The organism is Pseudomonas sp. MH10 (assembly GCF_034353045.1).
GTDB lineage: Bacteria > Pseudomonadota > Gammaproteobacteria > Pseudomonadales > Pseudomonadaceae > Aquipseudomonas.
In genome coordinates this window covers 5,407,040-5,464,710 of the sequence record NZ_CP133783.1, presented here as the reverse complement: position 1 = coordinate 5,464,710, position 57,671 = coordinate 5,407,040, and the positions used below count along the sequence as shown (strand labels likewise).

The window sequence follows — 57,671 nt, the reverse complement described above, 5'->3', positions numbered from 1 at the left end:
ACTCTGCGAAGCCCTCAGCTCGCTGGGTGTTTGGGTGCGCCTGCACTACGTTTACCCTTACCCCCACGTCGACGAGCTGATTCCGTTGATGGCGGCCGGTAAAATCCTGCCGTACCTGGACATTCCGTTTCAGCACGCCAGCCCGCGTATCCTCAAGGCCATGAAACGCCCAGCCTTCGAAGATAAAACCCTGGCGCGGATCAAAAACTGGCGTGAAATCTGTCCGGATTTGGTCATCCGGTCGACCTTTATCGTCGGCTTTCCCGGGGAAACCGAAGAAGACTTCCAGTACCTGCTTGAATGGCTGACCGACGCGCAACTCGACCGCGTGGGCTGCTTCCAGTATTCCCCGGTAGAAGGCGCCTCTGCCAACGCCTTGGGCGATCACGTTCCGGACGACATCAAACAAGACCGCTGGGACCGCTTCATGGCGCACCAGCAGGAAATCAGCGCCGCTCGCCTGCAGATGAAAGTCGGCCGGGAAATCGAAGTACTGGTGGATGAAGTGGACGAAAACGGCGGTGCTGTGGGCCGCTGCTTCTTCGATGCCCCGGAAATCGACGGCACCGTGTACATCGACAGCGACCAAGACCTTAAGCCGGGCGATAAAGTAATGTGCCGGGTGACCGAAGCTGACGAGTACGACTTGTGGGCTGAAACCATCTAATCGGTTTCCCTGCATGTAAGAGCCCTGCCTTGATCGGTGGGGCTTTTTTTGCGTTCGGAAAAGTCCTACTAGTCGCGTCGCACCCTGCCGACATCGTTACTTCAGAATTCCAGCCACAGTCGTCGTTTTCGTCAAACGCGAAGGATTGTGCGCATGAACTCGGCCGCTGCTACACATTCACGAACTGCCTTGCCCAACGATATCCCTTGGCACCAAAGCGTTGGTTTGCTGCTCGGTGCAGTGCAGGTCGAGAATCTATTGAAGCAACTCTATCAGTGGGCTGACTCCCCGGCGGTCAACGTACTTTACCTTGGGACCCGCTTTGCTGTTCTTAAGCACGTGTCGCCGTGCCTGGTTCAGATTGAACGGGAAGATGATTCAATTCTTGCGCAGTTCCTGGAAAACCTTGGCCAACAATGGGGTTATCTGTTGATCAGCGACGGGCCATGGGAACAGTTGGTGGCACATTTACGCTGGCTAATCAGCATCGAACATCCTTCTGGCCAGGAAATGCTGCTGCGGATTGCCTCTACAGACGTGGCCGATGCGCTGTTTGAATCAGCCGACGCAGCGCTATTCGGACCCTGCCAACGCATCATCACCGCCGACCGTACAAACGGCGGATGGTGTCAATACACCCGACCGGGCGAGATCCATGAACCCAACCGGGATACACCCTATCGTCTAACCGAAAACAATGGCTCAGTCTGGACAACGCCAGCGCTCGTAAAATCGTGACCGAATTGTCCGAGCACATGGCCCACTACTTCCCGGATTACTACGCTGACGTAACAGATCATGAGCGCAATCAACACCTCCAGGCATTGGTACACCGTGCCGCCGAATACGGTTTCGAAAGCGAAAAAGAACTTTATTTGTACTGCAATGCCCTCGGGTTTGTCGGCGAGCAAGGGCTAAGCGACCACGCATTTGCGCTGGATCTGCAACCCCATAGATCCGATGCAGGCGACACATGGCGTGCAGAAGGGCTTGCCCGCCTGGCTCAGAAATGGAGCCGACCATGACCGACTTCATGACCCCACGCGGTCACATGGCCAATCTGGTTGCCCTGTCCAAAAGCGCTACCCCTTTCGGCGAAATCGGCGTGTGCCCGCTGACGAAAACCACTATCCAACTGCTGCCGATGCGTTACGGCTTGGTCGAACCGGGCCTTGATCCCCGCGCTGATATGGCAATGCCCTACACGCTGCAAAGCCGACCCTTGGGTTTGCGGATGCTGCGCAATGGCTTTTTGTACGTAATCGACAGCGCCACTGGCCTGTTGAGCGAATACACCGTCAAAGACGGCTCGCTGGAGTATTGGCTGTTTACCGGTAAAGACATCAAGGAGCATCGCACGCCGCTGGGTGACCCACCGGAAATGATTTTCTCCCGGCGCAGCGTGCTGCATGTGGCTTATGCGGAAACACAATGGGCGGTCGCCAAATGCTGGCAAGTGCTGGACAACGCCAGTGAGCGCGAGCACTTCATGCAGCGCGTCGACCTGACCCAGGCCAACAGCGAAAACATCGTCGCACCCCTGATCCATCAGCGGCACGTAAAAAAATGGCTGGCGGAGGTGGTGCGCGATCACCCGATGCCGCAGGACGGAATAACCCCTGACGAAAACCGCCCCTATCAGTGGGAACACCCGCCACTGTTTCGCCAGACAATTATTGAAGAGCTGACCAGTCAGGTTAACAACGCACAGAAGATGGACTACCTGTTCCTCGCCGTCCGCGATGATCTGGGCGTCATGCGGGATTTGGCGAACTATCAGGACAAGGTGGTGGGCTGGATTGGTGATTGGGCCAGCAGCGGTGAGCAAGCCGGCAATACCGAGCGCGATTATTTGCTGGCTTGCTATATCGAGTCACTGAGTCAGATCAGTGTGGCGAATCTGACTGCAATGGCGTTGGACAGTCCTGATCCTGCGGTTAAGGCGTTGATGCACGATCTGGAGAAACTGCCCGAGCCTCAGCGCGGGCAAACCGCAAAGGCGCTGGTGGATTTTCTCACTGAAGACCCTGTTGCCCATCCGTTACCCGGCGTTTCCGATCAGAACCTGCCGGCGGACCTGGAAGCCCAATTGCAAAAAATCCGCCTCACCGCCGACCGTAACAACGCTTACAGCGTGTTACCCAAGCTGGAGCAGACGATTGAGCGCTATTTCCTAAAACAAAAGCTGGCCATAGCGGGGCCCGATTTCATTGCCCGCCATGGCCTTGCCATTCTTCAAATAGACCGGCAACAGGACAAGCGCCTGCGGGACTTACTGTACGGCGCAGGCTTCGGTCGACGCGGAATCAACGACCTGATTGACCGCCCGCGCATGGACGCTTTTCTCGAAGAGCAACGTCCCAAGCTGGCGCATTGGAATGCCCTGCTGGAGCGCATCACCGAGGACCGGCTGGAGATGCTGGTTCAAGGCCGGTTTCATCGTGCGGCCTGGTATTTCGATGCCCGCGACCCGGAGCAGATCGACCAGGCATTTATCGCCCAATACGCCTGCCTCAAAGACATCGGGCGCAGTGACACCGCCTTGGAGAAAGTCCTGGAATGGCTCGACGACGCTCCGCATCAGAGCCGTCCGCTGTTTTATACCTTGCCACTGAGCGTTCAAACCGAACTGGGCACCCAATTCGCGGTGTTTGCCAACGCCGGCTGGAACTTGCTCAAAAACGCGCCGGAATGGTCCGAGAAACTTAAGACCCTGTTTGACGGCCATCTTCCGGACGTGGACACCCTGCCCCACACCACGCAAATCTACGCCACCGCCGCCTGGGGAACCCTCGCCCCTGCCATGCAATGGGGCGTGCAAAGCGCGTTACACGCGTTCATGCAGGCCTTGGACAAAGGCCAGATGCCGGACACCGAAGCGCTGTTTCGTTACATGCCCAAGACCCTGGGCGTTTCGTTGCTCGATGCGGCGCGAAGGGAAAAGGTCAGTTTTCAAGTGGCTGACGCGGATGATTTGAGGGCGCTGAGTGAGACGGTCAAAGAGGTGCAGGAAGAACGCAAACATCTGCGTTATTTGAATAATGAAATACGCCGCTATAAAACCGAGAAACATCACTCAAATGCTCAGTACTTGCAGGCCAAACGGCCGCAAACTCAAGAGCGCCTGAACGTTTTGGAAGAACGGCTTGCTCGAATAATGAGCCCGATTTCAGCGTTGCCAGAGGGGGCGGTGCATGTGCAAACGGCGACGTCGGTCAGGCCTGGATTGGCGTTGGTGCTTCCAGACGAGCAACACATGCACGTGCGCTCGTTGCTGGACAACTACCGGCTAGGGCTGAAGGTTGCGCCTAAAGCAGGGTTGATTGGGGATGGGGTCGGGTTATTGGTGTTTGTGGCGCAGTTGGTGAACTTTGTGCAGGTTATGAGAGAGACATTTGAACAGTTCGGAGAAAGCAGGACACGGACAGCGTTATTCAGTAGCGCCTGGACAACGGCAGCAGCAGGCTTTGGTGCGATGCAAGGAATAGCAGATACAGCGCTCAATGCTCAAGCAACTGAGTTAGCGAAAAACTTAAAAGCAGCCGAGCTGAAAGGCGTACACGTCCAGATGGGCAAGCTGCATATTGGCTTGGGAGCGTTTGGATATGCTGCGGGAATGATCGCAGCAACGATGAGCCTAAATTCCTCACACGGCAAATGGCTGAATGCAGCACGAGAAGGCAACAGCGCCGCCCAAGCAGGCGCCACACTTAGCATGATGGGCAACAGCGGCTTCATGCTTAGCAATGCCTACGGACTCTTTGAAACCGGTGTCGCTGCTCAAAAAGTTCTGGCGGTCGCATTACAGCCTGAAAAGCGTTTGGCCGCCTGGGCCGCAGCAGGTGTCCGACTTTCAACAGTGTTTTTCCGAGTCAACGTGGTCGGTATTCTATCTACGGCATTGGAACTGTCCGGTAGCTGGTTTCATAATCGTAACGACTTAAGCCGCCACGACCGCTGGCTAAAATTGACGCCTTGGAGTCAGTTCCCTGGCGAGCACTTGCAACAACCCATCGAGGAGTTCCAAAAACACCTTCACACCCAAGTCAAGGCACCCAAGATCCAAGTAATCTTAGTTCCGAAAAACGATCAAGGCATTGAATCGAAACGTGTGCGTCTGCACTTCCCCATCACGTCCAGCGACGACTTGATGAATCCCTTGAACAACAACGCGGCCAAGACCCATCTGAGGATTGGCGCTTATAAAGTACGAATCCATACGACGAAAGGCCCGAACGTTGAGCGCTGGTCCGTGGTGACTGACTCGCTGTTCGAGGACATCCAGATCATTCAGGATTTCCCGCTGATTCTGGAGTCTGAGGTTCCGTCTGACTGGAGTCGGCCTACCGCTACAGAACAGGATGATGTAGTCATCACGGCCATGTTCGGCGACCTGCGCCCAAACGATGGAAACTACGAGCTGAATATTTATCAGCTGCGCGCCTCCCTTTATGACGCCAGCGAACCGCTCGCCGATATTCATCTAAAACCCCAAGGAGAAGAATGCAACTACCTCCGCGTTGAACCGCTGCAACTACCGCAGAAGGAGGACTGATATGGCTAAGTCGGCTCAAGATGCCTCTGCGCTCATCAACCCGAAACCTTACGCGGGGATGATCGAGTCCTTTCCCAGCGGACAAGTTACCTACTTAGCTCCAATCCCATTGCCTACACACATGCCCGCTCAGGATTATGGGAACGCCGTAGGTGGGGTAAATGACACGTATATGGATTTTGGGCTGGGTACACCGGCTGTTTTTGGCTGGCAGTACACCGTAGGCTTTCCCTTTAGTTTTTTCTTTTTCTCCGCGGTGTTATTGCCCTTTGTTGTTGGGATTTTTGCGTTTGGACTCGGGAACGGCCTTTCTGATGCGATCTGGACATTTCATACTTTTATGTCCCACGGAATCGAAACTGGCGCTTGGGCCAGTGGTTTTGCCTTATTAGTTGGACTTGTCATCGTATTCAACCAACTAGCCAAATACGAAACCCTCGTCCCCACCCGTTTCAACCGCCAACGCCGCGAAGTCTGCTTCGTCCCAGCCGGCCAAACCGAACCGATCTTCGTCCCGTGGGAATCCCTGTCCGCATGGGTCATCCAATCCCAATCCGTGACCCAATACGGCGCGACGCTCCACTACGCCATGGGCATCGGCTTTTACCACCCGCCCGACGATCAGCAATACACCCTGGAATTTCAATGCGGCGGCTTTGAACTGGCGGTCTGTAATTGGGAAGCCATCCGCGCTTACATGGAATACGAGGTTCATACCCTCAAGGACATCCAGGACCCACTCGACCTACAAGGCCCCGACGACCCGCCCCATGAAGGTTTACACACCTTCTACAACGCCCGCGAACGCATGCGTCGTCGGCGTAAAGCTGGGGAAGTCGGCTGGAGTTATCCGTTCTGGTGGTACCTGTATCACGTCATGACCTTGTGGACGTTGCCCAACCACCTGACTGAATGGGAAATCCGCCGGATCAAAAGCATAGGCCACGCCGCCGTACCCGAGGCCATGCAAGCATGGTCGGCGCCGTTGCCGGAAAGTGAATGGGCCAAGCCCAGCGATAAGCTTCAGCGCATGAGTAAAAAACTCAAAGAGCTGCGCACAGAAGAGCCGCAGGTTTCATTGATTCAGCATTTTGTTGACGTGCAAGTCGCAGAAGCAAAACAGATATGAACGGGGAAGATGGTCGTTATCTAAGGGTTAATCCGCTTCACATGCCGCAGAAGGAGGACTGATATGGCTAAGTCGGCCCAAGATGCCTCTGCGCTCATCAACCCGAAACCTTACGCGGGGATGATCGAGTCCTTTCCCAGCGGACAAGTTACCTACTTAGCTCCAATCCCATTGCCTACACACATGCCCGCTCAGGATTATGGGAACGCCGTAGGTGGGGTAAATGACACGTATATGGATTTTGGGCTGGGTACACCGGGTGTTTTTGGCTGGCAGTACACCGTAGGCTTTCCCTTTAGTTTTTTCTTTTTCTCCGCGGTGTTATTACCTTTTATTGCTGGAATTTTGGAGTTAGGACTCGGCGATGGCCTTTCGGATGCAATCTGGGTGTTTCGCAGCTTGTTACCTTATGGTCTCGAAACTGGCGCTTGGGCCAGTGGTTTTGCCTTATTAGTTGGACTTGTCATCGTATTCAACCAACTAGCCAAATACGAAACCCTCGTCCCCACCCGTTTCAACCGCCAACGCCGCGAAGTCTGCTTCGTCCCTGCCAGCCAAACCGAACCGATCTTCGTCCCGTGGGAATCCCTCTGCGCATGGGTCATACAATCCCAATCCGTGACCCAATACGGCGCGACGCTCCACTACGCCATGGGCATCGGCTTTTACCACCCGCCCGACGATCAGCAATACACCCTGGAATTTCAGTGCGGCGGTTTTGAACTGGCGGTCTGTAATTGGGAAGCCATCCGCGCTTACATGGAATACGAGGTTCATACCCTCAAGGACATCCAGGACCCACTCGACCTGCAAGGCCCGGACGACCCGCCCCATGAAGGTTTGCACACCTTCTACAACGCCCGCGAACGCATGCGTCGTCGGCGTAAAGCTGGGGAAATCGGCTGGAGTTATCCGTTCTGGTGGTACCTGTATCACGTCATGACCTTGTGGACTTTGCCCAACCACCTGACTGAATGGGAAATCCGCCGGATCAAAAGCATAGGCCACGCCGCCGTACCCGAGGCCATGCAAGCATGGTCCGCGCCGTTGCCGGAAAGTGAATGGGCCAAGCCCAGCGAGAAACTTCAGCGCATGAGTAAAAAACTCAAAGAGCTGCGCACAGAAGAGCCGCAGGTTTCATTGATTCAGCATTTTGTTGACGTGCAGATCGAGGAAACTTGCATTCAATCGTAAACCGCCATCCCCCCTTCGCCCCTGCAAACCACCGGTATGCACAAAGATCAGCCGCGTGCCTGTGGGAAACATGCCCGCCGCGACCCGATCATGCAGCGCCAACAGCGCTTTGCCGGTGTACAGCGGCTCTAACGGCAAACCGCTTTCGGCTTCGCTGGCGGCGATGAAGCCCAGCAAGTGCGGATCGGTTTTGGCGAACCCGCCGCGACTGGCGTCAAGCAGGTGGTAACCCATGCTGGCGTGTCCAAGTATCGCGGCGACGTTTTGCGCCACACCGTGATCATCCGGCACGGCCAGCGCGCCGTAGATCGGGTGCGCGGCGTTTTCGGCCAATACCAATCCAGCAAGCGTGGTGCCAGTGCCTGCCGCCAACCACCAACCGTGATAATCGCTCCAGCCTAATTGGCTGATCTGCTCCTGTACCTGATTCAGTAATGACGCACAACCCAAGGCACCGGGCAGGCCACCGCCGCCTTCTGGAATCGGATGCAACTGCGGATAGCGTTCTTGCCATGGCAACCAAAAGCCCGGCGCGTGGCGTTCGCGATAACCGGCGTAACCCAACCAATGCACGCGCATGCCGAACGCCATCAAATCGTTGACCGTCGGCGTGTCGAGCGCATGCCCGCGCAACAGGCCCACCGTGGGAAAGCCGAAGCGTTTGCCTGCAGCGGCCAACGCGTGCAAATGGTTGGAATGCGCACCGCCCAAACTGATCACGCCCTCGGCCCCGGCCTGTGCAGCGGCGGTCAGGTGATGGGTCAACTTGAACCATTTGTTGCCGGAGATCAGCGGGTCGATGAGGTCCAGGCGCAAAACCGCCACCTCGATGCCGGCTCGCTTTAGCCACGGCAGATGCAAGGGTTCGAGGGGTGCGTTGGGCGGTTTGGGAATGAGTGGGAACATGGTGTGGGAGTTTACAGAAAGCGGCCATCTGTAGGCGCCAACGTGTTGGCGAGAGGTTTTACGCGGTCAACCTGACACGGCGCCTCGCCAACACGTTGGCTCCTACAGATTTTGGTGCGGAGTCTTACAGCTCCGCAGCCAAACGCGAGCCCTGATTGATCGCCCGCTTGGCATCCAGTTCAGCGGCAATGTCTGCGCCGCCGATCAGGTGGACATTCTGGCCCGCCTCCACCAACCCGTCATACAGCTCACGCAACGGGTCCTGGCCCGCGCAAATAACGATGTTATCCACAGGCAAAATCTGCGGCTCGCCTTCGCCAACACGAATGTGCAGGCCCGCGTCGTCGATGTTCAGGTATTCGACGCCGTTGAGCATTTGCACGTGCTTGTTCTTCAAGCCGGTGCGGTGAATCCAGCCAGTGGTTTTACCCAAGCCATCGCCGACTTTGGAGGCCTTGCGCTGCAACAGGAACACCTGACGCGCAGGCGCATGCGGTTCGGCTTTGATACCGGCTACGCCACCTCGGGCTTCCAGAGCAACGTCGATGCCCCACTCTTTCCAGAATGCCGTGCGGTCGAGGCTAGTTGAGACGCCTTGATGCACCAGGTATTCGCAGACGTCGAAGCCAATTCCCCCGGCACCAATCACCGCGACGCTTTTGCCGACGGGTTTGCGTTCCAGAATCACGTCGAGGTAATTCAGCACCTTGGCATGCTCAACACCGGGAATGGCCGGCGTACGTGGCGCGATACCCGTGGCCAAAATAATCTCGTCGTACCCCGCCCCGACCAAATCGCTGACCGCTACCCGCGTATTCAGGCACACCTCAACCCCAGTGGTTTGCAGCTTGCGCGCAAAATAACGCAGGGTTTCAGAGAACTCTTCTTTGCCCGGCACACGTTTGGCGATGTTGAACTGCCCGCCGATTTCGCTGGCCGAATCAAACAATGTCACCTGATGCCCACGCTCTGCAGCCACTGTCGAAGCCGCCAACCCCGCAGGGCCGGCACCAATGACGGCGATTTTTTTGATCTGCTTGGTCGGCACGTAATTGAGTTCAGTTTCGTGACACGCCCTTGGGTTGACCAGGCAACTGGTGAGTTTGCCGCCGAAGGTGTGGTCGAGGCAGGCTTGGTTGCAGCCGATACAGGTGTTGATTTCGTCGCTGCGCCCGGCGGCGGCTTTGTTGACGAAGTCTGCGTCCGCCAGAAACGGCCGCGCCATGGAAACCATATCAGCGTCGCCTTCGCTGAGGACCTGCTCGGCGACTTCCGGGGTGTTGATGCGGTTGGTGGTGATCAGTGGGATCTTCACCGCGCCGCGCAATTTGGCCGTGACTTTGCTGAAGGCAGCGCGCGGTACTTTGGTGGCGATGGTCGGAATCCGTGCCTCGTGCCAGCCGATACCGGTATTGATGAGGGTCGCGCCCGCCTGCTCAATGGCTTGCGCCAGCTGCACGACTTCTTCCCAGACGCTACCGCCGGCGACCAGGTCCAGCATCGACAGGCGGAAAATGATGATGAAATTCGGGCCTACGGCCTCACGCACACGGCGGACGATTTCCACCGCCAGGCGCATGCGATTTTCATAACTGCCACCCCAACGGTCGGTACGGTGGTTGGTATGGGCGGCCAGGAACTGGTTAATGAAATAACCTTCCGAGCCCATGATTTCAACACCGTCGTACTCGGCGATTTGCGCCAGGGTCGAACAGGTGACGAAATCCTGAATCTGTTTCTCGATGCCTTCCTCGTCCAGCTCTTTAGGCTTGAACGGATTGATCGGCGCCTGAATCGCGCTCGGTGCCACTTGTTTCGGGCTGTAGGCATAACGCCCAGCATGAAGGATCTGCATGCAGATCTTGCCGCCCGCTTCGTGCACTGCCTGGGTGACGATACGGTGTTTTTCCGCCTCTTCCATCGTGGTCAGCTTGGCTGCCCCGGAATACACTCCACCCTCGTCGTTGGGGCCGATACCACCGGTGACGATCAGACCGACACCGCCGCGCGCACGCTCGGCAAAATAAGCCGCCATGCGTTCGAAACCACCTGGTTTTTCTTCAAGACCGGTGTGCATCGAACCCATTAGAGTGCGGTTGCGCAACGTGGTAAAGCCGAGGTCCAGCGGGGCCAACAAATGCGGGTAAAGGGCGGCGGACATAGAAACTCCATCGAGCGTGATCACGGGATGCGGGGGCCCTCAATGGGACCGCCGTCAATTATTCAGGCCTTAGGGAAACGTGCGAAAGCTGCACCCGTTCGCCCCACCTGTCCATGACCCCGACATTAAAGAGCCAACCGACCACACTCAATGACTGAAAGTGACAACTTATTGATCCAATCGTACAGCGACGCTTGGCAAGTGCCGCTCACCGCCCTACCCTAGTCAGCAAACCTCGCACACGGCAGCTCTCTGTGTCCCCCTTACGCAAAACCTTCAATTTCATCGTTGGTCTGCTGCTGATTACGATGATCATCAGCTATGCCGTCTGGACCGGGCAGCGCCCCGTGAGCCTGTATCTTTCCGATTTGCGCATTGAACTGACGGTGAATGAAGGTCAGCCAGGTGATAACGGCAATTTGCTGGGGATTCAGCCGGACCTGTCGCCCAGCGATTATCAAAGTCCCGAACACCTGCAGCGAAAACTTGCGGCCTATTTGCAGCAGGCTCGCGATCACGGCTTGATCAACCGCAAAACCATCGTGATCCTGCCTGAGCATGTCGGCACGTGGTTGTTTGTCAGCGGCGAAAAGGATCAGCTGTATCAAGCGACCACGCTTCAGGAAGCCATGAATTGGCTGTCGGTGAGTAACCCGCTGCGATTCCTTCGCGCGCTGTCTCAGGCCAAGGGCCGCAACCGATTCGACGATGCCTATTTGCGCATGAACGCCCGGTCTATGGCCAGGGATTACCAAGCGCTGTTTGGTGGCTTGGCCAAAACCTTTGGCGTGACCGTGGTGGCCGGCTCGATTGTGCTGCCAGACCCCAGCGTCAAGGCCGGCCAACTGCATGTAGGCTCCGGCGCGCTGTACAACAGCAGCGTAGTGTTTGGTAGTGACGGCTTGCCCATTGGCCAACCGCAGCGTCAGGTGTACCCCAACTTCACCGAGCGTAACTACATCAAACCGGCAGCGAGTGCCGATTTAAAGGTCATCGACACACCCGCCGGGCGGCTTGGGGTATTGGTCGGCAGCGACAGCTGGTACCCAGGCAATTACGCGCAGTTGAACGCTAAAGGCGCCGAATTGATCGCCGTTCCGGCTTTTGTGGTGGGCAACGGTCTGTGGTCGAAACCGTGGCGGGGGTTGCGCAGCGCATCGACACCTGCCGAAATACGCCTCAAGCCCGGAGAGACCAGCGAAGGCGACGCTTGGCACCAATTGACCCTGACGGGCGTTGAGCCGAGCAGTACTGCGCGTGCGGGTCTCAGTGTGTTCATGCGCGGTCAGTTCTGGGATCAAGGCAGCTCGGGTCACAGTTTTGCCAGTCGCCATAGCCTGACCGGTGCCGATCAATTCAGCGACGATCAGCCGGGGCATATCGCTCGCCTGATCAACCTGTGGCTGTAAGCCGATGAATCCACCACGGGTGCCTTTAGGCGACTTATCAGTCGGCTTTGTTCACAACTTGGCGGACGCCGTACGCAGTTATGACCAAGACCCGCAGCCCCTGCTCGAACAGTACGGCTTGGACCCCGCACGCTTGGCGGAGCCCGGCGCTCGGCTGTCGATCCCGCGTTACATGCGCCTGGGGCATGCGGCGATCCAACTGACTGGCGAGCCGGGGTTAGGGTTGCGCATGGGTCAGTTGAGCCGCATCAGCCAAGCCGGGTTGGCTGGCGTCACCGCCGCCCAAGCGCCCACGGTGCGTGAAGCGGCCCGCTGTCTGATTCGTTTTGAGGCGTTGTATGGCGCCAACTATCGCGGGCACTCCAGTTTCCATGAGGACGCCCGTGGAGCTTGGTTGCGTTTCTACTCCATCAGCCCCTACAACGCCTACAACCGCTTCGTCGTGGACTCGATTCTGGCCAGCTGGATTCAGCAGCTGTCGAACCTAGCTGGCCAACCTTTGCTGGTTGAAAAAATTGAAATCGAGTTTTCGGAGCCGCTCTACGTCGAGGCCTACCGCTACTTGAGCGACAACTCGGTGAGCTTCGGCGCTGAAATGAACCAGTTGCGCTTGAGCCAAACAAGCTTGGCGCTGCGTAACCCGGACCATTGCCCCAGCACGTGGCGGCATCTGCTGTTGCTGTGTGAAAAGGAATTGGAGCAACTGACTCGCACCCGAAGCCTGCGTGAACGCATCATTCAGTTACTTGGGCCGCTGTTGAGCGGAGGGCGGGAACCCGATCTGGAGGAAGTGGCCGCTCGGCTAAAGCTGCCGACTTGGACCTTACGCCGCAAATTGGCCGAAGAAGGCACCCAGTTTCGAGCCATTTTGAATGACACGCGCCGAGACTTGGCGATGACCTACATCCGCGACACTGAACTGGCCTTCGGAGAAATAGCTTACTTGTTGGGCTTTGCCTCCGCTGAGGCGTTTCAACGTGCGTTCAAGCGCTGGAACGAGCAAACCCCAGGAGAGTTCCGCCGCAGCCAACGTCAAGCCGGTTGACGCCTACAGCTCAGTAGCGTCGTCGGCGGGTTCTACTGGGTCCAGCTCCGAAGCCCGGTACTCAAGCAGTTCTTCTTGATACTCATCCATTGCATTCACCTTTTTATTGAATTTAAACCGTTGAATGACTGACCACGGCCTCCACCTTAAAGTGCCCACGTGACGAAAAAATGAATACGCCTGATCTGACATCTTCGCGAAAGGGTCTATCGGTACACCGGATCCCAGCTTGACTCGCCCACCGTATCCGGAATACCTTCGGGCCATGAATTCAACTCAGCACTTCGTCGGCCAGATTATTATTACCGCCATTCCTATCTTGGCGGGCTAGCTGACGTTTGCACCCAACCCGCACACGAGGCGGGTTTTTCTTCTGTCTCCTGGGCCACACAGCTCGTACTTGGAGTCAGACATGTCACCGCCCCGCGATCCCGACCTGCTCAAGCAGTACGTCAAAAAAATCCTCACCTCGCGCGTTTACGACGTAGCCGTAGAAACTCCGTTGCAGACCGCCCGCCAGCTGTCCGAGCGCCTCGGCAACACGGTGCTGCTCAAGCGCGAAGACTTGCAGCCGGTGTTCTCGTTCAAGATTCGCGGCGCTTACAACAAGCTCACCCTGCTTAGCGACACCGAACGGGCGCGCGGTGTGGTCACGGCGTCGGCGGGCAATCACGCGCAAGGCTTGGCATTGGCGGCCAAGGTGCTGGGCGTCAAAGCCACCATCGTCATGCCCAAAACCACCCCCGAGATCAAGGTCGAAGGCGTGCGCTCCCGGGGCGGCATCGTGGTGTTGCACGGCGATTCGTTCCCCGAAGCGCTGGCGTTCTCGCTGAAACTGGTCGATGAAAAAGGCTACGTCTACGTTCACCCGTACGACGATCCCGACACCATCGCCGGACAAGGCACCGTGGCGATGGAGATTCTGCGTCAGCAGCCGGGCCGTCTTGACGCGATTTTCGTACCGGTGGGCGGCGGCGGTTTGATCGCGGGCATCGCGGCCTACGTCAAATACCTGCGCCCGGACATCAAGGTCATCGGTGTTGAACCGGACGATTCCAATTGCCTGCAAGCGGCGATGGCTGCGGGTGAGCGCGTGGTGCTGAGCCAGGTCGGATTGTTCGCCGACGGCGTGGCGGTGGCGCAGATCGGCCAGCACACCTTTGATATCTGCAAAGATTATGTCGACGAAGTGATCACCGTCAGCACCGATGAAATCTGTGCGGCGATCAAGGACATCTACGACGATACCCGCTCGATCACCGAGCCTGCGGGTGCGCTGGGCGTGGCCGGGATCAAGAAATACGTCGAGCTGTACGGCGTCAGCGGGCAAACATTGGTCGCCATCGACTCGGGGGCCAACGTCAACTTCGACCGTCTGCGCCACGTGGCCGAGCGTGCCGAGTTGGGCGAAGGCCGCGAAGCAATCATTGCCGTGACCATTCCCGAAAAGCCGGGCAGCTTCAAGGCGTTCTGCGAAGCCATCGGCAAACGCCAGATCACCGAATTCAACTACCGCTACCACACCGACCGCGAAGCCCACATCTTCGTTGGCGTGCAAACCCACCCGGACACCGACCCTCGTGCCGCGCTGCTGGCCAGCCTGACCGAGCAGGGTTTTCCGGTGTTGGACTTGACCGATAACGAGCTGGCGAAACTGCACATTCGGCACATGGTCGGCGGCCACGCGGCACGGGTCAGTGATGAAGTGGTGTTGCGCTTCGAATTCCCAGAGCGTCCGGGCGCGCTGTTCAACTTCCTCAACAAACTCGGCGGGCAGTGGAATATTTCGATGTTCCACTACCGTAACCACGGCGCGGCGGACGGTCGTGTTGTCGCTGGTTTGGTGGTGCCGGAAGACGAACGGCACCTGATACCGGCGGCGTTGGCGGAAATCGGCTATCCGCATTGGGATGAAAGCGAGAACCCGGCGTACACGATGTTTCTTGGATAGCACCCATGAAAAAGCCGCTGGACAATGACGTCTCAGCGGCTGTTTTCCCTCATTGCGTTTACGGTGTAGTCGTTTTTTCCGTCGCAGCGGGTGTTGGTACTGATGCTGGCGCTGCGTCAGGAGTCGGTGTCGGTGTCGGGGCCGGTGTCGCCGCAGGTTCCGCTGCTGGAGCAGGAACCGGCGCTGGCGTAACGACTTCTGCCTTGATCGCAGCAGGCTCAGCCGGCGCTGCAACTGGCTCGCTGGTTTCAGCCGCAGGCGCCGCTTCAGGGGCCGGCTCTTTTACTGCAGTAGGCACGGGGGCGGCGGGTTTGCTTTCAGCCAACGCGGCTGCCGGCGTCGCAGCGTGAGCCACAGGCTCAGGCATGCCCAGATCAGCTTTCGGTTTCTCAGGGATGTTCGCCGCTTTTTTCACGTCAGGCGGCAAGAAGTTTTCCACCAACCCGAAGAACCGGTCATAGAACTTGGGTGATGCCACCGTCTCGCTGGCCACCTTGACCATGGAATCGTCGGTCGACCCGATAGGCATCGACACCGAACCCAGCACGCCTACACCGAGGCTCGCGGAGTTATTGACCTTCTTCAGCGCATAGCGATCCTGCAGGGCGTTGGCGAACATCGTGGCGCCTTTGGCCGTACCATCCGCTGCGCAGACCACGCTAAAGCTGATCTCCATGTGGGTTTCGCCCGTTTGCTGGAAGCTTTTGTGCCCACTGATCACTTTCGGGTCATTGCTGGTGATGATGTAGCCTTGGCTAAGCAAGGCTCGACGCGCCGCCTCGCAGGAGGCAGCGTCGGAGACTGGGTAAGTTCTTGAAAACGTCCCCGAATCGTCGAAATTTTCATGCTCATACACCGCCTGTTTGGGCGATGAGCAGCCTGCGGCGGCCAGCAGGGCCGTGGCCCAGCATGCGGTACGAAAGCGCGGTAATTTAGACATTCAAAATCCTGGGAGAAAAAACTGTAGATCTGAAACGCGGGGGTAAGTCTGCATCAAGGTTGGCGCGTGATCAACGCCGTTCGGAAACACGGTCGATGCGGGCTGACGGTTGGGATTCTACACAGCAATGTCCGTGTCGGTCGGAATACAAATCCCGGAAACTAAAAAACCCGCACTAGGCGGGCTTTTCAGCGCATCGATGGCTCACGAATGAACCCTCAACACATGTATGGCGCAGCGGACGGGACTCGAACCCGCGACCCCCGGCGTGACAGGCCGGTATTCTAACCGACTGAACTACCGCTGCGTGTTGCTCGGACTTGCATCCGATGTACCCTTTTTCGAAACAGGCCTTCGAGTGCCTGCTTCAGTGAAACCCTAAAAGGACCGCTCTGTGAGCGTTCCAGTCTCAGACCGTACAAGCCGATCTGAAAAATATGGCGCAGCGGACGGGACTCGAACCCGCGACCCCCGGCGTGACAGGCCGGTATTCTAACCGACTGAACTACCGCTGCGCATTGTTGGATTTTCATCCAGCTTTCTTGCGAAAGCCTCAAGAAGTGGTGGGTGATGACGGGATCGAACCGCCGACCCGCTGCTTGTAAGGCAGCTGCTCTCCCAGCTGAGCTAATCACCCTTTGCTTCGTTGAGGCCGCGAAATTTACGTGGGTATCGAACCTAAGTCAATAGCCCCGTTGAAGTTTTTTTTGAAATCAGCCTGAAACCAGCTTCCAGTGACAAGCCTCAAGCGGCAAGTTAAAAGCAGGACGCACTCTGCTTCTAGCTTGCTGCTTACCGCGTGAAGCTTGCAGCTTGTCACTTAAGGCTTATCGCTGATGTAAGACATCTTTTTCGTCATCCCGCCGTCGACGACAAATTCCTGTCCCGTGACGAAGCCAGCGTTTTTCGACAGCAGCCAGGCCACCATCGCCGCCACGTCCTCGACGGTTCCTACCCTGCCCGCCGGGTGCTGAGCATGGTCGGCGTCCGACAGCGGCTCTGCGCGACGCACCGACGGGTCGCGGGCATCGATCCAGCCGGGGCTGACCGCGTTGACTCGGATCTCTGGCCCCAGGCTGATGGCCAACGCGTGCGTAAGGGCCAACAGGCCGCCCTTGCTCGCGGCGTAAGCTTCCGTGTCCGGTTCAGACTGCGCGGCTCGGGTCGAGGTCAAGTTGACGATGGCGCCACCGTGCGCACGCAGGTAGGGCGCGCAGTGTTTGGCCAATAACATGGGTCCACTGAGGTTGACCGCTAATACGCGGTTCCAGTACGACAGGGTCAGCGTTTCAAGAATGGTATTGTGCGGGTCAGCCACCGCAGCGTTGCAGACCAACGCGTCAAGCCGGCCGAACTGCCCAAGCACTTCGGCTATCCCGGCTTTGACTTGCTCTTCACTGGCGACGTCCATGGCGATGAACCAAGCGTTCTCGCCCAGTACCTGCGACACTTTCACGCCGCGGTCACGGTCAAGGTCCGTCAGGACCACCTGCCAGTTTTCGGAAATCAGCCACGCGGCGATGCCCAAACCGATGCCCCGCGCCGCCCCCGTGACCAAAGCGACCTTGCCATTACTGGCACTGGTCGCTTGCACGGCCCAATCACTCACAACGCCGCCAGACCACGCGCCAGATCAGCCTGCAGATCGGCAACGTCTTCAAGGCCAACCGCAACCCTGATCAAGCTGTCTAGAATACCGGCCGCTGCACGCTCTTGTGGCGCCAAGCGTCCGTGGGAAGTAGTACTTGGGTGGGTAATGGTGGTTTTAGTGTCGCCCAAGTTGGCCGTGATCGAAATCAGCCGCGTAGCATCGATAAAGCGCCAGGCACCCTCTTTGCCGCCTTTGACTTCAAAGCTGACCACCGCACCAAAGCCCTTTTGCTGACGCTTGGCCAACTCATGCTGCGGATGGCTTTGAAGGCCCGCGTAGTGGACTTTTTCGATGCCGTCTTGTTGCTCAAGCCATTCGGCCAATAGCAGCGCGCTGGCGCAGTGAGCCCGCATGCGCAGGTTCAAAGTCTCCAGCCCTTTGAGGAAAATCCAGGCATTGAACGGGCTTAACGTCGGCCCAGCGGTACGCAGGAAACCGACCACTTCCTTCATTTGCTCGGTGCGACCGGCAACCACCCCACCCATGCAACGGCCTTGGCCATCGATGAATTTGGTGGCCGAGTGCATCACGATGTCAGCACCCAGCAGCAGTGGCTGTTGCAGTGCCGGCGTACAGAAGCAGTTATCGACCACCAACATCGTACCTTTGGCGTGGGCGACTTCGGCCAACGCGGCGATGTCCACCAACTCGGCCAACGGATTGGACGGTGATTCGACGAACAGCAATTTGGTGTTGGCCTTGATGGCTGCGTTCCAGCCGGACACATCAGCCAGCGGGACGTAATCCACTTCAATGCCAAAGCGCTTGAAGTACTTCTCGAACAAGCTAATGGTCGAACCGAAGACACTGCGCGACACCAGCACATGATCGCCAGCGCTGCACAGGCTCATGACGATGGCCAGAATGGCTGCCATACCCGTCGCTGTCGCAACTGCTTGTTCAGCGCCCTCAAGGGCCGCGATGCGCTCTTCGAAGGAACGCACGGTCGGATTGGTGTAGCGCGAGTAGACGTTGCCCGGCACTTCGCCCGAGAACCGTGCCGCTGCGTCTGCGGCACTGCGAAACACATAGCTGGAGGTGAAAAACATCGGGTCCCCATGCTCACCTTCCGGCGTGCGATGCTGACCCGCACGCACAGCGAGGGTGTCGAAACCCACGCCGTCGAGATCACTGTCTAGCCGACCGGCATCCCATTCGTGAGTCATGCCGCCTACTCCTTTAGTTGTTGTACAGATCGATAATGGCGCTGACCGCTTGGGTCTTGACCTTGGACGCATCGTTACGCGCCTGCTCGATCTTATTCAGGTAGAGCTCGTCGATATCGCCCGTGACGTACTCGCCATTGAACACCGAGCAATCGAAACTATCGATTTTAACCTTGCCGCCGCCTACCGCTTCGATCAGGTCGCTTAAGTCCTGATAGATCAACCAGTCAGCACCGATCAGATCGGCCACGTCCTGGGTGGTGCGGTTATGCGCAATCAACTCGTGAGCGCTCGGCATGTCGATACCATAAACGTTCGGGTAGCGAACAGCAGGTGCCGCCGAGCAGAAATAGACATTCTTGGCGCCCGCTTCCCGGGCCATCTGAATGATCTGCTTGCACGTAGTACCACGCACAATGGAGTCATCCACCAGCATCACGTTTTTACCGCGAAATTCCAGCTCAATAGCGTTGAGCTTCTGGCGTACGGATTTTTTCCGTGCGGCCTGCCCCGGCATGATGAATGTGCGACCGATGTAACGGTTTTTGACGAAACCTTCGCGGAATTTCACGCCTAAGTGATTCGCCAGTTCCAGCGCAGCGGTGCGGCTGGTGTCTGGAATCGGGATCACAACGTCGATGTCGTGTTGAGGACGCTCACGAAGGATTTTGTCTGCCAATCGCTCGCCCATGCGCAGACGCGCCTTATAAACCGAAATACCATCGATGATCGAATCCGGACGCGCCAGGTACACGTGTTCGAAAATGCACGGTGAGTATTTCGGATTTTTGGCGCACTGACGGGTGTGCAGCTTGCCGTCTTCAGTGATGTAAACCGCTTCGCCCGGCGCCAGATCGCGGATCAGGGTGAAGCCGAGGACGTCCAGCGCCACGCTTTCCGAGGCGATCATGTATTCGACGCCGCCGTCGGTATGACGCTGACCGAAGACGATCGGACGGATGGCGTCCGGGTCACGGAAGCCGACGATGCCATAACCGGTGATCATCGCAACCACGGCGTAACCGCCACGACAACGGTGGTGCACGTCGCTTACGGCAGCAAACACGTCTTCTTCAGTCGGTTGCAGCTTGCCGCGCTGGGCCAGTTCGTGGGCGAAAATGTTGAGCAACACTTCCGAGTCGGAGTTGGTGTTGACATGGCGCAGGTCAGATTCGTAAATCTCCTTGGCCAACTGCTCGACGTTGGTCAGGTTGCCGTTGTGGGCCAACGTGATGCCGTATGGAGAGTTCACATAAAACGGTTGAGCTTCGGCCGACGTCGAGCTGCCCGCCGTGGGATAGCGCACATGGCCGATGCCCATGTGGCCGACCAGGCGCTGCATATGGCGCTGGTGGAACACATCACGGACCAGCCCATTGTCCTTGCGCAGGAATAACCGGCCGCCGTGGCTGGTTACAATACCGGCAGCGTCCTGGCCGCGGTGCTGGAGGACGGTTAGCGCGTCATACAGCGCCTGATTGACGTTCGACTTGCCGACGATACCGACGATGCCACACATGCGACACAACCCCTACTGAGTGAAACGGGAAATACCGGGCACTTCTTACGGCTTTGCAGACGGTAAGAGGTGATCCTTGAACGGCAGATCAACCGGCAGGCTGATACCGCTGGCTAGCCACTTACTGGAGAAACCCAGAATCAGGTTTTTCGACCAGTCCGCGACCAATAGAAATTGTGGCAGCAGTTTCGACTGCTGCCACCATTGATCTTGCTGTACCGGCCCCAGGCTCAACAGCCCTGCCGCTACAACCACCAGCAAGCCCCCGCGCGCAGCGCCGAAGACCATGCCCAGAAAACGATCGGTCCCGGAAAGCCCGGTGACGCGAATCAGTTCGCCGATAAGAAAATTGACCATGGCGCCTACCAGTAAGGTGGCGACAAAAAGGATGGTGCAGCCCGCGATTACGCGTGCTGAAGGTGTTTCGATATACGTCACAAGGTACTGCGAAAGCGACCCGCCGAACATCCAGGCAACGGCACCGGCGATGATCCAGGTGAGCAGCGACAATGCTTCCTTGACGAAGCCGCGCTTCAAACTAATCAAAGCGGAGATGGCGATGATCGCGATGATCGCCCAATCAACCGGAGTAAATGGCACGTTGCAGCCTGCAGACAGATAAGGCGGCGCATTTTAGCAGAGCGCTTGCCCGCCGGTAAGCAGCGATTACCGACGGGACGCGATTAGACCCATTACTTAGTTACGCTCAGGCTGGAAGCGCACCACAAAACCTTTGAGTTTCTGCTGTTTTCCCAGCTGATCGCGCAATCGATCCGCTTCGGCGCGCTCAATCAACGGCCCCACAAATACGCGATTCATGCCGTCAGAAGAGCGAATATATGCGTTGTAACCTTGAGCCCGCAGCGTTTTCTGCATCGCATCGGCGCTGTCACGATTGGACAAGCTGGCTAACTGCACCGACCAACTGACCGACAGGCCATTGACATCGATGTGGCTGGTGTCTGCCGCCGCAGGCTTGGCCGGGGCCGCAGGCGTTGCAGGCGCAGCTTTGGCGACAGTCGTCTGGGACCTCGAAACAGGGGCGGGCGTCGGCGAGGGTTGCACCACTGGCGTCGCTGCGGTTTGGGCCGGCGGGCGGGCCAGCTCTTCATCGCTAGGCACAGGCTCTTGTGGCAAAGCTTGCGGCTCTGGGACCGACACCGGATCAACCTTGATTTGGGTCGTCGTCGGCGCTTGTGGCGTAGACGGCACATCGACGTGTACGCGACGAGTTTCGTCCTGACGTGAAAACAGCATGGGCAAGAAGATCACCGCCAATGCGATCAGCACCAGTGCACCCACCATTCGCTGCTTGAACACGTTATCCAGCAAAGCCATTTGCGACTTCCTCCTTGGCGTGCCGGGCCAGCCATTCCAGGCCCTCGGCAACAGAATAAAAAGATCCGAACAGCAGAATTTCATCTTCAGCCGTCGCGTTGGCACACTGCGCATCCAAGGCCAGCGCAATGCTTGAATAAGACGTTACGTTCGCGCCAAGGTTCTGTAACGCCGCTTGCACGTCACTTACCGCATAACTGCGTGGCGTTGGCAGCGGCGCGACAGCCCACGCCTGAACACTGGAGGTCAGCTCGGTCAGCACACCGGCCAGGTCTTTGTCCGACAGCAAGCCGAACACCGCCAAACGCTTGCCGCTAACGGGGCGTGCGGCCAGACGCTGGGCCAGGTAATGCGCCGCATGCGGGTTATGACCCACATCCAGCATCAGTTTCAACGACTTGCCGTGCCAATTGATCTGGCGCCGATCAAGGCGTCCGATCATTCGCGTACTGCTGAGGGCGGCGCGAATTTTCCCGAAGTCCCAAGACAGATCCAACAGCGCATAGGCCTGTAATGCCAACGCCGCGTTTTCCATGGGCAGATCAAGCAGCGGCAAATCATGTAATTCGATGGATTGACCGAGGGCGTTATGCCCGCGCCACTGCCAAACGCTGTCGCTGACGTCCAGATCGAAATCCCGGCCGCGCAACAAAAACGGGCAATTGAGTTCCTTGGCACGATTGAGCAATGGCGCCGGAGGGTCGATATCTCCACACAGTACGGGACGGCCCTCACGGAAGATTCCGGCTTTTTCGAACGCGACCGACTCACGGGTATCACCCAGCCAATCGGCGTGATCGACACCAATGCTGGTGACCAGCGCCAGATCGGCGTCAACGATATTGACCGTATCCAACCGGCCGCCGAGACCTATTTCAAGCACCACCGCGTCCAACGCCGCGCGCTCAAATAGCCAGAACGCCGCGAGCGTGCCCATTTCAAAGTACGTCAGGGAAACGTCGCCACGAGCGGCTTCCACCGCCGCAAACGCCTCGCACAATTCGTCGTCGGTGGCTTCAACGCCTTGCACCTGCACCCGCTCGTTGTAACGCAGCAAATGCGGCGAGCTGTAAACACCGACTTTGAGACCCTGCGCCTGGATCAATGAAGCGATAAATGCGCAGGTAGAACCTTTACCATTCGTACCCGTTACCGTGATGACGCGGGGCGCGGGCCGGGTCAACCCCAGCGCTTGCGACACCTGTTGCGAACGCTCCAGCCCCATATCGATGGCCGTAGGGTGCAATTGTTCAAGGTAGGCGAGCCAGTCGCCCAGGGTACGCACCGTCATACGGTGGCCGGGACCGGTGGAACAACAATCGGCTCGATCGGCGCGGCGACGAACTTAGGCGTCGGCAGGTTCATGAACTGAGCCAGCAAATTACCCAGGCGCGGACGCAACTCCTGACGATGAACGATCAGGTCGATGGCGCCATGCGCGAGCAGGAACTCGCTGCGCTGGAAACCTTCTGGTAATTTTTCACGTACGGTCTGCTCGATTACTCGCGGGCCAGCAAAGCCGATCAGCGCTTTAGGCTCGGCAACAATCACGTCGCCCAACATCGCGAGACTCGCGGACACACCGCCGTATACCGGGTCAGTCAGCACCGAGATAAAGGGCAGGCCTTCTTCACGAAGACGCGCCAGCACGGCGGACGTCTTGGCCATCTGCATCAGCGAAATCAGGGCTTCCTGCATCCGCGCGCCACCGGAAGCGGCGAAACAGATCATTGGGCAACGATTTTCCAGCGCGTAGTTGGCGGCGCGAACAAAACGCTCACCAACGATGGCACCCATCGAACCGCCCATGAACGAGAACTCGAATGCGCACGCCACCACAGGCATGCCCAACAGGGTCCCGCTCATTGAAATCAGGGCATCTTTTTCACCGGTCTGCTTTTGGGCACCTACCAGGCGATCCTTGTACTTTTTGCTGTCGCGAAACTTCAGGCGATCAACCGGCTCCAGATCGGCACCTAGTTCGGCACGGCCGTCAGCGTCAAGGAAGATATTCAGACGCGCACGTGCGCCGATCCGCATGTGGTGATTGCACTTGGGGCAGACGTCCAGGGTCTTTTCCAACTCAGGACGATAAAGCACCGCGTCGCAGGACGGGCACTTATGCCAAAGCCCTTCTGGTACCGAGCTTTTTTTCACCTCGGAACGCATGATCGAAGGGATCAGTTTGTCTACCAACCAGTTGCTCATGCTTTCTTTCTCCAGTACGACGGCTCGAACACGGGCGATTCGAAGCCCCGCGTATGCCCTTAAGCTAAATTCATATGTACAGCGATGATTGGGCAACACAGGGATCGGCTTAGTGCCCGACCCGCCTGAATTAACCCCATCAACCGCCATTGTGACGACGTGCGCCGGCTACGTCGCTCGTTCATTGAGTGCTCACCGCGCTTTCGCCGCGGGAGGTTTATGGACGGTGGCTATCCGCCAACCGTCACATCACCCTGAAAACCTGCTGGCAGCGCCCTACCTGGAACCCTGCACCGCAGTCATGAATGCGCGGATCTTGTCATGATCCTTGATTCCTTTGCTGGCCTCTACACCGCCGCTGACATCCACAGCGTAGGGTCGAACCTGCGCAATGGCCTGTGCAACGTTAGCCGGGCTCAATCCACCCGCCAAAATAATGGGCTTGCTCAAAACGTGCGGTATCAACGACCAGTCGAACGCTTCTCCCGTACCGCCGGGTACACCGGCAACGTAGGTATCGAGCAATACGCCGCTGGCCTTCGGATAAGCGCGGCATAGGGCGGCAATGTCGTCACCTGCCCGCACGCGCAATGCCTTGATGTAAGGCCGATGATAACCGTCGCAGTCTTCGGCTGTTTCATCGCCGTGGAACTGCAACAGGTCCAAGGGCACGACTCCCAGTATTTCCGTGAGCTCGCAACGGCTGATATTGACGAACAAACCGACGGTGGTCACGAAGGGTGGCAGGGCAGCAATGATTTCTCGCGCCTGAATCGCCGTAACCGCCCGAGGACTTTTGGCATAAAATACAAAACCGATAGCATCCGCACCCGCATCAACAGCGGCCAACGCATCTTCTATGCGGGTAATCCCGCAGATCTTGCTGCGAACGGCTGACATGCAGTGAAACCTCAGGCGTTATTCCGGAAAGTCACGGATGTTAACAAATGCTTTTCCGGGCGTCAGCCGTCAAGTTCAGTGAAGCCTGTCAGGAAGTGTGGCCCGATGTAACGTTGCGGCAACGCAAATTCATCGTGGTATTCCACTTGCACCAGGTAAAGCCCGTAAGGATGCGCCGTGACACCGCCTGTGCGCCGGACCCGGCTTTCCAATACTTCCTTGGCCCACTCCACCGGCCGTTCGCCGGTGCCAATCGTCATCAAGACACCCGCAACGTTGCGCACCATATGGTGCAGAAAAGCATTGGCGCGGACATCAATGACGATCATCTGCCCATGCCGCGTGACCCGGAGATGGTGTAGCTGCTTGATGGGCGACTTCGCTTGGCACTGCCCTGCCCGAAACGCGCTGAAATCATGGGTGCCGACCAAATGTTGAGCCGCCTGCGCCATGCGTTCGGCATCCAGCGGGCGGTGATTCCAAGTCACTTGGTCGCCCAAATGAGCCGGCCTGATCGGGTCGTTATAAATGACATAGCGGTAACGTCGAGCAATCGCCTTGAACCGCGCATGAAAATGCGCCGGCATGACTTTCGCCCAGCTGACACTGATGTCGTGGGGCAGATTGATATTGGCGCCCATCACCCACGCTTTCAGCGAACGCTCAGCCTGAGTATCGAAATGCACCACCTGCCCACAGGCATGAACACCCGCATCCGTACGGCCCGCGCACAACAACGAGACGGGCGCGTCAGCCACTTTGGACAACGCCTTTTCAAGGGTTTCCTGCACCGTCAATACACCGGAAGCCTGACGCTGCCAACCGCAATAACGGGACCCCTTGTACTCAACGCCCAATGCGATTCTGGAAAAGCCAGCGGCAGCCATTTCGGCTGCCGCGTTTTCTGCAGTGCTATATGTTGAAGCCAAGACGTGCAGCCTGTTGGTTTGCGCAAAGGCGCCATTATAAGAGCTTCACTTGCCATAAACGCAAACGACCGCCAAAGCGGTCGTCGTACGCCAAGCCTCAGCTAATGATCAGTGCAGGCTGGCAAGCATTTCCCGTGCTTCGGTTTTCTGGGCTTCATCGCCCTCGCCGACCACTTCATCGAGAATATCCCGAGCGCCTTCACTGTCACCCATTTCGATGTAAGCACGTGCCAGATCAAGCTTGGTCGCCGCTTCGTCAGTGCCCTCAAGGAAATTGAACTCAGGCTCGTCGTCCTCTGCCAATGCGTCTTCAGCAGTAAAGGTTGGCGGCTTGGCGAACGGTTTAGCGGCAGGTGGTTTGTCCATGGTTTGGGACAAACGATCCAGCTCCGCGTTAACGTCATCAAGCTCTGTGGTGAAGGCATTGGGTGTCGCGTCGTCGTCGAGTTCTTCCGGCAAGGACAGGTCAAAGTCATCAGGCAGCGCTGGCTTCTGAGCAGCAGGAGGCTCCAGCGAAGGCGAGTCATCAAACGCTGGCAATTCACGCAAGTCGTCTTTGAGGCTTAGGAGGAAATCATCCTCAGCACTGGACGAGGGCGGCTCTTCTGCCAGGCCCAGGTCGAAATCGGCCAAGTCATCAACAGACAATTTCTTGGCTTCGTTCTGTTGGTGCAATACCGATTCAAAGCTCAGATCGTCATCCGCCAGCGTATCAGCGGCCATTGGCTCACCGAGACCAGGTTCAACGCGTGGCGCCTTTTCAGCTTTCGGCGCGATGGGTTCCTCGATAATTGCCGGAGAAGCATCCTCCAGTTCATCAAGGCTTAAATCGAAATCCTGATCGAACGGGTCCAGCTCGTCAGATTCGACGACGGGAGCCGGGACGGGCGCTTTTGCTGGGACGGGCGCAACTGCTGGCGCCTCAGATGTATCGAGCAGCAAGTCCTTGACGTAATCCGCATCAAGCTCCGCTGCCAAAGCTGCGGCGCCCAATCCTGCGCCGGCAACTATCATCATCGGAAAGCGATTTTTCAGCTCTTCGACTTCAGCCTGATTCGTACCAGTGGCCACCAGCTTGCGTTCTTGGGCAGTAAAGCCGCTTCTGTCGCCCTGCTCAGCATAGATTTCCATCAACTTCAGGCGCAGATCACTGCGCTGAGGCTCTTGTTTGATAGCGTCTTCCAGAAGCTCGGCAGCTTGGTTAAAACGGCCATTAGCAACATGGACTGCAACCTGATCAAGCACATCGAGCGAGCGCTCACGGATCGGCTCTAAAATCACCGGTGCGGGAATAGAGGCCGGCACCGGCGCCAGCTTTACGTTTGGGGGCGGAACATCCAGGCCGTCAAAACTGTTTTCTGGCAAATCCATGTCGGTGGCAAACTCTGACTCTTCCGCCAGTGCCCGGGCCATACGCTTGTGTTTTTCAGCCTCTTGCTGAGCCCTGCGGCGCCGCGTCAAAAACAGCAGCAGCAAGAGCAGAATCAGCAAAACTCCACCGCCCACCAAACCTAACAGCATCGGGCTGGCAAGCAGCTTGCTGATCGCACTGTCGGTATCGGCATTGTCCACGAGGCCGCCAGGCGCAGGCGCAATCGGTGCAACTTGCGGAACCGCTGTGGGCTCAGCAGCAGGTGGCAATGCGTCTTCCGGTGCAATTTCGGCTGCGGGCTTCACAACGGTACTGGCCGCGGGGGTTGCGGCGACTAATGCAGCGGGCAACGCAGGCGCGCCGGTGGCGGCGTCCTTGGCGCCCGGTGCAATGCCACCCTGGGCCTGCATTTTGGCCAATTGGTCATTTTTCAACTGGATCAATCGCTGCAACTTATCCAACTGACTTTGCAAATCTGACATGCGGCTTTTCAGCTCGGCATTGTCACGACGCGTCGTATCCAGGTTTTCCTTTGCCACGGCCAGTTGGTTGGTCAGGGCTTTGGTGTCGCCAGCCGCCCCTCTTTTATCGGACTTTGAAGTGCCAGAGACCAAGCTCAGGTTGTCTTTCGTCTCAATCTTAGCCGGTGCAGCTTCAGTCTTGGCGTGCCGGGTCGCGTCCACTTGGCGCGTAGCGGAAGGCAGGCTGCGTCGCTGACGCCACGCAAGATTTTGTTTGCGCACCTGAACGACAGCCTCCGGTTGCGGGGTCGCGGCGATCTGTTGCTGATCAGGAAGACGCAGCACTTCACCGACTTTCAATCGGTTGATGTTGCCATTGATAAAGGCGCCAGGGTTCAGCGCCTGAATGGCCAGCATGGTTTGCTGAACGGACCCACTGCTGCGCACGCGGGCAGCGATGTCCCACAACCTATCGTGTTTGCTCGTGGTGTATAGCGTGGGCTTGGCTTCAACGGCAGGCGTCGGCGCAGGCAATTTCGCCGGCGCTAGGGCTGGCGTAACTTCGTCAACCGGTACCGGTGTTGGAGCCGGTGCGATCAGGGGAAGTTGTGCAACCGGGGCTGGAGCTGGGGCAGCAGCGGGTTGCGGCGTGGCTTTCGGTGGATCGAGCAGCACGCTGTATTGACGCAGCAGTCGGCCGTTGGGCCAAAGCACCTGCACCAGGAATTTCATGTTTGGATCGCGAATCGGCCTGCTCGACGTGATCTTCAGTACGCTTTTGCCGTTGGCATTGATCACCGGAGTAAACGTCAGGTCATCAAGAGCCCCGCGCCGGTCAACGCCCGCCTGCGCAAAATCAGCCGAGGTCGCAAGGCTTGGCACCACCTGCCCGGCGTTCAAATCATGCGCGTCGAGCAGCTCGATTTCGGCAACCAGAGGCTGGTTCAGGGTCGACTTCAGGGTCAAGTCCCCGAGCGCCAAAGCGTGCGCCATACCGGAGGACAGCGCCGAGGCTGCAGCGATTGCTAATACCAGTTTGCGAACCTGAACCATAGCCCATCCCTTGTCTGAATATTCCTCGGCAACCGAGAAGGTAAAGCCTGTATTAGCGGTCAAGCCAAAGTGATTCGCCGAATTGTTGCCAAGTATCTTTTACACAAGGTCTTTTATCAACAATTCAGCCACTTGGACAGCGTTCAACGCTGCACCCTTGCGAACATTATCGGATGTAATCCACAGGTTGAGCTCAGCAGGGTCGTCAACCCCTAAGCGGACTCGACCTATATAGACCACATCCTGGCCCACTGCGTCGCCAACAGCGGTAGGGTAATCACCAGCCTCGACCAGCTCGATACCCGGCGCCATATTCAGCGCGGCATTGACAGCAGCCAGGTCTATAGGCCCTGAAGCCTGCAACGAAACGCTAAAACTATCACCAAAAAACACCGGGACTTGAATGCAACTGACGGAAATCTTCAACAACGGCAGCGCCAACACCTCTCGCAACTCGGCGACCAGACGCTTTTCCAAAGGGACATGCCCTTGCGCATCCGGCGTGCCAACTTGGGCCAGTACGTTAAAGGCCATCTGCCGGTCGAAAAAGCGCGGCTCCATCGGTCGAACATTGAGCAGTTCGGCCGTTTGCCGAGCCAGCTCCGCCACACCTTCACGGCCTTGGCTGGAAACGGCCAAGCAGGCCGTTACGTTCACACGCAATACATCGAGCAGCCCGCGCAATGGCGCCATGGCCACTGCCAATGCGGTCGCGCAAGGACTGGGGCTGGAAACCTGGTAAGGCTTTTTCAACCCAGCCAATAACGCCACGTTGATTTCAGGGACGACGTTGGGCGCCTGCTCAACGGCCAATCCGCCAGAGAGATCGATCACCGTGCAACCGGCTGCCGTGGCACGCGTGGCATAGCTGCGCGTGATTGCTGGACCTGCGGCAAAGAACACCAATTGGACTTTGCTGAAATCGAACTCATCGACTTCACGCACACGCACGTTCTTGCCGCGGAAAGGCACTGAATGACCCGCCGATTCAACGCTCGCCAACAGGTGCAGATTGGCAACAGGAAAATCACGCTCTTCAAGAATCTGGACAAGGGTTTCGCCGACAGTGCCGGTGGCGCCGACTACGGCGATATCAAGGGACTGGGTCATGCAAACGCCTCAGGCAAAACGGGGAGCGGCACTTTAACCGTCGAATTAGTGACAGGCAATTGTCCACGCGCAATGGGGGGATTACTGCAACTAACGACACGTCACGGTTCCAGGCCTATCGGAAAAAAAGTCCCGTGACTCCATACGCCCAACCAACGTTGACCGTCGATCGTCCGAGTCTCGGCCAAGTCCACCAGTTGATAGAAGACATTGCGGTGAATCAGCGCTTCCAAGTTAACCCGCACATGAATATAGGGCGCTGGCTCTTGGGTATCAGGGTTTATTTCCACGCGCAAAGGATGCTCGGGGCCCGCTTCGGCCTGATCATCGACATTAGTGGTGAAGCGCAGGATTTGACCCTCACCTTCACCCTCCACTTCAAGGCTGACGGCAACAAATGGCGCGTCGTCAACTTTGATCCGAACCTTTTCCACGGGTGTGATCAGGAAATAATCGTCATCGTCACGGCGCATGATCGTGGAAAACAGCCGAACCATGGGCTTACGCCCAATCGGTGTGCCAAGGTAATACCACGTACCGTCCCGGGCGATACGCATGTCGATGTCGCCACAGAAATCGGGATTCCACAGGTGAACGGGCGGCAACCCTTTTGACTTGGGAATCTGTGCAAACAGGTCATTGGCCTTACCCGGATCACTCATTGTCTTGCTCCTTAGATGCTACCGACTAACACCCATCAAGCTACGAGCGTAATCCTCCAACGGCGGACCTAGCAAATCTTCAGGTTTGGTATTGCGCAGCGTCAGCAATCCGCCCCGGGTATGAATACGCGCGGTGTCGATCAGATAGCGAGTGGTGGTTTCGATCAGCATGATCTGGATCACCCCGCTGTCGACCCCCAGTCTATCCACGGCTTGCTGATCGCTCCACTCGTCGGTGTTGCCGATGCGGTCGTCAGCCTTGGCGAAACGGGTGTAAAGCAAATAATTGGCACCGGCGGCTCGCGCTTCGGTCATTGCCTCGTCCAACCCCATTGGCGCCTTGGCCCGACGAACCATCGGGAAGTACTCGATAAAGCCGTTAAAGGCTTCCTCGGCTACAACGTTAGGTCGTGGATAAGCGTTGCCTGGCGGCACAAATGAGCCTTGGGCGATATAGATGAACGAGTCTGGCTGCAAGCGGCGGTTGTACGCACGATTGGTATCGCTGTGATCGAGCAAGCCCGCATCACTCAACTGATCATGAGCACCCTGCCCCATGTCACTGATACTCATGCAGCCACTTAACGACAACAGCGTCAGTAGCAAAACCAGGCTACGCATCATCCCCTCCAGGTGCCGGTGACGGAAAACCGGCGAATGCGCGACTAATGCAGCTTCCGCGCCACCCAGAGGAAAAGAGCTGAGGTGTTACCAACTTTCGACGACGGGGTTAAAGCGCCGGCACACTTTCGACAAAATCGAAGTATCTTGCGCGCTCATGCCTGCGTCCTTGAAATACTGATCCGCGTGGACCGTAACCTGGCATAGATCGATAATTATTTGCCGAGCCTGGTCCCGCTGGATACCGAAACGTTCAGGGGCACTGAGCAGATTATCGAGAGAAGACAATCGGCCTTGCTCGCCTATGATCAACGCCTGAAGGCCTTGCTCAGTGGGATGAGGCAGCACATCAAACGCTGGCGAGAGTCGATAGGTGTTCGCGCCCGTCATCAGACACCCATGGTTGCGCAGGTGATCGTCGGTATTGCCGATGAGCACGTTGAACGCCATACGCGTGTATAGGTCGAGAAGATCGGCAAACGCGTCAGCACTTGTTTTCTTGAGTACATCCGCGATGCGCAGGTAACTCATGGGACCGTCATTGTCGCCAACCCGCATTCGATGAGGATTGATTGACGCATACGCGCTGAGGTAGTGGCTTCGCCCCCCTTGCTGCCGATCAAAGCGCTTCACCAGCAACACCGCACGGCCGGCCACTTCTATCAGCTCATGCTCTGGAACCTTTATACCCGCAGCTTCAGCCATGTTCAGGCTGGCGAACTCGGCCCTTGCCTGGTCAAAAATATCGTCTCGCCGACCGAGCTTAGCGATCCACTCTCCCTCGCGATAATGAACGGTCACTTTAGGTCGGGCACCGCCCATGGAAGAGCCGAACTCCAGCAACTTGGCCATTTCTTCGCTGGGCTGATAGTCGCCTTGATCAATGTGGTCCGCCGCCAGCAGAAGCCGCTCAAGACTTTCAAAGGGAGGGGATTCATGAAGCGCGGGAAGCTGATGGCGGGATGCACTGAACAGCAGGCAGCCAACGCCCGCCCCACCCGAAGCCAGCAGCCACTCGATTTCGTTTTGTGGGTGTTGCTTATGGGTCGCGAGCAGGACCTTCTTGCCCCAATTGTCAGGGGTCGAGTCCTCAAACGCGCCCCAGAGTTTTGACGAACTTGATTGTTGTTCGGTCAACGGCAGGTTAAGCGGATCGATCGAAAAAGATTCAGGACGCGCCAGCCAACTGTTTGCGTACTTAAAAGCAAACCCCTTGGCCTGTAGGGCAATCTGACCAACTGGCAACGGGGCGCCTTCTGCGTGACCCGAAAAGACGAACGCATTACCAATCGGGGTCCAGATTGCCATTGGCATCTCCTTCGTGAACGCGGACAGGTTGCAACGAACGCTCATGCGCCAACCCGATATGGTCGAGGGATGGACCTGCCACGCTGCTGATCATTTCTTCCATGTCCAGCGCGCTGAGCACGTTCATCAGCACACCGATGGAAACGCCCTTCTCTCCCTTCTTTAAACGTTGGTATGTTTGCCCAGTGATACCCGCCCGCTTACAGATGGTATCGACCTGTAAACGTCGGCGCTTGCGCGCAAGGTCGATGTTCTCGCCGAGGGTTTTAAGCAACTGCTGAGATCGATCCGAGAGGAATCCACTATGCTTATGCATGATATTTCATCGTTAAATTGACTTAGACGATGATATTTCATCTATAAACGATTGCAACAGGGATTTCCCGCTTCGTCATATCGTCTACTGCCCCACTGGATTGGCCCTACCCCCCAATAATCTTCATCACCGTAGCGCCACCGGAAAATGCCACTTCCTGCTTATCGCTCAACGCCTTGACGAGCAAACGTTGCAACGCTGGCAGAGCTTGGTGGCGGGGTTTGTCCAGCAGGTCGCCGACATAATGACGGTTGCTGGACGACAGGCAGCCATGCAGCCATCCCGTTGAAGACAGGCGCAAGCGCGAGCAGGTTCGGCAAAACGGCACGCTTTCGTTGGCGATGACCCCAAAAAACCCTTTGCCGGGAATTTGATAGCGCACTGCCGTGGCATCCACGGGCGCATCCGCTTGAAGGTATTCGTAGTGCTCGCCAATGAGTGTCAGCAGTTGCTGCAAGCTGACGAATTGCTGCAAAAACGCATTCGAATCACTGGCCAAGTGGCCCATGCGCATCAGCTCTATAAAGCGCAGCTCATAACCACGCTCAAGGCAGTAATCAAGCAAGGGTAATACTTGATCGAGGTTTTGCCCGCGCAGCGGCACCATATTGACTTTGATTTTGATCCCCGCCGCGCTGGCCTGGGTCATTCCGTCGAGCACGGTAAGCAGATCGCCGCCACGAGCAATGGTGCGAAACGCCAGCGGGTCGAGGGTGTCGAGCGATACGTTAAGTCGACGAATATTGGCAGCCACCAGCAGCGGCAGCTTGCGAGCAAGCAGTTGACCGTTGGTTGTCAGGCTAATTTCATCGAGGCCCAATTGCCCGATTTGCGCCATGAAGGCTTCCAGTTTCGGACTGACCAGAGGTTCGCCACCGGTGATGCGTAGCCGTTCAATACCTGCGGCTTCGATCAGATACGCCACACCACGCGCCATAGCATCCGCCGACAACTCATCCTGCGCAGCAATCAGGCGCTTGCCGTCGGGCACGCAGTAGGTGCAGGCGTAATTGCAGGCGGACGTCAGGCTGATCCGCAAATTGCGAAATCGCCTGCCTTGACGGTCAACGATCATGATGGACTCCGGCAGGGAAAATGGACCGTTAAAACTTGACTCACCTATCAAGTTTTAGCAAGACCTATGCCTGAGTATATTACTCGGACTCTCACCGCCGCATTGCCTACCTGCAACCATAAGGCCGCCGAATGCCTTAGCTGCTGGGCGGGGTATCGGTATCACGTTTGCGCTTGTTGCCCATGCGAACGCCAATATCCATCAAGAATTGAAAGAACCCTTCCTGATCTTCGAGCACATTACTCCAGAACGGCGAGTGATACAGCGCTACGGCGCCATGTACCAACGCCCAGGACGCGCAGAAGTGGAAATAAGGCGGCACGTCTTCAAGCTTGCCTTCGTTGATTCGGCCTTCAATCAACAACGTCAGGCGTTCAAAATTCGAGGCACGAATCTTGTGCAGTTCAACCACCATCTCCGGCACCTGATTACCCTTGACCACCTTTTCTTCCAGGCGATCAAACAACCGGTAGCGCTGCGGATCTCGCATTCGGAATTCGAAGTAGGCACGGGATAAAGCTTCCTTATCCTTGTCGACGTCGGCAGAGTGAAGCAACTCATTCAAATCCCGCTCATAATCGAGCATCAAACGCAGATAAATCTCCGCTTTTGACTTGAAGTGCTTATAGATGGTGCCTTTGCCGATACCCACGGCATCCGCGATCATCTCGACGGTGACACTGTCTTCACCTTGATCGAGGAACAGCTTTAGCGCGGTATCGAGAATTTCTTGCTCGCGGCGACGAAACTCACGGACCTTACGAGGTTCTTTCTGCATAAGAGAAGGTCTGTTGGGGGTCAAAATCGAAGCCGCGTATTATGCCTAACTTGCGCCAAATTGCACGGATCATCCGACCATGTCTACGTTTCTTGATGAATTTACACAAGCTCCAGGGCTGCGATATTTGAACCACGCGGCGGTCGCTCCATGGCCAAAACGTGCCGCAACCGCGGTCACCCGTTTTGCCCAGGAGAACGTTTTACTGGGCGCACGTGACTATCCCGACTGGATGATAGTAGAACAGCGCCTTCGTGAACGCCTGATGCGGCTGCTGAATGCGCCGTCGACCGATGACATTGCGCTGGTCAAAAATACCTCAGAGGCACTGTCATTCGTTGCGTTCGGACTGGACTGGAAGAGCGGCGATCAAATCGTCATCAGTGACGAGGAATTCCCTTCAAACCGAATCGTCTGGGAGTCACTTAAGCCACAAGGCGTCGAGGTCATTCAGGTCAGCCTAAAGAGTGATGACCCGCAAGCAGCATTGCTTGCCGCGTGCGGTCCTCGCACACGACTGTTGTCGATAAGCGCGGTGCAATTCGCCACAGGCCTGCGTCTTGATCTTGAGGTGCTTGGCCAAGGCTGCAAGCAACGCAACGTACTGTTTTGCATCGACGCCATTCAGCACTTGGGGGCCCTGCCCTTCGATGTTCAAGCCAGTCAATGCGACTTCGCCATGGCTGACGGCCACAAATGGTTGCTGGGCCCTGAGGGTCTGGGAGTGTTCTATTGCCGCGCCGCGTTGCGACCCCAGTTAAAGCTGCACGAGTTCGGCTGGCATATGTTGGAACACATGGGTGATTACAACCGCACTACGTGGGAGCCAGCCTTGTCCGCGCGTCGTTTTGAATGCGGCAGCCCGAACGTCCTGGGCAGCATGGCGTTGGAAGCCAGTCTTTCGCTGCTTGAGGAAGTGGGCATGGAACAGGTCGGCACTGCCATCGCCGAGCGCGTTCTATGGCTGGAAGAAGGACTGAGTTCCATCCCCGGCGCTCGCCTGCACACGTCGAAAGACCCTAAGCGGCGGGCGGGTATTCTATCGTTCAGCCTTGATGGCGTGGAGAACGCAGTACTGTTTGAGCGGCTGAAGCAACAGCAAGTGGTGTGCGTCCAGCGCGGACCCGGCATTCGCTTTTCCCCCCATTTCTATACCGAGTCACGGGTAATCGAAGAAACTTTGGCACTAGTGCGAGAATCGGCGGTTTTGTGAGAACTCAATCGAAGCGCAGGTATTCCAAATCCGTTTAAAGAATTACATCGATTGGGCTGGACGCGCGGCAATCATGACCAATACTTAATTCGTCGGCGCGGCATCTCCCCCAAGTGGCGCGCCGATGAAGGTACCAATGGATCGCGTACCTTTGTTTACTCCTAATGGTCTTAACCCGGATTCACCCCCCAGAACCCGGGTTTTTTTTGCATATGATTTTCTCCACGTAGCAGAGATACAACCCCGATCTGTAGGAGCCAACTTGTTGGCGAGGCGGTTTACCAGAGACACCACATCAAGCCGCTTCGCCAACGAGTTGGCTCCTACAGCAAGCCGGGCTTTCAGGATTTCAGATGAGCCAGTGGAAACAGTCGCGCGAAGTTTTCAGTGGTCTGCTCGGCAAAGCGCTCATAGGACTCGCCGCGCAACATCGCCAGATACTCGGCCACTTCCCGCACATATTGCGGCAGGTTTGGCTTGCCTCGGTAAGGGATAGGCGCCAGATAAGGCGAATCGGTTTCCACCAGCAATCGGTCAACGGGCACTTGGCGCGCCACGTCACGCAAGGCATCTGCGTTGCGGAAGGTGACGATACCGGACAGTGAGATATAGAACCCCATGTCCAGCGCCGCCTTGGCCATCGCCCAATCTTCAGTAAAACAGTGCAACACCCCACCCTGTGGCAAAGCCGCTTCACGCAACAGACCCAGGGTGTCGGCGCGAGCACCCCGAGTGTGGACGATCACCGGCTTGCCGGTAAGATTGGCGGCTTCAAGGTGCAAGCGAAAAGACGCTTGCTGAAGCTGCGCAGCTTCGGGCTCGTAGTGATAATCGAGCCCAGTTTCGCCAATGGCGACCACCCGAGGATGATTCAGCTCGGCCAATAACCAGTCCAACGCGGGGGCCGCGCCAGGTTGCAGGTCGAGCGGGTGAATGCCCACTGAGCAGTCCACATCGTCGTAGCGCTCAGCCAGGGCTTTGACCGCGCCAGCGTTCTCGGCACTGACCCCGATGCACAGAAAATGCCCGACGCCACGCGCCCGAGCGGCGTCTAGGGCAGCATCCAATGAACCGGCGTGTTCAGCGAGATCGAGACGGTCGAGGTGACAATGGGAATCTACAAGCATGAAGGTGGCGACAACTACATTGTATGAGTGGGACGGTCGGATTTGAGAGCACCGGCCAGATACGTTTCGATTTTATTGCGGGCGGCGTTGTCACCGTCGTTGAATTGAACGCCAACGCCAGCAGCCCGATTGCCTTGGGCGCCTTTAGGTGTAATCCAGGTCACTTTGCCCGTCACCGGAATTTTTTCCGGCTCGTCCATCAAGTTAAGCAGCATGAACACCTCATCACCCAACTTGTAGCTTTTGCTGGTTGGGATGAACAAACCACCATTCTTGATAAAGGGCATGTAAGCGGCGTATAGGACTGACTTGTCCTTGATGGTCAGAGACAGAATGCCATTACGTGGACCGGGGCTCAGCGGCAAATTCATTGCAACTCCTTTGGGGGGAAGTGATCCTGATGCCGGAGTCTAACCCTGTCCGGGCAGGCCTGCCCACTGCACCAGCAGTGCTTCGAGCAATAAAACGCGGTTAAGGTTCGCTTTGGACATAACTTTTTGTCGCTGCGAAAGCACCCAGTCTTGAATACCGAGTACTTTGCTTTGCCCGGCTTTTTGCGCCAGGTATTGCAGCACCTTGCGCATATCGCCCAAACCGAGGCCTGCTTCATCTTGAGTCAGTTGATAACGCAGGATTAATAGCGACCAATCGGTGAACCAATCAAACAGCAACAACAGCGGAATATCTTTCCAGCCTTCGGCCAATTGAGTCGGCGACTGCTGCTGTTTGAGGAGTTTTTTCACACCATCGACCACCAGCGCCCGTTGCTCACGAACCCCTTGGGTGTTAAGGCTGACCGCTGCCAGCGGCGATCCGGCGGCCAGCGTCAGCAATTCTGAACGCTCGTCTTCGGAGCACTCAGGTAACGCCTTCGCCAACCATTGCAAGCTCACCGCTTCACTGGGCAGCGGGCACGCCTGCTGCACGCAACGGCTTCTGACGGTAGGCAACAATCGGCTCGACTGATGACTGACCAGCAATAGGACGGTATTGCCAGACGGTTCCTCAAGACTTTTCAGCAATGCGTTGGCGGCGTTGACGTTCATCGACTCTGCGGGCTCAATCAACACCACTTTGCGCCCCCCCATTTGCGCTGTCTGCACAACGAAACCCACCAGATCGCGAACCTGATCGACTTTGATCGCCTTGTCCGCCTCTTCGGGCTCAAGCACGTAGTGGTCGGGGTGAGTGCCCGCCGCCAGCAGCATGCACGACTTGCACTGACCACAGGCATCCAAACCTTCAGGCCGCTGGCACAGCAAGCGCGCCATCAGCCGTTGCGCCAATGCCCGCTTGCCAATGCCCACCGGACCGTGAAGCAGATAGGCATGCGCATGTTCGGTACGCCCGGCCATTTGCTGCCAGAGGCTTTCCTGCCAAGGGTAGGCTTCAGCCACGGTGCAGCCCCAGCATTTCAGGCAACAGGTCATCAAGTGACTGCTGAACTTCGGCCAACGACAGCGCCGCATTCACCAATCGATAACGCGCCGGATTAGCCGCTGCGCGCTTCAAATACGTACTGCGCACCGCATCAAAAAACATCCGGCCTTCCTGCTCGAAACGGTCAAGGCGACCACGGGCTGTCGCGCGGGCCAATCCGATTTCAACTGGCAAGTCGAACACCAAGGTCATATCCGGGCGCAGATCGCCTTGGACAAACGCCTCCAACGCGGCGATACGGTCATGGGACAAACCTCGACCACCGCCCTGATACGCGTAAGTCGCATCGGTAAACCGATCACACAGCACCACGGCGCCGCGCGCCAGTGCTGGACGAATGACCTCAGCCAAGTGCTGGGCTCTCGCGGCGAACACCAGCAACAACTCCGTATCCGCGTTCATTGACTCGTCGCTGGGCGCCAGCAGCAGCTCGCGAATTCGCTCGGCCAACGGCGTGCCGCCCGGTTCGCGAGTCAGCACGACATCGACACCTTGGGCGCGCAGGCACTCGGCAAGGTATTCGCGGTTGGTGCTTTTGCCAGCGCCTTCGGGACCTTCCAGGGTAATAAACAGGCCAGTCACAGGCAGTCCTTCATCATGTTCATTGTGGCTTTTGCTCGTCTTTTTCGACCGGTACGGCAATCGGAGCGGCGGCGTTATCGGGTTGAGGCTTGGACTCGGAGCTGGCTGCAGGCTTGGCGTCCACTTGGGGCTTTGGCTCGGGAGCGGGCTCAATTTTTGGCGTGGCGTCCGGTTCCGATTTGTCATCTGGAGCCGTTACAGCTTTTGAATCGGGTTTTAGCTCAGGTGCTGGCTCAAGCTTGGACTCAATCGTCGGTGTGATAGCCGGGGCTACAACGGGTGCCGGGCTGGAACGATAATCTGCTCGCCTTTTGAGCTGAAACTCACGAACCGCGTTGTTATGCGATTCCAGGTCGTCCGAGAACACATGACTGCCGTCGCCTCGCGCCACAAAATAGAGGCTACTGCCGGAAACGGGATGAAGCGCGGCATGAATAGCTTCGCGCCCCACCAATGAAATCGGGGTAGGTGGCAGTCCGGAAATAACGTACGTGTTGTACGGGGTCGGCTCTTTCAAGTGTGCGCGCGTCAGCTTGCCGGTGTAGCGCTCCCCCAGGCCGTAAATCACCGTGGGATCGGTCTGAAGCAACATGCCGATGTGCAGACGCCGGACAAATACGCCAGCGATTTGCCCACGCTCTTGGGGCACGCCGGTTTCTTTCTCCACCAGCGACGCCATGATCAACGCCTGATAAGGGTCGGCGTAGGGAACGTCCGCGGCACGCTTGGCCCATTCGTCGGCCAGCACGTCGTCCAGACGGTTGTAGGCCTGCTTGAGCATGTCCATATCGCTCATCCCGCGCACGTACCGATAGGTGTCTGGGAAGAAACGACCTTCTGGAAATACGTTGGGGTGTCCGAGCGTGCTCATCAACTCGCTGTCACTCAGCCCGGCCGACGCCTGTTCAAGCTTGACCTGTTTTGCCAACGCGGCTCGGACCTGACGAAAATTCCAACCTTCAACCAACGTCAGACTGTATTGCACCACTTCACCGCGCCGCCACAGCTCCAACAGCGCCTTGGCATCCATTGCGGGTGTCATGCGGTATTCACCGGTATGAAAGGTTTGGCCAACGAGATTGAAACGCCAATAAAGACGCAACCAAAACGCATCTTTGATGACACCGTCAGATTCCAGACGGTTGAGCACACCCGTAGGCGTAGAGCCTGCGGTGACGTCCAGTAATTGCTCTTGAGCGATGTTCAGCGGCTGCATAAGCGCAACCTTTTGCTCCCAGACAGAAAAACCCAGGAGTAATCCCGCGAGAACCAGACACCCTTCGAATATCACCAAGAATTTACGAATCACTGATCAAACATCCAGAAGCGTGCGAGCGATGCCCTGCAGTTTACGGGTGAGTGGACCAACCGGCCAGTTCAGCAGCGCAACCCCTCGCACGGGCCACACCCCGTAGACGCTGTTGCACACAAAAACCTCATCGGCTTGTTCCAGATCGTGTATGTCGATGTCGCGAACCTCGGTGGCGATGCCCAAGGTATGTGCCTGCGCCAATAGCTCGGCGCGCATTACTCCCGCTACACCGCAACGGCCCAGATCGGCGGTGATTAACACATTGTCCGCAATCAAAAACAGGTTGCTGTAGACACCCTCAATGACACGTCCCGACGCGTCACACATGAGCCCTTCGGCAAAGGCGCTGTCCTGCCATTCACTGCGGGCGAGGACTTGTTCCAATCGATTGAGGTGCTTGAGCCCCGCCAGCAGCGGCTGCTCGGACAAACGGGTAACGCAGGCAAACAGGCACACCCCCTGATCGGCATGAACCGCCGGATAAGGCGAAGGAGGATGGCCCTGAATAATTCGTCGTGCCAGCGCTTGGGGCGGCGGCGCATAACCACGCAAGCTGTCGCCACGGGTGACAATAAGCTTCATCACGCCATCGCCCAACTGCGCGGAAAACGCCAGTAACTCACTGCGAATCAACCCTTGATCAGCGGCGATTGCCAGACGGCTGCAACCCAGCCCAAGTCGCGCCAGATGACGCTCCATCAGCAACGGTCGTCCCGCCTTGACGGCGATGGTTTCAAACAACCCATCACCGTAAGCCAAACCTCGATCCGTAATGGATAGAGTGTCCGCCGGCCGACCGTCGATCCAGCTCAACATCAATCAACGAACCGGCGGAAAACCAGCGAGCCGTTGGTGCCGCCGAAACCAAAGGAGTTGGACACGGCAACGTCGATTGGCATCGGCTTCGCTTCGTGGGGCACGAAGTCCAGGTCACACCCTTCGTCCGGCTCATCAAGGTTGATGGTCGGCGGTGCGACCTGACCATTGATTGCCAGAATGCAGAAGATCGCCTCGACGGCGCCTGCTGCACCGAGCAAATGCCCGGTCATCGATTTGGTAGAACTGACCGCTAGCTTGTAAGCATGGTCACCAAACACCGTCTTGATTGCCGTCGCTTCGGCCAGGTCGCCCGCTAGGGTCGATGTGCCATGGGCGTTGATGTACTGCACTTCATCGACATTGAGTTTGGCGTCACGCAGCGCATTGGTAATACACCGCGCAGCACCCGCTCCATCTTCCGGTGGCGAGGTCATGTGATAAGCATCACCGCTCATGCCGAAGCCGATCAGCTCAGCATAAATCGTCGCGCCGCGCGCTTTGGCGTGCTCAAGCTCTTCGAGTACCAACGCACCGGCACCATCAGACAGGACGAAACCGTCACGGCCCTTGTCCCAAGGACGGCTGGCGCGAGCAGGGTCGTCATTGCGCGTGGACAACGCTCGAGACGCGCCGAAGCCACCCATACCCAAACCACAGGCGGCCATTTCGGCGCCACCGGCAATCATCACGTCAGCTTCACCGTAGACGATATTGCGTGCGGCCATGCCGATGCTATGCGTCCCGGTGGTGCATGCCGTGGCGATGGCGTAGTTAGGCCCCTGTGCACCAAGGTGAATCGAGAGGAAGCCAGAAATCATGTTGATGATCGAGCCCGGCACAAAAAACGGAGAGATTTTCCCCGGCCCTTGCTCGAGCAACGAACGGCTATTGTTCTGGATATTGGTCAAACCACCGATGCCGGCACCCATGGCAACGCCAATTCGGTCTCGGTTTTCATCGGTCACTTCAAGGCCGGAATTACGCACAGCCTGAAAACTGGCAGCCAGTCCGTATTGGATAAACAGGTCAAGACGTCGGGCTTCTTTGGCCGCCAGATACTCCTCAACCTTAAAATCCTTTACCGAACCGCCAAAACGAGTGGTGAAGGCTGAAAGGTCCGTATGCTCTATCAGGCCAATGCCACTGCGGCCCGCCAGAATGCCTTGCCAGCTGCTCGGCACATCGGTGCCCAATGGCGACAGCATACCCATACCGGTGACTACGACGCGTCTACGCGACACAGCACTCTCCTTCTCTTTATTGACGACACTTTCGATCATTTTTAAAGAAAAAACCGCACGCCAGCAAAGGCAGTGCGGTTTTTCCGAGTCAGCAAGCGACGATTAAAACTTATTTCACTTCGTGTGCTGTGACGTAATCGATAGCAGCTTGAACGGTGGTGATTTTTTCAGCTTCTTCGTCAGGGATTTCGGTCTCGAATTCCTCTTCGAGAGCCATCACCAGCTCCACGGTATCAAGGGAGTCAGCGCCCAGGTCTTCAACGAAAGAAGCCTTGTTGGTCACTTCTTCCTCTTTGACGCCAAGTTGCTCGACAACGATTTTCTTGACGCGTTCTTCGATGGTGCTCATACCTTGTTTTAACTCCTAGTGGACAAATTCAGGCAGCTGGCCGGTGGGTAAGTGTAAGAAGAGGTTTTGCGCATTTCAAGCTCAATACGCAAACCTCTGGAACCACACCCGCCTTCTGCCATTAATAGATTGCAGCTTTATAACGGATTTTGGACCGCTCGTATGACATTTTTTTGAAGCGATCCGTCACATTCAGCTCATGTACATGCCGCCGTTTACCGGGATTGTAGCCCCAGTCACGTAGCCTGCACCTTCAGATGCAAGAAAAGCGACCACGTGCGCGATCTCTTGAGCTTGCCCCAAACGCCCCAAAGGGATTTGGCTTATCAGTGATTCACGTTGCGCTTCTGGCAGCTCGCGGGTCATATCAGTGTCGATGAAACCGGGGGCTACCGAGTTCACGGTGACCGCTCGGGAGCCGACTTCACGCGCCAGAGCCCGACTGAAACCTTCCAGACCGGCTTTCGCAGCTGCGTAGTTTACTTGGCCTGCGTTGCCCATGGCACCCACAACCGAACCAATACTGATGATTCGGCCCCAACGGGCCTTGGTCATGCCGCGCAGAACACCCTTGGACAGCCGAAACAGACTGTTCAGGTTCGTGTCCACAACGTCATGCCACTCGTCATCCTTCATCCGCATCATCAGGTTGTCACGAGTGATGCCGGCGTTATTGACGAGAATCAACGGTGCACCAACGCGCTCCTGAATCAACGCCAAGGTTGCGCTCACGGATTGCGCATCACACACATTCAGCATCAGGCCAAAGCCCTCGATGCCGTTTTCCTTGAAGGTCGCGCTGATACGCTCAGCACCGGACTCAGACGTTGCGGTTCCGACCACGGTCGCTCCGTTACGTCCCAATTCAAGGGCAATGGCTTGGCCAATACCGCGGCTCGCACCGGTGACCAGTGCAACTTTACCTTGCAGGCTCATGCAAGTTCTCCTAATCAGGCCAATGCCGCGCGAGTGGCAGCGAAGGCATCTGGGGTGTTGAGGTTGTAAGTCGTCACGCCTTCGGCGCAGCGTTTGTTCAAGCCCGCAAGCACTTTACCCGGACCACATTCGACCAACTGGGTAGCGCCATTAGCGGCCAGACATTGGATGGACTCGACCCAACGCACGGGTTTGTACAACTGCTCAAGCAAATCGTGTTTGAGGGTAGCAAGATCAGTCACCGCTGATGCGCTGACATTTTGCACCAGTTGGATCTGTGGCGTCTGCCAGGCAATCGCTTCGATGGACTCAGCGAAGCGCTCTGCAGCCGGACGCATCAATTCGCAGTGCGACGGCACGCTGACGGGCAACGGCATCGCACGCTTTGCACCACGGGCCTTGCAGGCCTCCATGGCCCGCTCGACAGCGGCAGCGGAACCTGCGATCACCACTTGGCCCGGCGAATTGAAATTCACTGCGCTGACCACATCACCTTGAGCCGACTCGGCGCACGCAGCCAATACGTCAGCATCCGCCAGACCCAAAATCGCTGCCATTGCGCCTTGCCCTGCGGGCACGGCTTCCTGCATCAACTGGCCCCGGCGCTGCACCAACTTGACCGCATCGCTCAGGCTCAGGCTACCAGCCGCCACCAACGCACTGTATTCACCGAGACTGTGCCCAGCGACAAACGCAGGGCGAGCAGTGTGTTCAGCCAACCACAGGCGCCACAGCGCCACGGAGGCGGTCAGGATCGCCGGCTGCGTCTTATCGGTTTGATTGAGGTGCGCTTCCGGGCCTTGCTGAGTCAACGCCCAAAGGTCGTAGCCCAACGCAGCGGAAGCTTCAGCAAAGGTGTCCAGAATCAGTGGGTACTGCGCGCCCAGCTCGGCCAACATGCCGAGGGACTGCGAGCCTTGACCCGGAAAAACGAACGCGAGGGATGCAGACATTAAACAAGCCCCTAATAATGTGTCGTCAAAAAAGGCGCACCTGACAGGCCAGGCACACTAACGCTTGGGTACGCTGATGGACAATTGGATGAGTAAACGGTCCCAGGCGTCACATCGCCGCTACCCGTCTAGAGCAACTCTTCCAGACGCCCACTCAACCGCTGCGGGAGGTCTTCCTGGATTTCGATCAATGCCCGCTGAATGGCGCTTTGAAAGCCCTGCACACTCGCAGATCCGTGACTCTTAACGACAATGCCCTGCAGACCTAGAAAACTTGCCCCGTTATGCCTGGCAGGGGCCAAATCAGCCCGTAATCGCTTGAGCATCGGCAACGCCAAAGCCCCCACCACCTTAGTGAAAACGTTTTGCGTGAACAATGCTTCGATACGCGCGCCGATCATCGTCGCCAGGCCTTCGCTGGATTTGAGCAATATATTGCCGACAAAACCGTCACACACCACCACATCCGCCTCGCCCCGATAGACACCATCGCCTTCAACGAAACCGACGTAATTCAACCCCGGTGATGCCTGCAAAAGACTGGCCGCCATCTTGACCTGCTGATTACCCTTGATGTCCTCGGTGCCGATATTGAGCAGCGCGACCCTAGGCCGTGTCACGCCCAATGCCTCGGCGGCAACTGAGCCCATCACCGCAAACTGATGAAGATTCTCGGCACTGCAATCAACGTTCGCCCCCAAATCCAGCAATTGGCAGTAGCCCCGCTGAGTTGGGATAGCCGCGACCATGGCCGGCCGATCAATACCCGGCAGTGTCTTGAGCACGAAACGCGACAGCGCCATCAGTGCCCCGGTATTTCCTGCACTGACACACGCCTGGACCTGACCGCTGGCCAGCAACCCAAGCGCAACGCGCATCGATGAATCAGGTTTTCCGCGCAATGCCTGGGAAGGACGCTCATCCATGGAGATCACCTCTGTCGCGTTTACAACACGCAGACGTGAGCGATCCACACCGGAATGGCGAGCAATCAATTCTTCAATAAGGGGGGCTTGACCAACGAGGGTCAGGTGCAGCGAGGGTGTTGCGATCAAACAAGCAAGGCTGGCCTGCACAATGCTGCGGGGACCGAAGTCCCCGCCCATTGCGTCAATCGCGATGATCGAAGCGGACAAGTAATTACTCGTCAGCGCCTTTATCGATCACTTTGCGACCACGGTATACGCCTTCTGGCGATACGTGGTGACGCAGGTGAATTTCACCTGTGGTTTTTTCTACAGACAGAGTGCTAGCCGTAAGGGCGTCGTGCGAACGACGCATGTCACGGGCAGAGCGGGATTTTTTGTTCTGCTGAACAGCCATAATTAATTAACTCCTAAACGTTTGGGTCACGCTTTAACTGCGCCAATACACTGAACGGGTTGGACCGCGTTACCTCGTCCTCGCTCGACTCGGACACTTGATTGTCCGCCGGCTGCTGGCATTCTTGCGGATCATGAGCAGGCACAATGGGCAAGGCGAGCAAAAGCTCTTCCTCGATCAATGCCAGCAGATCCAATGGATCTTCGCCCAGTTCCAGCACGTCATAACCTTTCGGTAACGACTGGGTATTCGCACCCTCTTTCACCACAGCGTAACTGCATTCGCTGTGGATCGGCAGGGTGACCAGCTCAAGACAACGCTGGCAAACCATTTTGACTTCGACGTCGATGGAACTGTGAATTACCACAGATCTGCGCTCGTCGCGCTCAAAAACAAACCTCGCCTGCACCGTACCGAGGGTATCGGAAAGCGGGTCGCAGAGTCTCTCCAAATCAGCCAGCGGTACTTCTCCCTGAAGAGTAGTGCCACGATCAGCTAATTTGCGCGGGTCAACGTGAGGTGGAATCGGGTCATTCAACATAGGCGCAGCATTCTAGGGATGAGGTACCCCTCTGTCAAAGGAAATTCAACGCTGTGCGTATCCGGAGTCGCTGATTACAATCAACTTTCACTCACGGAGAACTTCATGCCTCCCCTGCTGCTCGCCTCCAGCTCCCCCTATCGCCGCGAATTGCTCGCCCGCCTGCGTCTTCCGTTCACCTGCAGCTCGCCAGACATCGACGAAAGCCGGCACGCTGGCGAACCCGCCATTGATCTGGTCCAGCGCCTGGCCCGCGAGAAAGCTCAAGCCTTGGCGGGCAGCCACCCCGATCATTTAATTATCGGTTCGGACCAAGTGGCAGTGCTCAATGGGAACGTCCTCGGAAAGCCCCACACCTTCGAGCGAGCGCTGGAGCAATTATCAGCGGCGAACGGCAACAGCGTGACCTTCCTGACTGGCTTGGCGCTGCTGAACAGCCTTACCGGACACTGCCAGGTCGACTGCGTGGCGTTTACCGTCCACATGCGCACGCTGGATCAACCCAGCCTCGAACGCTACCTGTACGCCGAACAACCCTACGACTGCGCAGGCAGCTTCAAAGCCGAGGGGTTAGGGGTAGGCTTGTTTCAGAGCACCGAAGGCAGCGACGCCACTAGCCTGATCGGCCTGCCACTGATTCGCTTGGTCGACATGCTGCTGATTGAAGGGGTAAGCATTCTGTAGGAGTGTCTCCTACAGAAGTAGAAAACCCGACCATAAGGTCGGGCTTCAATCAGCGCAGCGACGGCCCCTGGAAGCCCATCCACATCGCCAATTGATTGGCCATGCTGACACCTAGCTTCTTCGAGAACCGATCAAACGGTGAATCTTCGACGGTGTAGTCGACAATGTCCTTGGCGCCGATCACTTCACGAGCGACGTAACTGGCATTGCCCAGGCCATCAATCAGACCCAACGGCAGCGCTTGCTCGCCGGTCCAGACCAACCCGGAGAACAATTCAGGATGGTCTTTATCTTTCAGACGATCGCCGCGCCCTTGCTTCACGCTGGCGATGAACTGACGGTGCGTTGTATCCAGCACGCCCTGCCAGAACAATGTCTCGTCAGCCTTGGGTGGCTGGAACGGATCAAGAAACGCCTTGTGCTCACCCGAGGTGTAAGTCCGACGATCCACGCCCAGCTTGTCCATGATCCCGACAAAACCGAAACCGGCAGCCGTTACGCCGATCGAACCGACCAAACTGGCCTTGTCGGCATAGATCTGATCTGCGGCACTGGCGATGTAATAAGCGCCAGAGGCCCCGAGGTCACTGATGACCGCGTAGACCTTAATGTCAGGCTTTTCGGCACGCAGGCGACGAATCTCATCGTAGATATAACCGGCTTGTACCGGGCTGCCACCGGGACTATTGATGCGCAGGATCACACCCTTGGTCTTCGCGTCGTCGAACGCCGAACGCAGCGCACCGACGATATTATCGGCGCTGGCAGCTTCTTTATCGGCAATCATGCCCTGCACTTCGATCAATGCAGTATGCGGATCGCTCCGGGATCCACCGCCCTTGCCAAAGTCCATCAGCGGTGTGAACACCACCAACGCGCCAATCAGGTAAGCAAACGTCAGCAGCTTGAAGAAAATTCCCCAGCGCCGCGAACGACGCTGTTCCTGCACGCTTGCCAGCAAGGTTTTTTCCAGCAGCTTCCAACTTCTGTCGTCACCTTTAACGCCCTGGGCTTCAGCGCTGTCGCCTTTCCATTCGTCTGACATGTATTCATTACCTTAAAGAGACTCGATGCCTGGCGCACTCAACCAGCTACGCAACTCAGAAAAACGCTCGATGGCCAGACGCGGCTTGAATTCAAGCAGGGAAGCCAGCGATTGCGCCCCGTAACCGACCGCCACCGAATCCATACCCGCGTTATGCGCCATCAACAAGTCAAACGATGAATCACCCACCATCAGCGCGTGCTCGGGCGCCACGCCACAATGTTCAAGAATCTCGCGCAACATCAACGGATCAGGCTTGCTTGCGGACTCGTCGGCGGCACGCGTTATCTCAAAATAATCCTGCCACCCGTGGGCTTTCAATACCCGATCCAGACCCCGGCGTGATTTCCCGGTGGCGACGGCCATTTGATAGCCGTCGGCCCGAAAGGCCGCCAGCGAATCCACCACGTCAGCAAACAAAGGTGATGGCTCGGCCTCAAGCGCCACATAACTGTCGGAATAATGCCTACGGAAATCCACCATCTGATCCGGGCTTATGTCCGGATACAACGTACCAATAGCCTCAGGCAAGCCCAGCCCAATGATGCCCTTGATCGCGAAGTCATCACGCACCGGCACATCACTGCGACTGGCCGCGACCTGCATGGCTTCAACGATACGACCAATAGAATCGGCAAGCGTGCCGTCCCAGTCAAAAATCAGCAGCTTATACTCACGGCGCACTCAGTCGCTCCACGGTCTTGGCCCACATTTCATCAACAGGCGCTTGAAGCTTCAATTCACCACCGTCCGGCAACGGCACCGTCAACATATAGGCATGCAGGAACAGGCGCTTACCGCCGAGGTCTCGTATTTCCCGACTGAAATCTTCATCCCCGTACTTGGTATCACCGGCGATGCAATGCCCGGCATGCAGGGCGTGGACGCGAATCTGGTGGGTCCGCCCGGTGACCGGTTTGGCCTCGATCATGGTGGCGAAGTCACCGAAGCGGCGTAGCACCTTGAAAATCGTCAGCGCTTCTTTACCTTCCTCGTTGACTTCAACCATGCGCTCGCCTGAGCGCAGGTTGCTTTTAAGCAACGGTGCATTGACGCGCTTTTGCGCAGCGGGCCAGTTACCGCGAACCAGCGCCATATAACGCTTATCAACGCCATCACCGCGAAGCTGCTCGTGCAAATGCCGCAACATGCTGCGTTTTTTGGCGATCATCAGCAGACCCGAGGTGTCGCGATCCAAGCGGTGAACCAGCTCCAGCTCCTTGGCATCCGGACGCATCTGACGAAAGGCTTCGATCACACCGTAATTCAACCCGCTGCCGCCGTGTACGGCGATGCCAGCGGGCTTGTTCAGCACGATCAAGGCTTTGTCTTCAAAGACGATGGCAGCCTCAAGTCGCTGTAAAAGGCCCTGTGCCAGCGGAACGGGTTCATCTCGCTCTGGTAGGCGCAGAGGCGGAACGCGAATGATGTCGCCGCCCTTGAGCTTGTACTCGGGCTTGATTCGACCTTTGTTCACCCGCACTTCACCCTTACGCAAAATGCGATAAATCAAGGTCTTAGGTACGCCCTTGAGGTAGGTGAAGAGAAAGTTATCGATGCGTTGACCGGCAAGTTCCGGCGCAACCTCAACCAGCTGGACGCCGGAGGTTGGGGGGGCAATATTCGTCATGCCGCAAATCATAACAATTTTTTATGGATTTGAAGCACTTAATGATTACTGCTATAGTCGCGAACGCCGCCAAAAGCGGCCTGGACAGCGGACTAGCGGTGTAACCACCGGCCCTGACCATCGCAATTCAAGAGGACGCAAGGCCGTCCGACGGGGCTTTCGCTGGATAACGAAGGTCTGGAAACGTAACAAGCGCAGGTGACATGAGGCCTGAAACAAGCCAGATCGCAGGGTTATCACTCGCCTTCTGAGCCTATATCCACGGCCAGTTCACAAAGTGCAGTCGCTTTCAGACGATTCGAGCGAATGTTTCGGAAATAACGCCTTAAGCCATGACGCGTGACCTTCCCTATCGAAGGTTGCGGTAAATGCCAACCCGCTGCGGATTCTGCGCGCGGCAGCACCCGAATTATCAGGGATACGTGTGGGGTGGAGACGCACAACCATTGGACTGTGTAGCACTAGGCTTTATTCAAGACGCTCATATCGTCCACTGCCAATGGTTGATTCCTCCTCCTGACAAAGCTTTTGCTGACAGGGTGTCTTTTGTCACCACAGCAAGCAGGATACGTCGTCGCGACTTCGACCCCTCTGGTTGAAACCTCGCTAGACACTGGAGTGGCCAACCGCTCCTGACGCGCCCTGACACCGACCGTGAGAAGTCGTGTGTGCCGAACGCCGTTTCCGGCAGCCCGGAAACCGACGGTACTACATGAAAAGAATGCTAATTAACGCAACTCAACCCGAAGAGTTGCGTGTCGCACTGGTAGATGGCCAACGCCTCTATGACCTGGACATCGAATCGGGCGCGCGCGAGCAGAAGAAGGCCAACATTTATAAAGGCCGGATTACTCGCATCGAACCAAGCCTTGAGGCTGCCTTTGTCGATTTCGGCTCCGAGCGCCACGGCTTCCTGCCCCTCAAAGAAATCTCCCGCGAATACTTCAAGAAAGCACCTGAAGGCCGCGTCAACATCAAGGATGTCTTGACCGAAGGTCAGGAAGTCATCGTTCAGGTCGAGAAAGAAGAACGTGGCAACAAGGGCGCAGCCCTGACCACTTTCATCAGCTTGGCCGGTCGTTACCTGGTGCTGATGCCGAACAACCCGCGTGCAGGCGGTATTTCCCGTCGCATCGAAGGCGAAGAACGCAACGAACTGCGTGAAGCGCTGAACGGCTTGATCGCCCCGGCTGACATGGGCCTGATCGTCCGCACTGCCGGCCTTGGCCGCAGCAGCGAAGAAATGCAGTGGGACCTCGACTACCTGCTGCAACTCTGGACTGCTATTAAAGAAGCGTCCCTTGATCGCTCCGCGCCATTCCTGATCTATCAGGAAAGCAACGTGATCATCCGCGCCATCCGCGATTACCTGCGCCAGGACATCGGCGAAGTACTGATCGACAGCGTTGAAGCCCAGGAAGAAGCCTTGACGTTTATCCGTCAGGTGATGCCGCAATACGCCAGCAAGATCAAGCTCTACGAAGACAGCGTTCCGCTGTTCAACCGTTTCCAGATCGAAAGCCAGATCGAAACCGCGTTCCAGCGTGTTGTCGAACTGCCTTCCGGCGGCTCCATCGTTATCGATCCGACCGAGGCCCTGGTGTCCATCGACATCAACTCGGCGCGCGCTACCAAAGGCAGCGACATCGAAGAAACCGCGTTGCAAACCAACCTGGAAGCGGCTGAAGAAATCGCCCGCCAGCTGCGTCTACGCGATATCGGCGGCTTGATCGTCATTGACTTCATCGACATGACCCCAGCGAAAAATCAGCGCGCTGTGGAAGAAAAAGTACGCGAAAGCCTGGAACAAGACCGTGCCCGCGTCCAGGTCGGTCGCATCTCGCGTTTCGGCCTGCTGGAAATGTCCCGTCAACGCCTGCGTCCATCGCTGGGCGAAAGCAGCGGCATCGTTTGCCCGCGCTGCAACGGCACCGGCATCATTCGTGATGTGGAATCGCTGTCACTGGCCATCCTGCGCCTGATTGAAGAAGAAGCCCTGAAAGACCGCACCGCCGAAGTCCGCGCTCAAGTGCCGATTCCGGTTGCGGCTTTCCTGCTCAACGAAAAGCGTAACTCGATCACCAAGATCGAACTGCGCACCCGTGCGCGTATCGTCATCCTGCCGAACGACCATCTCGAAACGCCGCACTTCGAAGTGCAGCGCCTGCGTGATGACAGCCCGGAAGCTCACACCAATCAGTCAAGCTACGAAATCGCTGCCGCCGCCGCTGAAGTGGAAGAAGTTCCGCCACCAGCTGCCGCGACTCGTACCCTCGTTCGCCAGGAAGCTGCCGTCAAGACCGCCCCGCCGCGTGCCAACGCGCCGATGCCGGTTGAAGCTGCCGCCCCTGCTGCAACGGCCGTGAGCCTGCCTGAGCCAAGCCTGTTCAAAGGCCTGGTGAAATCCCTGGTCAGCCTGTTCGCCGTTAAAGAAGAGCCAACGCCGGTCGTGGTTGAAAAGCCAGCCGCTGAACGCCCTGCTGCACGGAACGACGAGCGCCGTAACGGTCGTCAACAGAGCCGCAGCCGTAATGGCCGCCGCGATGAAAAACCGCGGGAAGAACGTGCCGAACGCGCTCCACGTGAAGAACGGGCACCGCGCGAGGAACGTGCTCCCCGCGAAACCCGTGAAGACGTCGCTGTTGTAGCCGCACCTCGCGAAGAACGTGCACCGCGCGCGCCTCGTGAAGAACGCGCCCCACGTGCTCCGCGTGAAGATCGCAAACCACGCGAAGATCGCCCGGTGCGTGAATTGCGTGAAGCATTGGACGCGCCTGCTGCTGCGCCTGAAGCCCGTAGCGAAGAACGTCCGGAGCGCGCACCGCGTGAAGAACGCCAGCCGCGCGAGCCTCGTGCCCCGCGTGAAGAGCGTCAACCACGGGTCGAACAGCCTGCGGTAGCTGCAGCGGTAGCGGTCGCTGAAGACGAAGAAGACGATGCACTGACCAACGAAGAACTGCTGGATGACAACCAGGATGGCGCCGAAGGCGATCGCCCTCGTCGTCGTTCGCGTGGCCAACGTCGTCGCAGCAACCGTCGTGAGCGTCAACGTGATGCCAACGGCAATGTGATCGAAGGTTCGGAAGGTTCTGAATCCGAGGGTTCCGAATCCGAAGAAGCGGCTCACAGCGAGCCAAGCACCTCTGATTTGGCTGCCGGTCTGGCTGTAACCGCCGCGGTTGCCAGCAGCGTGATCAGCGCGCCAGCCGAAGCCGACGCACATCGCCAGGCTGAACGTGCCACTGCTGCGGTCGACGCTTACGAAGCGCCGGTTGTAGAAGCACCCGTCGTCGAGGTGCCAGTGGTTGAAGCACCTATCGTTGAAACGCCGGTTGCTCACGTTGCACCGCACGTCGAAGCGACGCCGGACGTTGAAGTCCAGCACGCGCCTCGTGAAGAAGCGGCTGTTGCACACTACGCACCTGTTGCCGCTCAAGCCGAGCTGTTCAGCGCCCCTGTTAGCGAGCACGTTGCTGCGTTCAACAGCGCTCCGGTACACGAAGAGGTTCAGGCGACTGAATCCTCGGAAATGCCGACCCAAGCCCCTGCCGCCCCAGTGGTCGCACAAGCGTCGGTTGAAGCGCCTGCTCCGATAGTGGTTGCTGCGCAAATCGAAGCGCCACACGTACCTGAAGCGGTCGTTGAACCGGCGGCTGTTGTCAGCAGCACAGGCCGCGCACCAAACGATCCTCGTGAAGTGCGTCGTCGCAAGCTTGAAGCCGCGCGCCTGCAGAAAGAAGCTGAAGAAGCAGCCGCCAACGCTCCCCAGGTTGTCGCCGCTGTAGAGCCAGCTCCGGTTGCTGAAGTCGAACCGACCCAGCACGTTGCAAGCGCCGAACACACTGCCACTGAACCCACTGCACCGGTGATCGATGAAAACCTGCGCTCGGCTGAAGAAGTAGTGCTGCACCACCCAGAAGCTCTGGAAGAAAGCAAAGAGCCTAAACCGCTCGCTTAATCCTGGCTGACGAAAAGCCCCCGTTTGCGCAAGCACACGGGGGCTTTTTTATGTCTACTGTGTAGGAGATCCCGATCCGTCGCGTAGCAAACTGAGTAGCACTGTGTGTTGTTTGAGATTGCAGAGTGTCAGGATTGAAGCCTTCCCGAATGAATTCGGTCCCACGGATTGTGAAGATGCGCAGATTTTTGTAGGGCCCCAAGGGCCTTCGCCATCCAGTTGGCTCCTACAGAGAGTGTGCACGCTGTAAGAGCCAACTTGTTTGAGGGATGCAGTGAGCTGTTACTGCGACACAGGGGCCTTGGCTGGGTCCTTGCTCATGGTGCCTTTCTTCATGGTGCCTTTAGACATATTGTCTTTGCTCATGTTGTCTTTGCTCATGTTGCCTTTTTTCATGGCACCCTTTTTGGACATGTTCATGTCGTCTTTAGTCGGGGCGGCTTGTTTCGCCGGATCACTATTCAAATCGTCTTGGGCCGCACTGTTTTGGCTGATGCTGTTTTTTTTCATCACATCCTTGGACATGGTGCTTGTGCTCATGGGATTGCCGCTGGTGGTCTCCGCCGCGAAAGCGCTGCCAACAGCACCCAACCCCACGCACATGGACAATACGAATGCAGATAATTTTTTCACGAGAATTTACCTTTGATCGTTAGTTTCGAGAGGCGTACAGCGGGTGGCTGCACGCCCTTGGTTACTTGCTAACTGGCTCCAGTTTTGAGCCCTCGCGGTAACGAAGTCCTCACGCCTACTTCGATTAAATGTGATAACTCGTCCTCCACTTATACGGTCAGATCCTTTGAGCCTTCAAAGATTCAGAAATATAATCGGCTTGCTAAATCGCCAGGGTGACGATGATAACGTTGGGTTTTCGCAGCGCTGGTGGGTCCTACAGAAATTTAGGGATTGAACACCAATGCCGCTGGCGTATCGACGTCCCATAGCACTCCCGGGTCATTAACCGCGATTTCCCGCAGCGACCCGGCCTGAAACAAACGCTTGGCGCCCCGCTCTCCAGATAAGGCCATCAATGCCAGGCAAAACCGTCGGCCGAACGCCACAGGATGGCCGAGTTCTGCCCCGTTGACGGGCACACTGATCATTCCATCCTCTAACGAGTCAATCAGCCGCGTCAGGGTTTCAGGCAATACAAACGGCATGTCACCCAGTACCACCAACCAACCGCGATGGTCGGGCTGAGCCGAAATGGCTGCAGCAATGCTGTCGCCCATTCCGGCCGAATCCAGTAACACTATTTCGCAGCCGTAGCGCCTCCCAAGTTCAATCACCTCAAGGCGATCAGGTCGGGTCAGCAACAGCCTCTTGTCCACCGCGTTCATACCCGACTGAAGATTAATCAGCACCTGTTCAAGCACCGGCCGCATAACCCCATCGAGTCCGAGGCAAGGCGCTAAGAGTTTGTCCTGATCGGCACCCGCAATCGCCCGAAAACGGCTGCCCTGCCCCGCAGCAAGGACCACCGAACAGACTGTCGTGCTCAATGCTCAATCTCGGCAGTCAGCGGCTTCTTCTGCTTCAACGCGATGCCGTTTTTGATCGTGACGATTTCAGCCATCAACGACAGCGCGATTTCTGCGGGCGTGTGACTGCCTATATGCAGACCAATCGGTCCATGCAAGCGCTCGATGGACTCCGCGCTCAAGCCTAATTGCGCCAGGTTTTCCCGACGCTTCTGGCTGTTGACCCGCGACCCCAGCGCACCGATATAAAACGCTTTAGAACTCAGCGCCGTCAGTAACGCCATGTCGTCCAGGCGGGGGTCATGGGTGAGCGCGACGATGGCCGTGCGCTCGTCGGTCTCGATAGTAAGCACCGCGTCGTCCGGCATTCCGGGCACGAAGCGCGTTTTTTGGTCTTCCCAACCGTAGGCAAATTCCTTGCGCGGATCACAAATCAGCACTTCAAAATCCAGCAGATGAGCCATCTCAGCTACATAACGCGACAACTGTCCGGCGCCGATCAGCAGCAAACGCCAACGCGGACCATAGATCGTACGCAGAGTTTGCCCATCGAAACTGACTTGATCGCCGCGACTGGCGGGATGCAGGCTCACCGCGCCGGACTTTAAATCCAGCTCCCGAGCCACCAGTTGGTGGTCCTCGCACCGTTGCAGCAACTCGGCGACCCACTGTTCATCGCCGACCCACTCCTCCGTCAGGCGCAAAGTGCCACCGCATGGCAAACCGAAGCGGGCGGCTTCCTCCTGCGTTACGCCATAGGTGACTAACTGGACCTCATCGCGGACCTGTAGACGACCGTCCTGCAAACGCGAAATCAGGTCGTCTTCAATACAACCGCCAGACACCGAGCCAATCACCATGCCGTCCTCACGTAGCGCTAACATCGCGCCAGGCGGCCGAGGGGCGCTGCCCCAGGTTTGAACCACGCTGTACAACACCACGCGCTGACCGGCACGGCGCCAATCAAGCACACTGCGCAAGACATTCAAATCGACACTGTCCATCACAGGTTCGCCTGTTTTGATTGCAAGAATACGAACACGTGAGACAGCACAATAGACCGAAAAAGTCAGCCGAACCTCAATAAAGGTTTGGCTCCATGTCGAGTGTTACCTGATAGCGCTGGGCAATGTCAGTTTGAATCCGTTGCGCGAGGTCCAGCAATTGCAGACCGGTGGCACTGCCGTAGTTGACCAGCACCAACGACTGCAAGCGATGCACGCCCGCATCGCCGTCGCGAAAACCCTTCCAGCCCGCCTGCTCGATCAACCAGCCTGCTGCCAGCTTTACCTGACCGTCAGCCTGTGGATAACTTATCAGCCCTGGGTGTTCACGCTTCAAGTCGGCGGCCAACGAAGCAGCCACCAGTGGATTTTTGAAGAAGCTGCCAGCATTCCCCAGTACGGCGGGGTCAGGCAGCTTTTCACGACGAATCGCGCAGATCGCTAAGCTGACATCCTTGGGCGTCGGCTGGCTGATGCCTTGTTCGTCAAGACGCTGACGCACCGGGCCGTATTCAAGGTGCAACCTTGCGGTACGGCTAAGTCCGAAGCGCACTCGCAAAATCAGCCAACGATCCGGGTGGTGCTTGAACACGCTGTCGCGATAAGCGAAGGCGCAATCGCTGAGGGTAAAATCACGCAACTCACCGGTCTGCCGGTCTAGCGCGGTCAGGCTGTGGAAAATATTCTTGATCTCAACCCCGTAGGCGCCGATGTTCTGCATCGGCGCGGCGCCGACAGTACCGGGGATCAAGCTGAGGTTTTCCAGACCGGACAAGCCTTGCTCAAGGGTCCAGAGCACGAACCCGTGCCAGCCCTCACCGGCCTCGGCTTCGATAATGACCTGTTTACCGTCATCGCTAAGGATCCGGATGCCGCGAGTGGCCATGCGCAAGACCAGCGCCTGAACGTGCGCCGTTAGCAGCAAATTACTGCCACCGCCGATCACCAGCAGCGGCAGCGCGTGCTCAACCGAGAACGTCAGCGCCTCACGGACGTCTTCATCGTTATGCGCTTCGGCAAAAGCCTGGGCCTGTACCTCCACGCCAAACGTATTGAACGGTTTGAGAGAAACCCCGGCCCGCACCTGCAACGTCATCAAACCTCCAGCAAGCGTCGCACGCGCTCAAGGTCTTCAGCGGTGTCGACACCGGGAGGCGGTGTTTCGATTGCGTCGGCGACGTGAATCCGCACGCCGTGCCACAACGCACGCAGTTGCTCCAGGTGCTCGGTGTCTTCCAACCAACAAGGACCCCAACTGACGAAATCGTGCAAGAAGCCCGCGCGATAGGCGTAAATCCCGATGTGTCGGCGATACGGTACGCCCGCAGCCAGTTGATCGCAGTCCTGGGCCAAGGCGTCACGCGCCCACGGCAAAGGGGCGCGGCTAAAGGTCAGCGCCAACCCATTGATGTCGGCAACGACTTTGACCACGTTGGGGTTGAACAAGGCCGCCACGTCATCAATGGGCTCGGCCAAGGTCGACATCCGCGCCTCGGGGTGTCCCGCGAGGGTGGCCGCCACTTGATCGATCACCGCAGGCGGGATCATCGGTTCGTCGCCCTGCACATTGACCACAATGGCATCGGCTGCCAGACCCAACTGGGTAGCG

53 protein-coding genes and 3 tRNA genes (2 of these 56 running past the window's edge) are annotated in these 57,671 nt (G+C 57.3%); 12 read left to right on the top strand and 44 right to left on the bottom strand.

What is annotated here, in order from left to right:
- The 6 genes from rimO to RHM59_RS24710 all read left to right on the top strand — a co-directional run.
- Positions 1–667, top strand: the 3' end of a protein-coding gene (gene rimO / locus RHM59_RS24735; protein WP_322168123.1) for a 30S ribosomal protein S12 methylthiotransferase RimO. It extends 671 nt beyond the left edge of the window; the window shows 667 of its 1,338 coding nt (coding positions 672–1,338); its start codon lies beyond the left edge, outside the window; the stop codon is at positions 665–667.
- 153 nt (positions 668–820) lie between these two features.
- Positions 821–1,405, top strand: coding sequence for a DUF4123 domain-containing protein (locus RHM59_RS24730; protein ID WP_322285634.1), 585 nt, complete (start codon positions 821–823; stop codon positions 1,403–1,405).
- Positions 1,402–1,692, top strand: a complete 291-nt coding sequence (locus RHM59_RS24725; protein ID WP_322285633.1) for a hypothetical protein — start codon at positions 1,402–1,404, stop codon at positions 1,690–1,692. Before RHM59_RS24730 ends, RHM59_RS24725 begins: the two co-directional genes overlap by 4 nt.
- Complete coding sequence (locus tag RHM59_RS24720; protein ID WP_322285632.1) at positions 1,689–5,222, top strand: toxin VasX; 3,534 nt, start codon at positions 1,689–1,691, stop codon at positions 5,220–5,222. The genes RHM59_RS24725 and RHM59_RS24720 overlap by 4 nt, the downstream gene beginning before the upstream one ends.
- 340 nt (positions 5,223–5,562) lie before the next feature.
- Positions 5,563–6,351, top strand: a complete 789-nt coding sequence (locus RHM59_RS24715; protein ID WP_322165448.1) for a hypothetical protein — start codon at positions 5,563–5,565, stop codon at positions 6,349–6,351.
- A gap of 63 nt (positions 6,352–6,414) precedes the next feature.
- Positions 6,415–7,545 (top strand): hypothetical protein, encoded by a 1,131-nt coding sequence (locus RHM59_RS24710; protein ID WP_322165449.1) that lies wholly within the window; start codon positions 6,415–6,417, stop codon positions 7,543–7,545.
- Here RHM59_RS24710 and RHM59_RS24705 read toward each other — a convergent pair.
- Both RHM59_RS24705 and RHM59_RS24700 read right to left on the bottom strand, forming a co-directional pair.
- Positions 7,489–8,451 carry a pyridoxal-phosphate dependent enzyme gene (locus RHM59_RS24705; protein WP_322165450.1) on the bottom strand — a complete coding sequence of 321 codons (963 nt, stop codon included), beginning with the start codon at positions 8,449–8,451 and terminating at the stop codon, positions 7,489–7,491. The genes RHM59_RS24710 and RHM59_RS24705 overlap by 57 nt on opposite strands.
- Before the next feature lie 124 nt (positions 8,452–8,575).
- Positions 8,576–10,612 carry an NADPH-dependent 2,4-dienoyl-CoA reductase gene (locus tag RHM59_RS24700; protein WP_322165451.1) on the bottom strand — a complete coding sequence of 679 codons (2,037 nt, stop codon included), beginning with the start codon at positions 10,610–10,612 and terminating at the stop codon, positions 8,576–8,578.
- A 308-nt stretch (positions 10,613–10,920) separates the two neighbouring features.
- Here RHM59_RS24700 and RHM59_RS24695 point away from each other — a divergent pair, with 308 nt between their 5' ends.
- The 3 genes from RHM59_RS24695 to ilvA all read left to right on the top strand — a co-directional run bounded on the left by RHM59_RS24695 (position 10,921) and on the right by ilvA (position 15,017).
- A complete protein-coding gene (locus tag RHM59_RS24695) occupies positions 10,921–12,021 on the top strand; it encodes a carbon-nitrogen hydrolase family protein (RefSeq protein WP_322185340.1) in 1,101 nt (366 codons plus the stop codon).
- 4 nt (positions 12,022–12,025) lie between these two features.
- A complete protein-coding gene (locus tag RHM59_RS24690) occupies positions 12,026–13,066 on the top strand; it encodes an AraC family transcriptional regulator (protein WP_322285631.1) in 1,041 nt (346 codons plus the stop codon).
- A 436-nt stretch (positions 13,067–13,502) separates the two neighbouring features.
- Positions 13,503–15,017: a threonine ammonia-lyase, biosynthetic gene (gene ilvA / locus RHM59_RS24685; RefSeq protein WP_322171055.1), complete on the top strand. Its 1,515-nt coding sequence runs from the start codon at positions 13,503–13,505 to the stop codon at positions 15,015–15,017.
- Positions 15,018–15,075: 58 nt separating this feature from the next.
- Here ilvA and RHM59_RS24680 read toward each other — a convergent pair whose 3' ends face one another.
- The 21 genes from RHM59_RS24680 to RHM59_RS24580 form a co-directional block, all read right to left on the bottom strand.
- Positions 15,076–15,957 carry a DUF2242 domain-containing protein gene (locus tag RHM59_RS24680; protein WP_322285630.1) on the bottom strand — a complete coding sequence of 294 codons (882 nt, stop codon included), beginning with the start codon at positions 15,955–15,957 and terminating at the stop codon, positions 15,076–15,078.
- Positions 15,958–16,187: 230 nt separating this feature from the next.
- Positions 16,188–16,264, bottom strand: a tRNA-Asp gene (locus tag RHM59_RS24675).
- A gap of 131 nt (positions 16,265–16,395) precedes the next feature.
- Positions 16,396–16,472, bottom strand: a tRNA-Asp gene (locus tag RHM59_RS24670).
- Positions 16,473–16,518: 46 nt separating this feature from the next.
- Positions 16,519–16,594 (bottom strand) — tRNA-Val (locus RHM59_RS24665).
- A gap of 183 nt (positions 16,595–16,777) precedes the next feature.
- On the bottom strand, positions 16,778–17,551 hold the full coding sequence (locus RHM59_RS24660; RefSeq protein ID WP_322185338.1) for an SDR family oxidoreductase: 774 nt from the start codon (positions 17,549–17,551) through the stop codon (positions 16,778–16,780).
- 11 nt (positions 17,552–17,562) lie between these two features.
- Positions 17,563–18,774 (bottom strand): O-succinylhomoserine sulfhydrylase, encoded by a 1,212-nt coding sequence (locus tag RHM59_RS24655; RefSeq protein ID WP_322165456.1) that lies wholly within the window; start codon positions 18,772–18,774, stop codon positions 17,563–17,565.
- Between the two features lie 13 nt (positions 18,775–18,787).
- Complete coding sequence (purF, locus tag RHM59_RS24650; protein ID WP_322165457.1) at positions 18,788–20,293, bottom strand: amidophosphoribosyltransferase; 1,506 nt, start codon at positions 20,291–20,293, stop codon at positions 18,788–18,790.
- A gap of 45 nt (positions 20,294–20,338) precedes the next feature.
- Positions 20,339–20,893, bottom strand: coding sequence for a CvpA family protein (locus RHM59_RS24645; RefSeq protein ID WP_322165458.1), 555 nt, complete (start codon positions 20,891–20,893; stop codon positions 20,339–20,341).
- A 96-nt stretch (positions 20,894–20,989) separates the two neighbouring features.
- Positions 20,990–21,631 carry an SPOR domain-containing protein gene (locus RHM59_RS24640; RefSeq protein WP_322285629.1) on the bottom strand — a complete coding sequence of 214 codons (642 nt, stop codon included), beginning with the start codon at positions 21,629–21,631 and terminating at the stop codon, positions 20,990–20,992.
- The gene (gene folC, locus RHM59_RS24635; protein WP_322285628.1) at positions 21,615–22,922 is read right to left on the bottom strand and encodes a bifunctional tetrahydrofolate synthase/dihydrofolate synthase; all 1,308 of its coding nucleotides are present in this window, start codon (positions 22,920–22,922) and stop codon (positions 21,615–21,617) included. Before folC ends, RHM59_RS24640 begins: the two co-directional genes overlap by 17 nt.
- The gene (gene accD / locus RHM59_RS24630) at positions 22,919–23,839 is read right to left on the bottom strand and encodes an acetyl-CoA carboxylase, carboxyltransferase subunit beta (protein WP_322165461.1); all 921 of its coding nucleotides are present in this window, start codon (positions 23,837–23,839) and stop codon (positions 22,919–22,921) included. The genes folC and accD overlap by 4 nt, the downstream gene beginning before the upstream one ends.
- A gap of 276 nt (positions 23,840–24,115) precedes the next feature.
- Entirely contained in the window at positions 24,116–24,739 is a 624-nt protein-coding gene (locus RHM59_RS24625; protein ID WP_322285627.1) for a phosphoribosylanthranilate isomerase, read from the bottom strand.
- A gap of 62 nt (positions 24,740–24,801) precedes the next feature.
- Positions 24,802–25,626 carry a tRNA pseudouridine(38-40) synthase TruA gene (truA, locus tag RHM59_RS24620; protein ID WP_322165463.1) on the bottom strand — a complete coding sequence of 275 codons (825 nt, stop codon included), beginning with the start codon at positions 25,624–25,626 and terminating at the stop codon, positions 24,802–24,804.
- A 150-nt stretch (positions 25,627–25,776) separates the two neighbouring features.
- Positions 25,777–28,554 carry a FimV/HubP family polar landmark protein gene (locus tag RHM59_RS24615; protein ID WP_322285626.1) on the bottom strand — a complete coding sequence of 926 codons (2,778 nt, stop codon included), beginning with the start codon at positions 28,552–28,554 and terminating at the stop codon, positions 25,777–25,779.
- Positions 28,555–28,653: 99 nt separating this feature from the next.
- Entirely contained in the window at positions 28,654–29,664 is a 1,011-nt protein-coding gene (locus RHM59_RS24610) for an aspartate-semialdehyde dehydrogenase (protein ID WP_322165466.1), read from the bottom strand.
- Positions 29,665–29,765: 101 nt separating this feature from the next.
- On the bottom strand, positions 29,766–30,326 hold the full coding sequence (locus RHM59_RS24605; RefSeq protein ID WP_322285625.1) for a DUF1285 domain-containing protein: 561 nt from the start codon (positions 30,324–30,326) through the stop codon (positions 29,766–29,768).
- 18 nt (positions 30,327–30,344) lie between these two features.
- Positions 30,345–30,947, bottom strand: a complete 603-nt coding sequence (locus RHM59_RS24600; protein WP_322165468.1) for a DUF4823 domain-containing protein — start codon at positions 30,945–30,947, stop codon at positions 30,345–30,347.
- An 87-nt stretch (positions 30,948–31,034) separates the two neighbouring features.
- Positions 31,035–32,255 (bottom strand): type II toxin-antitoxin system HipA family toxin, encoded by a 1,221-nt coding sequence (locus tag RHM59_RS24595; RefSeq protein ID WP_322183565.1) that lies wholly within the window; start codon positions 32,253–32,255, stop codon positions 31,035–31,037.
- Positions 32,230–32,571 (bottom strand): helix-turn-helix transcriptional regulator, encoded by a 342-nt coding sequence (locus tag RHM59_RS24590; protein WP_322165470.1) that lies wholly within the window; start codon positions 32,569–32,571, stop codon positions 32,230–32,232. The genes RHM59_RS24595 and RHM59_RS24590 overlap by 26 nt, the downstream gene beginning before the upstream one ends.
- Before the next feature lie 106 nt (positions 32,572–32,677).
- Complete coding sequence (locus tag RHM59_RS24585) at positions 32,678–33,646, bottom strand: GTP 3',8-cyclase MoaA (protein WP_322165471.1); 969 nt, start codon at positions 33,644–33,646, stop codon at positions 32,678–32,680.
- 136 nt (positions 33,647–33,782) lie between these two features.
- Positions 33,783–34,424, bottom strand: a complete 642-nt coding sequence (locus tag RHM59_RS24580; protein WP_297846064.1) for a TetR/AcrR family transcriptional regulator — start codon at positions 34,422–34,424, stop codon at positions 33,783–33,785.
- Positions 34,425–34,503: 79 nt separating this feature from the next.
- Here RHM59_RS24580 and RHM59_RS24575 point away from each other — a divergent pair, with 79 nt between their 5' ends.
- On the top strand, positions 34,504–35,637 hold the full coding sequence (locus RHM59_RS24575; protein WP_322165472.1) for an aminotransferase class V-fold PLP-dependent enzyme: 1,134 nt from the start codon (positions 34,504–34,506) through the stop codon (positions 35,635–35,637).
- A 341-nt stretch (positions 35,638–35,978) separates the two neighbouring features.
- On the opposite strand, the gene RHM59_RS24570 is transcribed toward RHM59_RS24575, so the two are convergent.
- The 13 genes from RHM59_RS24570 to RHM59_RS24510 all read right to left on the bottom strand — a co-directional run bounded on the left by RHM59_RS24570 (position 35,979) and on the right by RHM59_RS24510 (position 46,260).
- Complete coding sequence (locus tag RHM59_RS24570) at positions 35,979–36,764, bottom strand: TatD family hydrolase (RefSeq protein WP_322165474.1); 786 nt, start codon at positions 36,762–36,764, stop codon at positions 35,979–35,981.
- 14 nt (positions 36,765–36,778) lie between these two features.
- Positions 36,779–37,135, bottom strand: a complete 357-nt coding sequence (locus tag RHM59_RS24565) for a PilZ domain-containing protein (protein ID WP_322165475.1) — start codon at positions 37,133–37,135, stop codon at positions 36,779–36,781.
- A gap of 39 nt (positions 37,136–37,174) precedes the next feature.
- Positions 37,175–38,161 (bottom strand): DNA polymerase III subunit delta', encoded by a 987-nt coding sequence (locus RHM59_RS24560; RefSeq protein WP_322285624.1) that lies wholly within the window; start codon positions 38,159–38,161, stop codon positions 37,175–37,177.
- Complete coding sequence (gene tmk / locus RHM59_RS24555; RefSeq protein WP_322165477.1) at positions 38,154–38,786, bottom strand: dTMP kinase; 633 nt, start codon at positions 38,784–38,786, stop codon at positions 38,154–38,156. Before tmk ends, RHM59_RS24560 begins: the two co-directional genes overlap by 8 nt.
- A gap of 19 nt (positions 38,787–38,805) precedes the next feature.
- Positions 38,806–40,095 carry an endolytic transglycosylase MltG gene (gene mltG / locus RHM59_RS24550; RefSeq protein WP_322285623.1) on the bottom strand — a complete coding sequence of 430 codons (1,290 nt, stop codon included), beginning with the start codon at positions 40,093–40,095 and terminating at the stop codon, positions 38,806–38,808.
- A gap of 3 nt (positions 40,096–40,098) precedes the next feature.
- Positions 40,099–40,914 (bottom strand): aminodeoxychorismate lyase, encoded by an 816-nt coding sequence (gene pabC, locus RHM59_RS24545; protein WP_322285622.1) that lies wholly within the window; start codon positions 40,912–40,914, stop codon positions 40,099–40,101.
- Complete coding sequence (gene fabF / locus RHM59_RS24540; protein ID WP_322165480.1) at positions 40,914–42,158, bottom strand: beta-ketoacyl-ACP synthase II; 1,245 nt, start codon at positions 42,156–42,158, stop codon at positions 40,914–40,916. Before fabF ends, pabC begins: the two co-directional genes overlap by 1 nt.
- Positions 42,159–42,267: 109 nt before the next feature.
- Positions 42,268–42,507, bottom strand: a complete 240-nt coding sequence (gene acpP / locus RHM59_RS24535; protein WP_322165481.1) for an acyl carrier protein — start codon at positions 42,505–42,507, stop codon at positions 42,268–42,270.
- 192 nt (positions 42,508–42,699) lie between these two features.
- Entirely contained in the window at positions 42,700–43,443 is a 744-nt protein-coding gene (gene fabG / locus RHM59_RS24530) for a 3-oxoacyl-ACP reductase FabG (RefSeq protein ID WP_322165482.1), read from the bottom strand.
- A gap of 14 nt (positions 43,444–43,457) precedes the next feature.
- Positions 43,458–44,396, bottom strand: a complete 939-nt coding sequence (gene fabD / locus RHM59_RS24525) for an ACP S-malonyltransferase (RefSeq protein WP_322165483.1) — start codon at positions 44,394–44,396, stop codon at positions 43,458–43,460.
- A gap of 128 nt (positions 44,397–44,524) precedes the next feature.
- Positions 44,525–45,532: a phosphate acyltransferase PlsX gene (plsX, locus tag RHM59_RS24520; protein ID WP_322183557.1), complete on the bottom strand. Its 1,008-nt coding sequence runs from the start codon at positions 45,530–45,532 to the stop codon at positions 44,525–44,527.
- Between the two features lie 4 nt (positions 45,533–45,536).
- A complete protein-coding gene (gene rpmF / locus RHM59_RS24515; RefSeq protein WP_008152339.1) occupies positions 45,537–45,719 on the bottom strand; it encodes a 50S ribosomal protein L32 in 183 nt (60 codons plus the stop codon).
- 13 nt (positions 45,720–45,732) lie between these two features.
- Positions 45,733–46,260 carry a YceD family protein gene (locus RHM59_RS24510; protein WP_322285621.1) on the bottom strand — a complete coding sequence of 176 codons (528 nt, stop codon included), beginning with the start codon at positions 46,258–46,260 and terminating at the stop codon, positions 45,733–45,735.
- 105 nt (positions 46,261–46,365) lie between these two features.
- On the opposite strand from RHM59_RS24510, the gene RHM59_RS24505 reads away from it, so the two are divergent.
- The gene (locus RHM59_RS24505) at positions 46,366–46,944 is read left to right on the top strand and encodes a nucleoside triphosphate pyrophosphatase (RefSeq protein ID WP_322285620.1); all 579 of its coding nucleotides are present in this window, start codon (positions 46,366–46,368) and stop codon (positions 46,942–46,944) included.
- A 49-nt stretch (positions 46,945–46,993) separates the two neighbouring features.
- Here the strand turns inward: RHM59_RS24505 and RHM59_RS24500 are convergent, their stop codons facing one another.
- Genes RHM59_RS24500 through rluC form a run of 3 tightly spaced genes read right to left on the bottom strand, consistent with a single transcriptional unit; the run spans position 46,994 to position 49,619 of the window.
- On the bottom strand, positions 46,994–47,989 hold the full coding sequence (locus tag RHM59_RS24500; RefSeq protein WP_322165488.1) for a S49 family peptidase: 996 nt from the start codon (positions 47,987–47,989) through the stop codon (positions 46,994–46,996).
- A 12-nt stretch (positions 47,990–48,001) separates the two neighbouring features.
- Positions 48,002–48,673: an HAD-IA family hydrolase gene (locus RHM59_RS24495; RefSeq protein WP_322285619.1), complete on the bottom strand. Its 672-nt coding sequence runs from the start codon at positions 48,671–48,673 to the stop codon at positions 48,002–48,004.
- A complete protein-coding gene (rluC, locus tag RHM59_RS24490; RefSeq protein ID WP_322165490.1) occupies positions 48,663–49,619 on the bottom strand; it encodes a 23S rRNA pseudouridine(955/2504/2580) synthase RluC in 957 nt (318 codons plus the stop codon). Before rluC ends, RHM59_RS24495 begins: the two co-directional genes overlap by 11 nt.
- Positions 49,620–50,331: 712 nt before the next feature.
- Between rluC and rne the strand changes: the two genes are divergently transcribed.
- Complete coding sequence (gene rne / locus RHM59_RS24485) at positions 50,332–53,577, top strand: ribonuclease E (protein WP_322285618.1); 3,246 nt, start codon at positions 50,332–50,334, stop codon at positions 53,575–53,577.
- A gap of 282 nt (positions 53,578–53,859) precedes the next feature.
- Here rne and RHM59_RS24480 read toward each other — a convergent pair whose 3' ends face one another.
- From RHM59_RS24480 to kdsB, 5 genes are all read right to left on the bottom strand, one after another.
- A complete protein-coding gene (locus RHM59_RS24480) occupies positions 53,860–54,210 on the bottom strand; it encodes a hypothetical protein (protein WP_322165492.1) in 351 nt (116 codons plus the stop codon).
- Between the two features lie 266 nt (positions 54,211–54,476).
- Positions 54,477–55,079: a nucleotidyltransferase family protein gene (locus tag RHM59_RS24475; protein WP_322285617.1), complete on the bottom strand. Its 603-nt coding sequence runs from the start codon at positions 55,077–55,079 to the stop codon at positions 54,477–54,479.
- Positions 55,076–56,062 (bottom strand): XdhC family protein, encoded by a 987-nt coding sequence (locus RHM59_RS24470; protein WP_322183553.1) that lies wholly within the window; start codon positions 56,060–56,062, stop codon positions 55,076–55,078. Before RHM59_RS24470 ends, RHM59_RS24475 begins: the two co-directional genes overlap by 4 nt.
- Before the next feature lie 76 nt (positions 56,063–56,138).
- Positions 56,139–57,158, bottom strand: coding sequence for a UDP-N-acetylmuramate dehydrogenase (murB, locus tag RHM59_RS24465; protein ID WP_322165495.1), 1,020 nt, complete (start codon positions 57,156–57,158; stop codon positions 56,139–56,141).
- A protein-coding gene (gene kdsB, locus RHM59_RS24460) for a 3-deoxy-manno-octulosonate cytidylyltransferase (RefSeq protein WP_322165496.1) crosses the window boundary here: on the bottom strand, positions 57,158–57,671 show its 3' portion. Its footprint extends 251 nt past the window's final position; 514 of the gene's 765 nt are visible here — the last part of the coding sequence; the start codon falls outside the window, past its right edge; its stop codon occupies positions 57,158–57,160. The genes murB and kdsB overlap by 1 nt, the downstream gene beginning before the upstream one ends.

What these genes read in the sequence shown, in the direction of transcription:
- RHM59_RS24730 (WP_322285634.1), top strand. Translation starts at nt 821, where the DNA reads ATGAACTCGGCCGCTGCTACACATTCACGAACTGCCTTGCCCAACGAT.
- RHM59_RS24720 (WP_322285632.1), top strand. Translation starts at nt 1,689, where the DNA reads ATGACCGACTTCATGACCCCACGCGGTCACATGGCCAATCTGGTTGCC.
- RHM59_RS24715 (WP_322165448.1), top strand. Translation starts at nt 5,563, where the DNA reads ATGTCCCACGGAATCGAAACTGGCGCTTGGGCCAGTGGTTTTGCCTTA.
- RHM59_RS24710 (WP_322165449.1), top strand. Translation starts at nt 6,415, where the DNA reads ATGGCTAAGTCGGCCCAAGATGCCTCTGCGCTCATCAACCCGAAACCT.
- RHM59_RS24705 (WP_322165450.1), bottom strand. Translation starts at nt 8,451, where the DNA reads ATGTTCCCACTCATTCCCAAACCGCCCAACGCACCCCTCGAACCCTTG.
- RHM59_RS24700 (WP_322165451.1), bottom strand. Translation starts at nt 10,612, where the DNA reads ATGTCCGCCGCCCTTTACCCGCATTTGTTGGCCCCGCTGGACCTCGGC.
- RHM59_RS24695 (WP_322185340.1), top strand. Translation starts at nt 10,921, where the DNA reads ATGATCATCAGCTATGCCGTCTGGACCGGGCAGCGCCCCGTGAGCCTG.
- RHM59_RS24690 (WP_322285631.1), top strand. Translation starts at nt 12,026, where the DNA reads ATGAATCCACCACGGGTGCCTTTAGGCGACTTATCAGTCGGCTTTGTT.
- RHM59_RS24680 (WP_322285630.1), bottom strand. Translation starts at nt 15,957, where the DNA reads ATGTCTAAATTACCGCGCTTTCGTACCGCATGCTGGGCCACGGCCCTG.
- RHM59_RS24655 (WP_322165456.1), bottom strand. Translation starts at nt 18,774, where the DNA reads ATGACTCACGAATGGGATGCCGGTCGGCTAGACAGTGATCTCGACGGC.
- purF (WP_322165457.1), bottom strand. Translation starts at nt 20,293, where the DNA reads ATGTGTGGCATCGTCGGTATCGTCGGCAAGTCGAACGTCAATCAGGCG.
- RHM59_RS24640 (WP_322285629.1), bottom strand. Translation starts at nt 21,631, where the DNA reads ATGGCTTTGCTGGATAACGTGTTCAAGCAGCGAATGGTGGGTGCACTG.
- folC (WP_322285628.1), bottom strand. Translation starts at nt 22,922, where the DNA reads ATGACGGTGCGTACCCTGGGCGACTGGCTCGCCTACCTTGAACAATTG.
- accD (WP_322165461.1), bottom strand. Translation starts at nt 23,839, where the DNA reads ATGAGCAACTGGTTGGTAGACAAACTGATCCCTTCGATCATGCGTTCC.
- RHM59_RS24625 (WP_322285627.1), bottom strand. Translation starts at nt 24,739, where the DNA reads ATGTCAGCCGTTCGCAGCAAGATCTGCGGGATTACCCGCATAGAAGAT.
- truA (WP_322165463.1), bottom strand. Translation starts at nt 25,626, where the DNA reads ATGGCTGCCGCTGGCTTTTCCAGAATCGCATTGGGCGTTGAGTACAAG.
- RHM59_RS24615 (WP_322285626.1), bottom strand. Translation starts at nt 28,554, where the DNA reads ATGGTTCAGGTTCGCAAACTGGTATTAGCAATCGCTGCAGCCTCGGCG.
- RHM59_RS24610 (WP_322165466.1), bottom strand. Translation starts at nt 29,664, where the DNA reads ATGACCCAGTCCCTTGATATCGCCGTAGTCGGCGCCACCGGCACTGTC.
- RHM59_RS24605 (WP_322285625.1), bottom strand. Translation starts at nt 30,326, where the DNA reads ATGAGTGATCCGGGTAAGGCCAATGACCTGTTTGCACAGATTCCCAAG.
- RHM59_RS24600 (WP_322165468.1), bottom strand. Translation starts at nt 30,947, where the DNA reads ATGCGTAGCCTGGTTTTGCTACTGACGCTGTTGTCGTTAAGTGGCTGC.
- RHM59_RS24595 (WP_322183565.1), bottom strand. Translation starts at nt 32,255, where the DNA reads ATGGCAATCTGGACCCCGATTGGTAATGCGTTCGTCTTTTCGGGTCAC.
- RHM59_RS24590 (WP_322165470.1), bottom strand. Translation starts at nt 32,571, where the DNA reads ATGCATAAGCATAGTGGATTCCTCTCGGATCGATCTCAGCAGTTGCTT.
- RHM59_RS24585 (WP_322165471.1), bottom strand. Translation starts at nt 33,646, where the DNA reads ATGATCGTTGACCGTCAAGGCAGGCGATTTCGCAATTTGCGGATCAGC.
- RHM59_RS24580 (WP_297846064.1), bottom strand. Translation starts at nt 34,424, where the DNA reads ATGCAGAAAGAACCTCGTAAGGTCCGTGAGTTTCGTCGCCGCGAGCAA.
- RHM59_RS24575 (WP_322165472.1), top strand. Translation starts at nt 34,504, where the DNA reads ATGTCTACGTTTCTTGATGAATTTACACAAGCTCCAGGGCTGCGATAT.
- RHM59_RS24570 (WP_322165474.1), bottom strand. Translation starts at nt 36,764, where the DNA reads ATGCTTGTAGATTCCCATTGTCACCTCGACCGTCTCGATCTCGCTGAA.
- RHM59_RS24565 (WP_322165475.1), bottom strand. Translation starts at nt 37,135, where the DNA reads ATGAATTTGCCGCTGAGCCCCGGTCCACGTAATGGCATTCTGTCTCTG.
- pabC (WP_322285622.1), bottom strand. Translation starts at nt 40,914, where the DNA reads ATGTTGAGCTGGATCGACGGTCGGCCGGCGGACACTCTATCCATTACG.
- acpP (WP_322165481.1), bottom strand. Translation starts at nt 42,507, where the DNA reads ATGAGCACCATCGAAGAACGCGTCAAGAAAATCGTTGTCGAGCAACTT.
- fabG (WP_322165482.1), bottom strand. Translation starts at nt 43,443, where the DNA reads ATGAGCCTGCAAGGTAAAGTTGCACTGGTCACCGGTGCGAGCCGCGGT.
- fabD (WP_322165483.1), bottom strand. Translation starts at nt 44,396, where the DNA reads ATGTCTGCATCCCTCGCGTTCGTTTTTCCGGGTCAAGGCTCGCAGTCC.
- rpmF (WP_008152339.1), bottom strand. Translation starts at nt 45,719, where the DNA reads ATGGCTGTTCAGCAGAACAAAAAATCCCGCTCTGCCCGTGACATGCGT.
- RHM59_RS24510 (WP_322285621.1), bottom strand. Translation starts at nt 46,260, where the DNA reads ATGTTGAATGACCCGATTCCACCTCACGTTGACCCGCGCAAATTAGCT.
- RHM59_RS24505 (WP_322285620.1), top strand. Translation starts at nt 46,366, where the DNA reads ATGCCTCCCCTGCTGCTCGCCTCCAGCTCCCCCTATCGCCGCGAATTG.
- RHM59_RS24500 (WP_322165488.1), bottom strand. Translation starts at nt 47,989, where the DNA reads ATGTCAGACGAATGGAAAGGCGACAGCGCTGAAGCCCAGGGCGTTAAA.
- rluC (WP_322165490.1), bottom strand. Translation starts at nt 49,619, where the DNA reads ATGACGAATATTGCCCCCCCAACCTCCGGCGTCCAGCTGGTTGAGGTT.
- rne (WP_322285618.1), top strand. Translation starts at nt 50,332, where the DNA reads ATGAAAAGAATGCTAATTAACGCAACTCAACCCGAAGAGTTGCGTGTC.
- RHM59_RS24470 (WP_322183553.1), bottom strand. Translation starts at nt 56,062, where the DNA reads ATGGACAGTGTCGATTTGAATGTCTTGCGCAGTGTGCTTGATTGGCGC.
- murB (WP_322165495.1), bottom strand. Translation starts at nt 57,158, where the DNA reads ATGACGTTGCAGGTGCGGGCCGGGGTTTCTCTCAAACCGTTCAATACG.